We start from the raw sequence: 42,674 nt of genomic DNA on the forward strand, positions 1-42,674 counted from the left end.
CCGCCCGGACCTTGGCTCAATCGCTCTAATCCCACGAAATCTCTCTCGTGTAGATACAAGGTGGCTCGGCGAAGCCGAGACGGAGTGGGGGTCGATCTTGCTCGGACGTCGAAAGTCGCGCCATCCGGCTCAGTCTGGCGAATTTTTGCTCGAACTCTGCGTCGCGCTGCTCAATCAGTCGCGGGTGAGGGCGCCGCGGAAGGCTACGGCGGCGAGGATCAGGCTGGCGATTGCGTTCCAGCCGGCCAGCGACAGGCCGAGGATGCGCAAGGCGGCCTTGTCACAGGACGGCGGCACGAATTTGTCGAGCGCGTCGAGCACGCCCTTGCCGCCGGTGTCGACCGGCCCGGCGCCTGCGGTACAATCGGTCGGGCCGGCCCACCACTGCCATTCGACGCCGGAGTGGTAGACGCCGAGATAGAGGCCGTAGAGCATCAGGATGCCGCCGGCGGCCAGCAGGCCGCGCGTCAGCCAGCTGGGTGCGTGCAGCATCGATGCAATCACCGCCAGCACCATCAGCGGCACGCCGATATAATAGGGCGTGCGCTGTTCGAGGCAGAGGTGGCAGGGGATGTAGCCGCCGAGATACTGGAAGCCGAGCGCCGAGCCGACGGTTGCGGCCATGGCGACGGCGAGGAACAAGGCGGTTAGCGTGCGCTGGCGTCCGGTGTCGGCATTCATGGTCGCTGTCATTTCAATCGGTCCGTCCGGCTCGCAATGGTTCTGTTCAGAACGCGTATTTGACCAGGATATAGAGCAAAATCAGGGCAGCCGCGCCGGCGCCGGCGATGAGGCCGAGGCGCTTTTCGATGAATTCGCGGATCGGTTCGCCATAATGGCGCAGCAGCCAGGCGAGCAGCAGGAAACGGCCACCGCGGGCCACGATCGCCAGCACCACGAACAACAGCAAATTGACGCCGATGACGCCGGACAGGATCGTCACCACCTTGATCGGCGGCAGGTGGGCAGCGCCCGACGTGATCAGCATCAGGACGATGAAGCCGACGCCTGCCCCCGCGCGCAGCGCTTCGAACTCGTCGTACTTGCCGTAGAATTCGAGGATCGGCCTCGCCACCGCGTCATAGGCGTAGTGGCCGATGAACCAGCCGGCGATGCCGCCCAGCACCGAGGCGACGGTGGCGATCAGCGCATAGCGGTAGGCGCGATCCGGCCGCGACAGCGCCATCGGCAGATAGAGCACGTCGGCCGGCACCAGGAACACCGAGCTCTCGACGAAAGCGATGAAGGCCAGCCACCATTCGGCGGATTTGCGGGCCGCCAGCGACAAGGTCCAGTCGTAAAGTCCGCGAAGCATCGGCACTCCTAATGCGTGTCGTTCAATTGCGCAGGCAGGTTGGGGTGTAACGGGATGCACAGAACAAAGACCCAGCGCACGCCATCCGTCCCCGCAGACGTGCCGCGCTTTGATGCGCCGCCTGTCTAGAAAGATTTTCCGCGCTGCACAATGGCAGCCCCGTCACGAAATCGAAAGGCGCAGATTGGTCGCATCTTGAGGGCACCGGAGAATTGGCCAGTTGACGAACAGCCCTCCGACCGTATAGTCCCGCGCCATCCAGGCCGCCCGGCCTGAGCCCCTATGGCGGAATTGGTAGACGCGCTCGACTCAAAATCGAGTTCCGCAAGGAGTGCTGGTTCGATTCCGGCTAGGGGCACCAACCTTCACTCTTCGAGCTTTGGGTGGCAAATCCCAACGCGATCAAGACGCCTTGCGCGTCGCGGTGGGATCGCCGTCATTGGCCGCGCCAAGCTCGCCAGCCGCCAGCAATTCGTCGAATGTCCGTTCGAGATCGGCATTGTCATCCGCTGCCGGTCCGCTGGGCGGATCCTGGCGTCTCAGCGTTTCCAGCCTGTGGTGAAGCTGGCGGTTCTCATCGCGGCAACGGGCATGCGCGAGCTCGTCGGTCATGTCGCGCAAGCGGAGATCGGCGAGTTGAACCTTCACCGCGCCATAGTCTCGGCGCGCCGCGTCGCGCTCCTGGCGCAACGTCGCAATCTCGGTTTCCGGGGTTTGGCGCCGATGCTCGGCCACGTCCTCGGCGCGCTGCCCCACGCTTGGCGTTGCGCGGACCACGCTTTGATCGGCGGCGCTGCGCTGGAGCGAGCGCAACCTCTTTTCAAGTTCGGCGGCCCGTACCTGCGCGGTGGCGGCGCAATCGCCGAGAACGCCGCGCTGATGCTCGACCGTGGACAGCCGCACCTGCAGGTCCTGCTGCACCAGCATCTGCGCAGACAGTTTGCCGGTCAGTCTTTCGTTGTGGAGCTGGTAATCCGCGACTTTGGAACGAAGCAGCATGGCGGCCTGTTGCAAGCTGGCGAGCCGCGATGCAACGTCCTCACGCGCCTGCTCGGCGGCTTGCCTGGCGATGATCTCGTCGCGAAGTTGCCCCGACACGCGCGCCAGGTTCCGGCCCAGACGCTCAACCTCGACATTCGCTTCGAGGAACCGCGTTGCCCGCTGGCCGGCATGCCTGTCCGCTTGCGCAATGGTCTGCCGTGCCTTGTTGAGTTGGACCTCCAGGTCGGCGATTGTCTTACTCGCGATCGATAGCTCGCGCGATTTTCGCCCAAGCTCTTTCGAGGTGCGATCCTGCAAGCGCTGCAGCTTCGCCACCTCTTCCTGCAATTCCCATTTGTCGGTATCGGGAGCGTCGGCATCGTGGTCAACCAAAGACCACGCCAAGTCGTCATCGGCACGTGGATCCAGCCTGTCGTTGGAAAAGAGCGAGGAGCCGCGCATGGCGCGGGCCTGGCTCGAGCCCGTCCGGGCCGAAGTCGAGCCGAGGGAGGCGGCCAGCGTGTCTGACTGGGCCAATCCGGTCACGGGCTCCTCTTCGAAGAGAGGCAAAGCTTGATGCGTTGCGGCTCGAATGCTTCGAATCAGTTCTTCGAAGTCTTCGTCGGCCCTTCGGACAACGGCGCTGTCCTCCGCACTGATGTGCCGGGCGCCGTTGGCCTCATGATTCAGCGACATTTCTCTCTCATCGCTACCGAATCACTAGATTATCGTGAATTAAGAACAAGAATGCGAGTAGATCTTATCGGCTTTCACCGAAAATTTCTGCGAGAAATCTCGTTTTTTTATAAGCAGAGATCAATATTCGCGTTTTCCTGCTGGCAACCGAAGTAAATTCCCGGTCACCCACCCCTCAAATATTGCAGCGAAGATGTGCCATTCTCTAGAACCGCACCCTGCCTTTTCTCAGCGCCGCCCCAGCAAGCTCTTCATGCGGTTGCGCAGCAGGCGGGCCATGTTGCGGGTTTCGCGGTAGAGGTGCAGTTGCGAGGCGGCCTGGCGGGTGAGGCGGTCGGCGTCCGGCGCCAGGCCGATCACCAGGGTGCCCATCGGCTTGCGCTCGGCCCATAGCCGGCTCATCACCGGATGGTCGGGCACCGCGCAGGAATCGGTCATCATGATGTTGGGATCGTCGAGATGCTGCCTGGTCACCTCGATCATCAGTAGCGTGCCGGGCGAATAGCTGGCCAGCGTCTCGTCATAGGCCGTCTTCCAGGTGTAGGCGATGCCGGCTTCGACGAAGACGATCAGGCAGGCGATGGTGCGGCCGTCGAGCGTCAGCGAATGGATGCGGCACATGTCCTGCTCGGCCAGCCGGTGCACGGCTTCGCGGGCGAAGGCGGCGCGGAACCGGTCGATCGCCATGGCGGTGCGTTCGCGGCCTTTCCAGCCGGCCGCTTCCAGCGACAGGAAGCCTTCGATGGCATGGCGGATGTCTTCGGGGCCGCGCGCCACGACATGCTCAAGCTTGCCAAGGTCGCCAAGGCGCCGCTTCAGGCGGCGGAACTCGCGATAATGGTGCGAGCGCAGCGAGGCCTTCAGATAATCGTCTCCATCGAGCTCGCTCTCCAGCGCCGGGCGCTGGCTCTGGCCGGTGGTGACCAGCGTCAGGCCGCGCGCCTCGGCCACGGTGGCAAGCAGGCTCGCCACCGGGCCATCGAGCCGGATGTCGGGCAGGACGAACACTTTCGGCAGCTTGAGATGCGGGCGCGACAGCATCGCGAAGAAGTCCGCGACGACGCCGACCGGGTAGTCGCGGTCGACCAGCGGCGTGCCGAGCGGACCGAACGGGCTCGACCATGTGCGCATGACCGGCACGCCGAGCGGCACCACCGGCCGCTCAACCGAGAACGGCACCAGAAGGCGCAGCCGGTTGCGGTATTCGTCGCCGTCGCGGATGACCGCCAGCCGCACCTCGCGATCCTCCAGCCGCGGCATGGCGGGCGCCAGGAAGCGCGGGTTGAAGAACACGTTGGGCTCGACCGTGCGGGCGCAGAGATAATCCAGCTCCTCCACGAGGTCGAACCCGGCCGATGCCGGGTAGATGGCGAGCTTGCGCTCGGGCCGGTTGTTGGCGAGGATCTCGATATGGGCGGGGTCGGCGTCGCGGGTCAGCCCGGCAAGGCCCGACACCATGGCTCCTGCGGTGCCGCCGCTGGTTTCCTCAAGCAACGGGATGGCAGCCATCACGCGGCTCCTTTCGCAGGCACGAAGATGAGCATGGCGATGCCGAGCTTGCGCCACACCGTGAAGGAGAGCGCGCCGGCTTCGAAGATCATGGCAAAGGCGGTGGCCATTGCCGCGCCCCACAGGCCGAACATCGGGATGAGCACCACATTGAGGGCGATGTTGAAGGCCAGCGTCATGGCATAGACGGCGGCGCAGATGTTCTGGTTGCCGCTCATCGTCAGCAGGCTTTCGCAGGGGCCGACGGCGGCCCGCGCCACGACGCCGAAGACGAGCAGGAACAGCAGCGGATAGCCTGATGTGAATTCAGGGCCGAACAGCACCAGCATCGGCTCGCCGAGCGCCAGCACCAGCAGCGCCATCAAGAGCGATGGCCAGAACGTCCACGACACCGTCTCGCGGGCAAAGGCGGCAAGCCTTTGCGGGTCGCCATGGGTGAACTGGGCGTAGCGCTGGGCAACGCCGGCCTTGACGGCGAAGTAGACGAAATGCACCAGCGCCAGCGTCTTCACGGTGGCGAAATAGATGGCGACGTCGTTGGGGTCCATATAGGCGCCGACCATCAGCACATCGGCATTGGTCAGCAGGAAGAAGAAGCTCTCGACCAGGAAGATCGGCAGCGAGACGATGAACCATTGCGCGAAATGCACCTTCATCGGCCCTGCCGGGATCTGCCTTTCCATGCGCTGGGTGACACCGATGAGTTGTCCCAGCGTGGTGGCGTAGGTGGCGGCGATCGAGGCGAAGATGGCGGTCCTGGCATCGGGTGCGTAGCCCACGAACAGCATCAGCGCCATGAACAGCAGGATAAGCACGGGCCGCACCAGATAGGTCGGCGACAGGGCAAACAACGCCCAGCTGTTGGCGCGTGCCAGGCCCGACAAAAGGTCGGACATGGCGATCATCGGCAGGCAGATGACGCCGAGGATGAACGGGATCACATAGTAGTTCTCGATCCAGGGTGCCGCCAGCCAGACGCCGAGCGCGCCGAGCCCGGCAATCAGCGTGGAGGCGATCAGCACGAACAGACGGCTGGCCAGTACGATGCCGCGCAGCTCATCCATCAAGCCGCGCTCGCGATATTCGGGAATGTAGCGGATGACGGAGGTGTGGAAGCCCAGGCAGGCGAGGTTTCCGACGATGACCATCGTCACCCAGACGAGGACGAAGATGCCATATTCGAACGAGCCCATCCAGCGTGCCATCAGCACCTGGCTGACGAAGGCGATGACGGCGCTGACGATGCGGACCGAGAAGGCGATGACAGACATGCGGCTCGCCTCGCCGCGCTCGTCGGCGGTGAACAGCACGGCATCGATGCGGCCAAGCAACGGCCCCATGCGCAGCGCCCAACGCTGCGGCAAGAACCGCCCGGCAGTCGTGGCCGCGGAAAAGCGCACCCCGATTTCCCTCCGTTTTCCGCTTCGTTTCAGGGTTCTGTGTAGCGGAGACACATTAAGAAACGGTTGGGTGGGGGGAGGGCATGCCGGGCGAAAAGCCAACGATTGGGTTTTCGTCCGACGAACAGAAGCGCAGGAGGTAGTGTCTCAGTTTTTGAATTTGGAATATGCGGAAGGTTCTAAGCGCGGAAGCGTGTCGCCAACATGACTCCTAAGCGGCGCACCGAGATCGCGAAGGAGGCTGCAAAGCGGTGCCAAAGCCGGTTGACAAAAACAGGGAATTTTCGTAATTGGTTGCGGGAGGGGAAATGCAACCAAATAGGAAAGATTCGGTCAGTTGGAACAAGCTGAAGCATTTCTTCTCGACCAGGTATCTCTGGTCAATCGCTCCTATATCCCGACAACGCTCAAGGCCGCTTACGAAGCAGCGGCGTTGGTGGTTAAGGATGAGCCAATCTTCAACGTCAACAGCGCTCTCGACAATCGCGGGCGCGTTATTCAATGGAGTATAGACCTCGCATTCGAGCGTTTGGTTCAAACGGGAAAGTGGCCGTTCGAGTACCGCTGGCGGAGCTTTGAGCATCCGACCGGACGCTATTTAGAAATCTTGCCGTCGCACTCAGTCTTGACCATAAGTCAGGTGGCCGACCACAGCGCTCAGCCCCGCGACGTCAGGTTCCGTGCGAACAAACGTGCGAGCGGTCAAGGTTGGTTGTCTGGACTTCCCAAGCTGCCGGAAAAAACGGAAACGTCGGGGCTTCCTCACCTATTGCTTTTGCATGGGCACAAGGAGCCGAATTTCGCTCATTTGGCAATGCCAAGGAGTGAGCACGAGACAGGTTTCTATTGCAAATCGGCAAACCTGATGCTGATGCCACATGCAGTTCAGGATGCCGGCCCGCCCGTCGAGGAAACGGACTTTGAAGCGGTTATGACTCTCAAGGAAGAAATCGATAAGTGGCGTAAGGATCATGCCGGATAACAAGGTACTTCAGTTTCCATCAGCCGTCCGCGCCAGTGGTGCAGGGCGGCTTTTGATTCCCTCGAAGCTTAGGGATGCCAGAAAGGTTGCGCGCCTGTCGCAAGGCGACCTTGGGGATCGTGTGGGTATTACTCGGCAGTCAATCTCGGCTTACGAGCGCGGGGATAAATTGCCGGAACCCGCGACGTTCCAGAAGATTGCGGACGTGCTCGGCCAGCCCGTTGCTTACTTTACCAATCCAGATGGACCTCTATTCGGCAATTCAACTACTCGCTTTTATCGCAAATCTGGGCCGGAGACTTTGCGCCGGAACGAAGCTTGCGCCGTTCTGGGGGATTGGTTTGTTCAGACTGCTCGCTATATCGACGACTTCGTGAATTACCCGGCAGTCGTATTGCCTGAGTGTGAACCAGCAAATGCTGGCACATACTCAATGGATGAGATCGACGACATTGCGCTTTCTCTTCGCCGCAGTTGGGGGCTCGGCGCTGGTCCGTTGTCTAATGTTTTGGCCCTGCTTGAGAGTAAGGGCATTGTGATATGTCGGTATGAAATGGAGGGAGAAAACGTCGAGGCGTTTTCATTTTGGAATGGCAATAGGCCCTTCGTTTTCATGGCATCCGAAAAGGAAGCTGGCGTTCGACTCCGCTATGACCTTGCGCATGAGCTTGGGCATCTTGTGCTGCATAGGTGGGTTGAGCAATCCGAGATCGAAGACAAGGCCCGTCTCAAGGTAATTGAGGCAGAGGCCAATCGTTTTGCCGGTGCCTTTCTCCTGCCAAAGACGTCTTTCCCGAACGAAATTTACACAACGCGCCTTGATGCATTCGTGCCGCTGAAAGAGCGATGGAAGGTATCTATCCAGGCGATGGTTTACAGGTGTCACGATCTTGAAATTATCGACAGCGACCAGGCCCTCAACCTCTACAAACAGATCTCATTCCGAAAGTGGCGCAAGAAAGAGCCATTGGATGACCCGCGCCGCATACCCCTTGAACAACCACGGCTTTTACGCCGTGCGGTCGAACTAATTCTTGATAGTAAACGCAAGCGCCAAGACGACATCGTCAACGAACTTCGCCTTAGCCCGGAATGGATTGAAACCTTTTGCAACCTTCCGCGTGGGATGCTGCAAACTGAGATCAGCAGCGAATTTGAACCTACCTTGAAATGATCCTTATGCTGACGCTAAGCGTATGTGTCCGCGCGAGACGGCTTTAGCGGGACAGCACCCCCCTCTGGCCTGCCGGCCATCTCCCCCTCAGGTGGGGAGATTGGCTAATCGCGAAGATTCGCGCCGCCCCTCATCCGCCCTTTGGGCACCTTCTCCCCGTATAGTGACGGGGAGAAGGGAAGCATTCCCTTACGCGAACGCCCCGTGGCAGTGCTTGTACTTCTTGCCGGAGCCACACGGGCAGGCCTCGTTGCGGCCGACCTTGCCCCAGGTAGCCTGGTTGTTGGGATCGCGGTCCTCGGGAGCGACGATGGCGGTTGTCTCCGGGCGGACCAGGAGGGCGGTCTCGCCGCCTTCGAAGTCGTTTTCGCCGGTTGTGCCGTCAATATGCGTGCCGAACATGTCGGGGGCTTCCGGGGGCGGTGCTTCAGCGGCCTGGCGGACCAGTTCGACGCGCATCAGCTGCGCGGTGACGGCCTGGCGCAGATTGCCGAGCATCGCCTGGAACAGCTCGAACGCCTCGCCCTTGTATTCCTGCAGCGGATCGCGCTGGGCGTAGCCGCGGAAGCCGACGACCGAACGCAGATGGTCGAGATTGACGATGTGCTCGCGCCACAGATGGTCGAGCGTCTGCAACACAACCGAGCGCTCGACATAGTTCATCACCTCGGGGCCAAAACGCTCGGCGCGCTCCTTGGCGGCGGCTTCGGCGGCCTGCGCGATGCGCTCGCGGATGTCGTCCTCGGCGATGCCCTCTTCCTTGGCCCAGTCTTCGACCGGCAGGTCGAGGTTCAGGAACTCGGCGATCTCGGCCTTCAGCCCGGCAACGTTCCACTGCTCGGCATAGGCATTTTCGGGAATGGCCTTGGCGACGATCTCGTCGATGACGCCTTCGCGCATCTCGGCGATCGTTTCGGACAGGCCTTCGCCGTCCATCAGTTCGATGCGCTGCTCGAACACCACCTTGCGCTGATCGTTGGAGACGTCGTCATATTTCAAAAGGTTCTTGCGGATGTCGAAGTTGCGCGCCTCGACCTTCTTCTGCGCCTTTTCCAGCGCCTTGTTGATCCACGGATGGATGATCGCCTCGTCTTCCTTGAGGCCGAGCTTCTGCAGCATGCCGTCCATGCGCTCGGAGCCGAAGATGCGCATCAGATCGTCCTGCAGCGACAGGAAGAATTTCGAGCGGCCGGGGTCGCCCTGACGACCGGAGCGGCCGCGCAACTGGTTGTCGATGCGGCGCGATTCGTGGCGTTCGGTAGCCAGCACGTAGAGGCCGCCGGCGGCCAGCGCCTTTTCCTTCAGCCGCTCGATGTCGGCAATGATTTCCTTTTCCCGCGCCTCGCGCTCGGGTCCGGCCGGCATGTCGCCGAGTTCTTCCTCGATGCGCATCTCGGCATTGCCGCCGAGCTTGATGTCGGTGCCGCGGCCGGCCATGTTGGTGGCGATGGTGATGGCGCCGGGCTTGCCGGCCTGGGCGACGATCGCCGCCTCGCGCTCGTGATGGCGGGCGTTCAGCACTTCAAAATCGGTAAAACCTTCCTTGCGCAGGCGCTCGGCCAGCTGCTCGGACTTTTCGATGGAAGTGGTGCCGACCAGCGTCGGCTGGCCCTTGGCGCTGGCTTCGCGGATCTCCCTGACGATCGCCTTGTATTTCTCCTCGACCGTCCGGTAGACCTCGTCGTCCTCGTCGATGCGCACGACCGGCAGATTGGTCGGGATCTCGGTGACTTCGAGACCGTAGATGTTGCCGAATTCCTCGGCCTCGGTCAGCGCCGTGCCGGTCATGCCGGAGAGCTTCTTGTAGAGGCGGAAGTAGTTCTGGAAGGTGACGGAGGCGAGCGTCTGGTTCTCCGGCTGGATCGCCACATGTTCCTTGGCTTCGAGCGCCTGGTGCAGGCCTTCCGAATAGCGGCGGCCCGGCATCATGCGGCCGGTGAACTCGTCGATGATGACGATCTCGCCGTTGCGCACGATATAGTCCTTGTCCTTCTGGAACAGCCGGTGCGCCTTCAGCGCGTTGTTGACGTGGTGGACGATGGCGACGTTCTCGACATCGTAGAGCGACTCGCCCTTGAGCAGGTCGGCGTCGCGCAAAAGGTTCTCGAGCTTCTCGGTGCCTTCCTCGGTGAAGATCGAGGTCTTCTGCTTCTCGTCGATCTCATAATCCTGCGGCTGCAGCTGGATGATGAAGGTGTCGATGGTGTTGTACATTTCCGAACGGTCCTCGAGCGGACCGGAAATGATCAGCGGCGTGCGCGCTTCGTCGACCAGGATGGAATCGACTTCGTCGACGATCGCGTAATTGTGACCGCGCTGCACCATCTGGGCGCGCTCGTATTTCATGTTGTCGCGCAGATAGTCGAAGCCGAGCTCGTTGTTGGTGGCATAGGTGACATCGGCGGCGTAGGCGGCGCTGCGCTCCTCGTCCGACAGGCCATGGACGATGACGCCGACCGAGAGGCCGAGGAACTTGTAGACGCGGCCCATCCATTCGGAGTCGCGGGTGGCCAGATAGTCGTTGACGGTGACGACGTGGACGCCGTTGCCGGCGAGCGCGTTGAGATAGACAGGCAGCGTCGCGACCAGGGTCTTGCCCTCGCCGGTGCGCATCTCGGCAATACCGCCATTGTGAAGCACCATGCCGCCGATCAGCTGGACATCGAAGGGGCGCATGCCGAGCACGCGGCGCGCTGCCTCGCGGGCGGTGGCGAAGGCCGGGATCAACAGGTCGTCGAGCGTGGCGCCGTTGGCGATGTCCTGGCGGAATTTCGCGGTGCGGCCGACCAACTCCTCGTCGGAAAGCGCTCGCATCTCGTTTTCCATGGCGTTGATTGCCTCGACACGCGGCCGGGTCGATTTGACCCGACGGTCGTTGGAGGAACCGAAAACCTTACGGGCGAGACCGCCGAGACTGACCATCCGATGGTCCTTTCGATAGAATTTCTCAATCTTGAGATGAGCGCCGGCCGGCCCCATCAATTCCACGTGAACACTGGCAAACACATTAGTGAACACTGGCAAACACAAAAAGCGCCCGGAAAACGGTTCTGGACGCAAAGTCGTTGGACAGATAAGAGGGGGCTCAACTGATGTCAACGCCGCGCTGGCCCTGCTGGCTGCGCCAAATTCCGCCACAATCTGGCCGATCTGGAAGCCACCCCTCTTTCAATCCCCACCGGAGTTACCCCATGTCCTTGTTGTTCCGCCGCGCGTCGCTCGCCAGCCTTGGCTTGGCAGTCGGCCTGTCGGCCCTTTCGCTCTCGCCGCTGATGGCGCAGCAAACCGCTCCCGCTCCGGCGGATGCAGCAGCGCCGGCCGCGGCACCGGTCGATCCGAACAAGGTTATCGCCACGGTCAACGGCCAGCCCCTGACCGAAGCAGATCTGGTGCTTGCCGAAGGGGAATTGTCGCAGCAGTTCGCGCAATTGCCGCCCGAGCAGCGCCGTGCCGCCGCCCTTTCGGCTGCCATCGAGATCCGCGTCATGGCCGCCGAGGCGGTCACCACAGGGCTCGACAAGGATCCCGACTTCCAGCGCCGCATGGCTTTCCTGCAGGAGCGCGCGCTGCATGGCGAGATGGTCGAGAAGGGCGTCGTCGACAAGGTCACCGACGCCGAGGTCCGCGCCCGTTACGACCAGGAAATCGCCAACACGCCGCCCACCAATGAGCTGCATGCCCGTCACATCCTCGTGAAGACCAAGGAAGAGGCCGAGGCCATCATCAAGCAGCTCGATGGCGGCGCCGACTTCCAGAAGCTCGCCAACGAGCACACCAGCGATCCCTCGGGCAAGACCAGCGGCGGCGATCTCGGCTGGTTCGGACCTGGCCAGATGGTGCCGGAGTTCGACAAGGCGGCCTCCGCGCTCGAGGTCGGCAAATACACCGAGCAGCCGGTGCAAACGCAGTTCGGCTGGCATGTCATCAAGCTCGAGGACAAGCGCACCAAGCAGCCGCCGGCCTTCGAGGACGTCAAGGACCAGGCCAAGCAGGCGGTCATCCGCGACAAGTATTTCGCACTGGTCAAGTCGCTGCGCGCCGGCGCCAAGATCGAGATCCCCGACGCGAACCTGAAGAAGACGGTCGATACGCTGGAAAGCGCTAAGTAAGACTGATAGCTCCTTGAAAAAGGGCGCGGCAGCCAGGGGTTGCCGCGCCCTTTCTCATTGCCATCTTTACGGGGCGGGCGCCGCTATGCCTCGCATCACGTAGTTGACCGCCTTGCCGATGGTCGCTTCGTCCTCGTCGAGCCGGTTGGTCAACAGATGTCTCCAGGCGAAGGAGGCGATCAGGTCGGCGACAACAGCTGAATCGACGCTGGCCGGGATTTCGCCCCTTGCCTTGGCGCGTTCGATGATCTGGCCGGTATGGGATCGTCGGCCCAGTGAGTAGTCGGCAAGGGCCGCGGCAGCGGCCTCGTCCGACTGTGCCTCGGCGATCAGCGACCGGAACACGCTTCCCGACGATGTCTCGCGCCAGTGGGCGAACAGGTTTTTGAGGAAGCCGACGAGATCCTCCTCCAGCCGCCCGGTATCGGGAACATCGACGCGCTTCTGGCGCTGATAGACCTCGAGCAGCAATGCCGCCTTGCTCGGCCACCAGCGATAGATGGTGGGTTTGCCGGCGCGGGCTCGCCGCGCCACCGCCTCGATCGAGAAACCGGCATAACCGGCTTCGACCAGCACGGCCTCGGCGGCTTCGAGAATGGCATCGGCGCTGTCGGGGTTGCGCCGCGCACCGATCGATCTGCGCGCCGGATCGGCGTCCTCGGCCATCTCTGTCTCCTCGCCAACACTATCGCCGGCAATATAGGCGACCCGACGCTCAAACGAAACGGCGCGTTTTCAAGCTTCAGGAACGGATGGTAGCGGCAGGGGTTAAGTTTATTCTCTGGAAGTCTACCGGCGTGTCGGTTGGCGAAGCTCCAAAGGCAAAAACCCGCCGGGCGGCGGGTCACTGGCGCAAATCAGCAGGCAAAAATGTAGCATAGCTGCCCTCACAGAGTCAAGAAAAAATTCCTATCGCTATGAGACGCTGCCGGCTTAAATTGCCCGGCTGGCCGTGGGATCACGCCTACTGCATCGCCTGCGATGTCTCGGATTCGATACGCCAGCCGCCGCCGGCCTTGACCAGCCCAAGCGTGACGCGCGCCTTGCCGGTCAGGCGTGCCGCCGACGTGTCCTTTGGAAGATAGTCGTAGCGCATCGCAAAGACTGCCTCGGCGCGATCTTCGCCCTGCGGAGCGACTTCCAGGCTGCCGGCCTCCATGCTTAGCGACCAGGAGGCCCACTGCGCGAACCAGTCGGCCTTGACCTTGACGATGGCGTCGGCGTCGTAGCGGGTTCCGAAGATGATGGCGGATGGGCCGTAGAGCCGTTTGACGGTCTCGCTCATCGCCCTGGTGTCCGGCGTCAGATAGTCCTGGCGCAGGAATTTCTCGATCGATCCCTTGTCGTCGCCGACAGAGCGTTCAAGTGCGGCGACTTCCGTCGAAGGCGCCGGCGCCGCGGCCGGCCTTTGTGGCTCTGCGGGTTGTCCGTCCGAGACGAATTCGAAGCGTTCGAGCAGCGATCCCTGCTCCCAGGGGCGCTGGGTTTCGCGGGTTTGCGAAACCACGTCGCGGCGCACCGCGATCATCATGTCGTTGATGCTCTGGCCGGGCTCGGCGATGTGGCGCAGCAGGGCGGCGGCGAAGGGCGAGTTGCGTCCGCTGCCGTCCATGGCGACAGCGCCAGGTGCCGTCGAGAAGGCGATGAACGAGCCGCGCGTCGAATCGAATTGCGCCAGCCCGGCCAGCGCCTTCGCCGAGCGCGTGGTGGCGGTGCGGCTGAGACTGCGGGCAAATGGATTGTTGCGGCAGGCATCGAGAAACACCAGGCTGACCTTGGTCTGCTGTTCCATGATGTCGAGGACTTCGTCGATCGGCACGGCCTCGAGCTGCAGCTTGACCGGTACGTCCAGCCTGGCGTCGACCGGCACGATGTAGTTGCGCCCGTCGACCTGCAGGCCGTGGCCGGCATAATAGAAAAGCCCGACGCCGGCGCCCTGGAGCGCATCGGAAAACGCGCCGATGCTGCGTTCGAGTTCACGCTTGCCGAGATCATTGCCCTCGATGACCTCGAAGCCGATCGAGCGCAGCTTGTCGGCGATGTCGAGGGCGTCGTTCACAGGATTGGCCAGCGTGCCGGCTTCGGCGTAAGTGCCGTTGCCGATGACAAGCGCCACGCGCCGTTGCGGCTGCGCATCCGCGCTCAGCAGCAAAAGTCCCAGAAATGCCCATGCAAGGATCGCAAGCCTGCCCATGGGGCAGATCATAACGCCATCGGCCCCGGCGACGCCATCGGATTTGAAATGCAGGCCTAACCACGAGCGGGTTCGAGCTCCCGGGCAAGAGCGACGAAAACGCCTTGCGCCCGCGCGGTCTATCGGGCAAACCGGCCTTCCCCTGCGATTTTTCCCGCCCGAGGCCTCCATGTCCACGACGATTTCGCCGCTCGCGCCGAAGAAATACCCCAAAATGCCGGAAATCGAAGGGGTGCGCATCGCCACCGCCGAGGCAGGGATAAAGTACAAAAACCGCACCGATCTTTTGACCATGGTCTTCGATGAAGGCACCGCGATCGCCGGCGTGTTCACGAAATCGAAATGCCCTTCGGCGCCGGTCGACTTCTGCCGGCAGAATCTCGGCGCAGGCAAGGCCCGGGTGCTGGTCGTCAATTCCGGCAACGCCAACGCCTTCACCGGCAAGAGAGGCCGCGAGTCGACCGCGCTGACCGGCGAGGCGGCCGCGAAGGCGGCCGGCTGCACGGCAGCGGAGGTTTTCCTGGCCTCGACCGGCGTCATCGGCGAGCCGCTCGATACCAGCAAATTCAGCCATCTGCTCGCGGGACTGGTCAGCAACGGCAAGCCCGGGCTGTGGACCGAAGCGGCAAAGGCGATCATGACCACGGATACCTATCCGAAACTGGCGACCGCGACCGTCAAGCTCGGCGACACCGATGTCACCATCAACGGCATTTCCAAGGGCGCCGGCATGATCGCGCCCGACATGGCGACGATGCTCTCCTTCATCGCCACCGACGCGCCGATCGCCGCCCCTGTCCTGCAGGATCTGTTGTCGCGCGGCACGGCCAAGACTTTCAACGCGGTCACCGTCGACAGCGACACCTCGACCAGCGACACGCTGCTGATCTTCGCCACCGGCAAGGCCGCCAAGCGCGGTGCGCCGGAGATAACCGATCCCAGGGATGCCCGTCTCGGCGCGTTCCGCCGGGCGCTCGGCAAGGTGCTGAAATCGCTGGCGCTGCAAGTGGTGCGCGACGGCGAGGGCGCCCGCAAGCAGGTCGAAGTCACCGTCACCGGCGCCAAATCGGCGCGCTCGGCCAAGCGCATCGCGCTGTCGATCGCCAATTCGCCGCTGGTCAAGACGGCGGTCGCCGGCGAGGACGCCAATTGGGGCCGCGTCGTCATGGCCGTCGGCAAGGCCGGCGAACCCGCCGATCGCGACCGGCTGTCGATCTGGTTCGGCGACAACAGGCTGGCGCATGAAGGCGAGCGCGACCCCGGCTACTCCGAGGCCGCGACGTCGGCCTACATGAAGCGCGACGACATCCGCATCCGTGCCGATATCGGCATCGGTCGCGGCAAGGCGACGGTGTGGACCTGCGATCTCACCAAGGAATATGTCGCCATCAATGGCGATTATCGGAGCTGACGGTTTTGAGCTCCAGGCATCCGGCAAGCATGCTCGCGATCGTACGCCGCTACGAGGCGGCCGGCTTTCGCGCCTGGCCGGCAGCCGCCGTCCACTATGACGGCACCTGGGTGGTGCGGCTGACCGCCGGCCATCCGGCCAAGCGGCTGAACTCGGTCAATCCGCTCGATCCCGGCGATATCATGCACATGGCCGACCGTATTGGCCGGGCCAGCCGCCGTTTCGATGCCTATGGAAGGCCGCTGACGTTCCGCATGTCGCCGCTGTCGGGCCCAGATCTTGCCAGCCATCTCGACCGCGAGGGCTGGAGCCGGTTCGACGAGTCGCTGGTCATGCGGCTGCCGCTGGCCGGCGCGCAGCTCGACGCCGCCATGGACCAGATTCCGCTCAAGGACATCAGCCGCTTCATCGGCGCGTTGCTCAAGGTCAGCGGTTCGGATGTTTCGCTGCGGCCCGGCCTGTCGGAGATCATCGGCGCCATCCAGCCCGAAGCCGGGCTGTTCGCGCTCGAAGATGGAGCCGAGGCGCTGGCGACGCTTATCTGCGTGCATGACGGCGATCTCGCCGGCCTGTTCGAGGTCGCCACCGACAAGTCGGCACGCAACAGGGGCCATGGCCGCAACCTGATCCTGTCGGCGCTCAAATGGGCGCGACTGCGGGGCGCGCGGGAAGCCTGGCTGCAGGTCGAGGCCAACAACGTGCCGGCGCTGGCGCTCTACCATTCGCTCGGCTTCGAGGAAGTCTATCGCTACCACTACCGCCGGCCGCCGGGTCATGAATGATGTCGTGACCGCCGGCAAACGCCTGCTCCTGGTCGCCGCCTGCGCGCTGGTCGATGCCGACGGCCGGGTGCTTTTGGCGCAGCGGCCTCAGGGCAAGCAACTTGCCGGGTTGTGGGAATTTCCCGGCGGCAAGGTCGAGCCCGGCGAGACGCCCGAACAATGTATCATTCGCGAACTGCATGAGGAAATCGGCATCGAAACCGACATCCCATGCCTGGCGCCGCTTACTTTCGCCAGCCATTCCTACGACGATTTCCACCTGCTGATGCCGCTGTTCGTCTGCCGCCGCTTTCGCGGCATAGCCCAGCCCAGGGAAGGGCAGACGCTGAAATGGGTGCGGCCGAAGCAGATGCGCGACTATCCGATGCCGCCGGCCGATGCGCCGCTGATCCCGTTCCTCATCGATCTTCTCTGAGGCTCGCGTCCGGTCGGTTCCTGGCCGAGGCGTGTATCAGCCAGCGTTAATGGAAGATTTATCTCGTCGTGAAAAATTGAAGCATGGCCGTTCGCGGCCGAGCCGTCGATTTGCCGGGGAGCGATAGTATGAGCCTAGACAGGGATTGGGACTCGATCCGGCCCGAGCGCGGCTTTCGCGCCGCCGATGCGGGCATGGGCATATTGCGCATCACGCTGCTGTTCGGTTCGGCCGCGGTGGCGCTGGCGCTGATCGCAACCCCTTTCCTCGACAGCCAGACACGCTCGCTCTCGGCCCGTAATGGTTTCGGCGGGCTCGACATGGCGGCCACAGGCTCGATCGGCCATCGCGAAACCTACACGCTGCGCCGCAGCGTGCTGCAGCCGCAGCCGAGCTCGGTCTGCATCATCAGGTCCAATGGCAGGAGCAGCGGCGACTGCTGACATGGTTAAGAGATTTCGGAAAGGCGGCAGCTTCATCGCCTGTTAAGCCTTTGCCGTTAACCTTTCTTAACAGGTCGGCTGTAAGGTCCCGGACAGAGGGGTTAAGGCCATGAAAGCAGTGCTGCTGGGTTTTTTGAACGACGAGACCGGCGCCACGGCCGTCGAATATAGCCTGATCGTCGCCGTGCTGTCATTGGCTATCGTCGGCGGCATCGGTGAGGTCCGTGACGGGATCGTCTGGCTGTTCAGCGACAACAACAGCAAGCTTGCGAACGCTTTCGCACCCACTCCCTGATCCAACTTTTCCGCGCCTGCGGGCAGGATCATTGCCCGTCGGGCGCCTCCAGGATTGTTTTCAGCGAGACCTTGGCCGACCCTGGCTTCAGCGGTTTTTGCTGCGATGCGTCGGGCGCCCAGCCGGACATCCAGACAATCGAGAAACTTGCCCTGACACGGCCATCGGGGTCGGAAAACCGCTCGGCGTAGATTTCCGCCGCGCGGGCAAACAGCTTGCGCGAGCCCGGCCGCCGGCTGCGATCGGTGAGCGCATTGGTTTCGCCCATGGCCCGCAGATCCGCCATCAGGTTGAACAGGCTGGCATAGCGCACGGTCACCGTCTCGACGTCGGCGACCGGCAGAGCGAGACCGGCGCGCTGCAGCAGCGCACCGGCATCGCGCACGTCGGTGAACGGGGCGACACGCGGGCTGGCGCCGCCGTAAAGCTCGGTCTCGGCCGAAAGCAGGCTTTCGCGCAATTCGAAAAGCGTACCGGCGCCGGCAAAGGCGCCGAGGAAAAGCCCATCCGGCCGCAACGCACGGCGGATCTGGATCAGCATGCCGGGGATGTCGTTCATGGCCTGCAGCGACAGAAGCGACACCGCCAGATCGAGGCTTTCCGCTTCGAACGGCACGGTTTCGAGCGGTGCGATCAAGCCGGCGCCGCCACCGCTCAGGAAGGCCGTGTCCGCCTCGACGCGGACAATGTCGGCGACCTTGCTGCTTTCGGCGAGCGTTTCGGCCGCCGCCGGCGTCTGGCAAAACAGCACAGCCGCCTTGCCGAACCTGCGCTCGACGGCGCCCAGCCGGTCGGCAAGGTCCTCGGCCGTGCGGCGCATGAGAAAGTCCGCACCGTCGACCGGATGGGCAAGCGCGCGCCGCTTGTGCGCCAGCCACAGAGAGGTATCCATTATCGGCTGCAACGGGCAGATCCTTTGTTTGTCCACGCTCCGAGATCGTTGATATAGTGGCGTGCAGGAGCAACCACCTGGCCGATCCGATGCCCAAGATCAAGTCCATCGGAATAACGAACCTGGCCCGGTCGGTTGTCGGCTGGCCGGCGCGGATGCTGTTTCCGCCGGTCTGCGCCGGTTGCCGCCGGCATGTCTCGCAGCCAGGCGTGCTGTGCGGCGCCTGCTGGCCGAAGCTCAGGCTGCTGGAGCGGCCATGGTGCCCGGTCATGGGCACGCCGTTCACCCACCATATGGGCGAAGGCTTTCTGTCGGCCGAGGCGATTGCCGATCCGCCGCCTTTCGAGCGGGCGCGGGCGGCGGTCGCCTATTCCGGCGTTGCCCGACAGATGGTGCAGGGGCTGAAATACCAGGATCGCACCGATCTGGCACCATGGATGGCGCGCTGGATGGTTCGCGCCGGTGCCGATCTCATCGCCGACGCGGATGTGGTGGTGCCGGTGCCGCTGCACTGGCGGCGCTTTTTCAGGCGGCGCTTCAACCAATCTGCGGAACTGGCGAGGGCCGTCTCGACGCTCAGTGAATTGCCCTTCGCCCCCTCGGCGGTGCGGCGCGTGAAACTCACCCGCCAGCAGGTCGGGCTGGAGCGCGGGGAACGCGAGGAAAATGTGCGGGCCGCCTTTCGGGTACCCGCCGAGGCGGAAATCGAGATCGCCGGCCGCAGGGTGCTTTTGATCGACGATGTCTACACCACCGGCGCCACGGTGCGCTCCGCCACCAAGGCGCTGAAAAGGGGAGGTGCGGCCGCCGTCGACGTGCTGACCTTTGCCCGTGTGTTGCCGGGGGACTTCCGGGCGGACGAGTCCGCGACTATATAAGTCGGCAACGAACAGCGGAAATTCGTCATGGTCGATGTCACGATCTACACCCGCATGATGTGCGGCTATTGCACGGCAGCCAAGCGGCTGCTCGAGCGCAAGGGCATAGCCTTTACCGAGCACGATGCCTCCTTCTCGCCGGAACTGCGCCAGGAGATGATCTCCCGGGCGCATGGCCGCACGACCTTTCCGCAGATTTTCATCGGCGATACGCATGTCGGCGGCTGTGACGATCTCCACGAGCTGGAGGCCGAAGGCGGGCTCGACAAACTGCTCGCCGACGGCGCGACGAATTGAGGGAATGACGATGGGTGTTTTCAAAGCCGCTGCGATCCAGATGCGTTCAGGCGAGAGCCCCGAGCGCAACGCCGTCGATCTCGAACGGCTGGTGCGCGAAGCAGCTGGCCAAGGTGCCGCCTACATCCAGACGCCGGAAATGACCGGCGCGCTGATTCGCGACAAGGAAGCTCGCGCCACATCGTTCATGTCGCAGGACAAGGACATCGTCGTCGCGACCGCGCACAGGCTGGCCAGGGAGCTCGGCATCTTCCTGCATATCGGCTCGACCGCCATTTTACGCGCCGACGGCAAGCTCGCCAACCGGGCGCTGCTGTTCGGGCCGGACGGCGCCACGCTCGCGACATACGACAAGATCCACATGTTCGACGTCGATCTCGACAATGGCGAGAGCTGGCGCGAATCCGCCGCCTATGAGCCGGGCACCGAGGCCGTCGTCACCGAGATCGAGGGTGCAAAGCTCGGCTTCGCCGTTTGCTACGATCTGCGCTTTCCGCAACTCTTCCGCGCCGAGGCACTGGCCGGCGCCGACCTGCTTTCCGTACCTGCCGCCTTCACCCGCCAGACCGGCGAGGCGCACTGGCACGTGCTGCTCAGGGCCCGCGCCATCGAGAATGGCGCCTATGTCGTCGCCGCCGCGCAGGGTGGCTTGCATGAGGATGGCCGCGAGACCTACGGTCATTCGCTGATCGTCGATCCGTGGGGCCGTATCATCGCGGAAGCCGCGCATGACGAGCCGGCGGTGATCATCGCCGAGATCGACCCGGCGCAGTCGCTTGCCGCGCGTAAGAAGATCCCCAATCTCAGAAATGCGCGGGATTTCGCCGTCAATGCCGGCTTGGGCGAGGCGCCGCGGCTCAGGGGTGCAGCCTCTTGATCCGTTTTGCTCTGATCTGCGAGCACGAGCACGAATTCGAAGGCTGGTTCCGCAGCAACGACGATTTCGACACCCAGAAGAAGCGCGGCTTTGTCGATTGCCCGACCTGCGGTTCGCACAAGGTGCAAAAAGCGCTGATGGCGCCGGCTGTCTCCACGGCGCGCAAGCAGGAAACCATAGCGCTCGCCATGGGGGAGGCGCAGAAGCAGGCTCTGGCGCAGCTGAAGGCGATGGCCGAGAAGGTGCGCGAGAATGCCGACTATGTCGGCGACAAGTTCGCCGAGGAAGCGCGAAAGATCCATTTCGGCGAGAGCGACCCGCGCGGCATCTATGGCGAGGCGACGCTGGACGAGGCCAAGAGCCTAGCCGAGGACGGCGTCGAGTTCATGCCGATCCCGGTATTCCCGGACGATCGCAACTGACCGGCTAGCTGACGCTGCCGATCAATTTCTCAAGCAGCCGAGAGAGCGTTTCGCGTTCCGCCTGCGTCAAGCCCGAAAGCACCGCGTGTTCGTTGGCCACATGGGCGGTAACGGCCTCATCGATCAAGGCCAGGCCTTTTTCGGTCAGCCGCACGACAATGCCGCGCCGATCGTTGGGGTGCGGCCCGCGTAGGATCAATCCGGACATCTCCAGCCGGTCGAGCCTGTTGGTCATGGCGCCCGACGTCACCATCGTCGCTTCATAGAGAGCGGTTGGCGTCAACGCGTAAGGTAAGCCCGAGCGGCGCAGCGTTGCCAGCACGTCGAATTCCCCAGGCTGCAATCCATAGCGGGCAAACAGCGGCGCCAGGCGCTCGCGGGCGATCAGCGAGGAGGCCTCGTTCAGCCGTCCGAGCACGGCCATCGGCGAGACATCCAGATCCGGCCGCTCCCGCTTCCATTGCTCGATCGCTCTTGCTGCCCTGTCCAATTGTCTCACCATTATTTATCTTGACGTTAAGAATCTTGCCATTATCTTATCGTAACATGCAATGCCGGCCAAGAGCCGCGCTACAGGATTCGGTCAATGAAACTTCTCTGGGATTCGGCGCTCGGCCTGCTGGTCGTCACCGGCGGCCTGCTCGGCCTGACGCTGCCCTTCGGCAAGCTCGCCACGGCTGCCGGCGTGCCGGCCATGGTCTGGGCCTTCGTCATCTCGCTCGGCGCCGGCGGGGTCTTGCTGTGCGTGCTCTTGGCTCGCGGCAAGCGGGTCCGGCTCACCGCGCACAAACTGCGCTATTTCTTCGTCACCGCCGCGGTGTCCTATGCTGTCCCCAACCTCCTGATGTTCTCGGCCATCCCGCATCTGGGCGCCGGCTACACCGGCATCATGTTCACCCTGTCGCCTGTCATCACACTGGTGTTCTCGATCCTGTTGCGTGTCCGGCGCCCCAACATGCTGGGCATTGTCGGCATCGCCGTCGGCTTCGTCGGCGCTGTCATGGTCGCGGTGACGCGCGGCGAGGCCGGCCAGCCGGCCGATTTGTTCTGGGTGGCGATGGGGTTGCTCATTCCGGTCAGCCTTGCCGTCGGCAACATCTACCGCACGGTCGACTGGCCGGACGGCACAGGCCCGATCGAGCTTGCCGTCGGCAGCCATCTGGCGTCAGCGGCGATGCTGCTTGCCGGCATTCTTCTCCTGTTCGGCGGCGAGGCTTTCGTGCCACTCGGCGGCGTGCCGCTGGTGGTGGTCGCGCAGGTCGCGTCGGCGTCGGCGATGTTTGCCTTCTTCTTCCGGCTGCAGGCGGTTGGCGGTCCGGTCTATCTCAGCCAGATCGGTTATGTGGCGGCCGCCGTCGGCCTGTTTGCCGGAACCATCTTCCTCGGCGAGCACTATCAGCTGCTGACCTGGGCAGGCGCGCTCATCATCACTGCCGGCGTGTTCATCACCACCAGGGCACAAAGCCAGAAGGGTCGAGTTCCTGCAGCCGGAACCGCCTTGCCGATCCGTTAGGCCTGGCTCGCGTCAAAGATTTTCCTGAGAGCCGGCGGGGCAACATTTCGCCATGACATCCGTATTGCGCTGCGAAATGTCTGTTCATCGCATGCGTCAAGAATGATCGACGTCCAGCCCTTTCGTCCCCATCCACCAGGCACTGGCTTGAAAACCAGCGGTTCGGCTGCAGTCGTCATCTCTTGCTGGCCGGTGTCGAGCTTTATGACGGCGCGATCGTTTTCGGGCAGCGACATGAAGATGCGATTGCGTACCCGGAAGTCGGCCTTGCCGAAATGCGATTTCTCGGCCGCTTCGGGAAGCTCAAGCGCCAATTGTCGGGCTCTCACACTGTCCACGGCCCGACAAATCTCCAGATCAGCCTTCAGACCGAGCCTTTTTCCGCCAGGACCATGTAGTTGACGTCCATGTCCTTCGACCGCGCCCAGCGGTCGGCCAGCGGGTTGTAGGTGACGCCGGTGCGGTCGATGATGGTCAGGCCAGCGCCGCCAAGCGCCTTCTCGAGCTCTTCCGGGCGCACCAGCTTGCCGAATTGGTGGGTGCCGCGCGGTAGCCAGCGCAGCACATATTCGGCGCCGATGATGGCTAAGCCCAGCGCCTTCAGCGTGCGGTTGATGGTGGCCACGAACATGATGCCGCCGGGCCGCACCATCTCGCCGCATTTGGCGACGAACAGGTCGATGTCGGCGACATGCTCGACCACTTCCATGTTGAGGATGACGTCGAATTTCTCGCCGGCGTCGGCAAGGTCTTCGGCCGTCGTGGCGCGATAGTCGACGCTGACATTGCCCTCGGCAGCGTGCAGCTTGGCCACTTCGATGTTGGTTTCGGAGGCATCCGCGCCCACAACCTCGGCGCCAAGCCGCGCCATCGGCTCGCACAGAAGTCCGCCGCCGCAGCCGATGTCGAGGATGCGCAGGCCCTCGAAAGGTCTTGCAGCGCGCGGGTCACGGCCGAAGCGCGTCGCTATCTGGTCGCGGATATAGGCCAGCCGGACCGGATTGAATTTATGCAGGGGACGGAACTTGCCGTTCGGGTTCCACCATTCGGCGGCAAGGGCGGAAAAGCGTTCCACTTCTCCGGCATCGATCGTCGATCGTCGGGGCTCTGGCATCGATAGGTCTCCTCGACACTACAGCGCCGCGCGTCCTCTTGGACGCGCAAAGGACGCTGTAGCACTTTAGATTCTGCGCATGATCCTTTCCGAAATCGACTTCGATTTCGGGGTCATGCGCTAGGAAGTCGGGCGTGAGACTGCGAATGTCAAGGCAACAATTTTCCTCTGCCGGCAGGGAGCCGGATTCTGTCAGGGCATGTCAGCTGACGAACGCCGCGGTGAAACACGGTTGGCTTGGCGGGCGAAGGACAAGGCATCGTTTCGAATTCTAGGGAGGTGACGATGACAACAATGACGGCTTCGATCCTTTGGCGTCGGCTGGACGTGGAGGGCCATGATGCCTGCCTGCTTTCACAGACCAATATCGGGCACAGTCTCGAGGGACAGGCCATCTTCATCCAGGACGGCAAGCCGTGCTGCCTTGGCTATGAGGTGATCTGCGGTGTCGGCTGGCGCACGCGTTCAGCGCGGATCGACGGCTTTCTCGGCACCCGCAAGCTGCATTATGCGATCGAACGCGATTCGGACGGCCAGTGGACGCTGAATGGCGAAGTCCAGCAGGGCGTCGACGGCCTTGTCGATGTCGATCTTGGCTTCACACCGGCATCGAACCTGCTGGCGATCCGCCGGTATGGCCTCGGCATCGGCGAGGCGACGCCTGCTCCGGCCGCCTACCTGACTTTCCCTGAACTGAGCCTGGTGCGCCTCGATCAGACCTATCGGCGTCTCGACACGGTTCGCTACGCCTATGCCGCGCCGGTGTTCGGCTATGACGAGACCCTCAACATCTCGCCGCACGGCTTCGTTGTCGACTATCCTGGCCTGGAGAAGCGCGGCTGCGTCAGACTGAAGCGATTGTAATCAATCCGCTGCGCCCTGCGTCGTGCCGAGCACGTCACGCAGTTTCGCCGCCAGTTGCTCGATGGTGAAGGGCTTGGCGAGGAAATGCACGTCGTGGTCGAGCACGCCGTTGTGGACCACCGCGTTCCTGGTGAAGCCGGTGGTGAAGATCACCTTCAGCTGCGGCATGCGGGCAACGGCCTCTTCCGCCAGCTTGCGGCCGTTCATGACGGGCATGACGATGTCGGTGAACAGAAGGCCGACGTTCGGGCGCTCCGCCAGTTTCTGCAACGCTTCCTCGCCGCTCGCGGCATGAATGACGGTGTATCCGAGTTCGCGTATGGCCTCGGTGGTGGAGACCCTCACGCGGGCATCATCCTCGACGACAAGGATCGTTTCGGTGACCGGTGCGGCGGGGTTGTCGCCTCGCCCGGTGGGCACGGCCGGCTCATCGGCGCCGAAATACCGCGGCAAGTAGATCTTGATCGTCGTGCCTTCGCCGGGTTCGGAATAGATATTGACGTGGCCGCCCGACTGTTTGACGAAGCCGAACACCTGGCTCAATCCCAGGCCGGTGCCCTTGTTGACCGGCTTGGTGGTGAAGAAGGGTTCAAAGGCCTTGGCGATGACATCGGGGGTCATGCCCGAACCGGTGTCGCTGACGGCGATCATCACATACTGGCCGGCCGCGACTTCGGCATGGGCGGCGGCGTAGCTCTCATCGAGATGGCTGTTGGCGGTCTCGATGGTCAGCTTGCCATCATCGCCCATGGCGTCGCGCGCGTTGACGGCCAGGTTGAGAACGGCGTTCTCGATCTGGCTCGGGTCGGCATGGGTTTTCCACAAGCCTCCCGCCAGCACCGTTTCGATGCGGATGGTTTCGCCGAGTGCCCGACGGATCAGGTCGGACATGCCGCTCAGCAGACGGTTGGCGTCGACGATCTGCGGCGCCAGCGGCTGCTGGCGCGAGAAGGCGAGCAGCCGGGCCGTCAGATTGGCGGCACGGGTCGCGGCATCGATCGCCGCATCGACGAATTGTGCGATGTCGTGCTCGCCGCGCGCCAGCTTGCGCTGGGCGAGGTTCATGGCGCTGATGATCACCGCCAGCATGTTGTTGAAGTCGTGGGCGATGCCGCCTGTAAGCTGGCCGACAGCCTCCATCTTGTGCATCTGGCGGATCTGGGATTCGGCCTTTTCGCGTGTCTCGATCTCCTTGCCGAGGGCGACGTTCTTGCGCACCAACTCATCTTGGGCAACGGCAACCTCACGGAAGCGGCGGCGCGATTCCCTGATCGCGTAGCCGGCAAGCAGGAAGATCGCCAGCAGCGCCGCCACCGAACCGATGCGTAACCAGGCCTCGACCTGGTCGGTATGCGCATCGCGCGCGGCGACGGCTGCGGCGCTGATGCGTCGGACCGTATCCATGCTGGTCCGGATTTCCTCCATGACGGCCTTGCCCTGGCCGCTGCGAACCAGATCCAGCGCATTCGTCGCATTGCCCTGGTCGTACAGGGCAATCGTCTTGGCCAGTTCAGCCTGCTTTTGCGAAAGCGCGTCCTTCATATGGCTGATCTGCTGGACGAGCTGGTCGTCAGGGGCAGTCAAGCTGTCGATGCGGGCAAGTTGCCCCGGAATGGCGCCGACAGCGCGCTGATAGGGATCGAGATAGGATTCCTCGCCGGTCAGCAGATAGCCGCGTTGGCCGCTCTCTGCATCTTGCGCCAGCGAAAGCAGTCCCGAAAGCAATTGCTGATATTCGATTGCCTCGCGCGCGGCGGCGCGGTTGGCCCGCTGTTCCTCGACCAGCATGGCACGGCTGCCGACAATCAGCGCCAGCACGGCAAAGCCGGCGACAAGCGGGAGCGATTGCCATCGCATGGCGCGTCGAAGACGAGCAATCATCATCTGTTATGCCGAACCAAAAGAATTCCCCGCAGGCAGCATTTCGTAGGCGGCGGCGGGGCGGAAGGCAATATGCCGGCTTCTGGAACCGGCAATCGGCCGCCAGCCTTGCGAAACCTTCATCATTTGGCTAAGGAGGCCGCGCATTCAGCGGCCGGCGTCAGCCGGCCTTCCGCTTTTCGGGATTCCGGCTTTTGGCCGGGTCCGGCTTCAGGCAAAGGCATTTCGCTCCCATGGCGCGCATCGTGATGAAATTCGGCGGAACCTCGGTCGCCGACATCGCCCGCATCCGCAACGTGGCGCGTCACGTCAAACGCGAGGTCGACGCCGGCCACGAGGTGGCGGTGGTCGTTTCGGCGATGGCTGGAAAAACCAATGAACTGGTCGGCTGGACGCGTGAGGCCTCGCCGATGCACGATGCACGCGAATATGACGCGGTCGTCGCTTCCGGCGAACAGGTCACGGCCGGCCTTCTGGCCATCACCTTGCAGAATATGGGCGTGCATGCACGTTCCTGGCAGGGCTGGCAGATCCCGATCAAGACCGACAATGCGCATGGCGCGGCGCGCATCCTCGACATCGACGGCGCGTTCCTGATCAAGCGCTTCGGCGAGGGCCAGGTGGCGGTGATCGCCGGTTTCCAAGGCATCGGCCCGGACAATCGCATCGCCACGCTCGGCCGCGGCGGCTCCGACACTAGTGCTGTCGCCATCGCCGCGGCGGTCAAGGCCGATCGCTGCGACATCTACACCGATGTCGACGGGGTCTACACCACCGATCCGCGCATCGAGCCCAAGGCGCGGCGGCTGGCCAAAATCTCGTTCGAGGAAATGCTTGAAATGGCTTCGCTCGGCGCCAAGGTTCTGCAGGTGCGTTCGGTCGAGCTTGCCATGGTGCACAGGGTGCGTACCTTCGTGCGGTCGTCCTTCGACGATCCCGACGCGCCCGGAATGGGGGATTTGCTCAATCCGCCCGGAACGCTCATTTGCGACGAGGAAGAGATCGTGGAACAGCAGGTCGTCACCGGAATTGCCTACGCCAAGGACGAAGCGCAGATTTCGCTGCGCCGGGTCGGCGACCGGCCGGGCGTTGCCGCCGGCATCTTCGGGCCGCTGGCCGAGGCCAACATCAATGTCGACATGATCGTCCAGAACATTTCCGAGGACGGCAAGTTCACCGACATGACCTTCACCGTGCCGTCGGGCGATGTCGACAAGGCGCTGGCCGTGCTTGAACGCCTCAAGGCCTCGATCGGCTACGATGTCGTGCAGTCGGAAGCCGGCATGTCGAAGGTTTCGGTCATCGGCATCGGCATGAGGAGCCATGCCGGCGTCGCCGCCACCGCTTTCAAGGCGCTGGCCGACAAATCGATCAACATCCGCGCCATCACGACCTCCGAGATCAAGATTTCGATCCTGATCGACGGTCCATATACGGAACTTGCGGTTCGTACTTTGCATTCCGTCTACGGTCTGGATAAGCAGTAGCGAGAACGATTTGAGTTGTTGCGTGTGCGCCGGTCGCGGTGGAAACTGCGGCGGGCAGAATGCCCATTGGAGAACAAGCCGCGATGCGTGATCAGGCCAGTGGCCCGCGCGTTTTGCTCAAACGGCTCCGCGAGCTCATGCAGGAGCCGCTGGAGCCGCAGGAGCGGCTTGACCGGATTGTGCGCGACATCGCCTCCAACATGGTCGCGGAAGTCTGCTCGCTCTATGTGCTGCGCGCCGATTCGGTGCTCGAACTCTACGCCACCGAAGGTCTGAACCCGAACGCCGTCCATTTGGCGCAGTTGCGGCTGGGCCAAGGTCTGGTCGGCACGATCGCAGCCAGCGCGCGGCCGCTCAACCTGTCCAATGCGCAGGAACACCCTGCCTTCGCCTATCTGCCGGAGACCGGGGAAGAGATCTACAACTCGTTCCTCGGCGTGCCGGTGCTGCGGGCAGGGCGCACGCTGGGCGTGCTGGTGGTGCAAAACAAGACCATGCGCCACTACCGCGACGACGAGGTCGAGGCGCTGGAAACCACCGCGATGGTGATCGCCGAGATGATCGCCACCGGCGATCTGGCGCGGCTGACCCGGCCCGGCCTCGAACTCGATCTGCGCCGTCCTGTCAGCTTTACCGGCCTGTCCTTCAATGAAGGCGTCGGGCTCGGCCATGTCGTGCTGCACGAGCCGCGCATCGTCGTCACCAATCTGTTCAACGAAGACAGCGAGGAAGAGGTCCGCCGGCTCGAGACCTCACTCAGCTCGCTCAGGCTGTCCATCGACGACATGCTGGAACGCCGCGACGTCGCCTTCGAAGGCGAGCATCGCCAGGTGCTGGAAGCCTATCGCATGTTCGCCAACGATCGCGGCTGGGTGCGGCGGCTGGAAGAGGCCATCCGCAACGGCCTGACGGCCGAAGCGGCGGTGGAAAAGGTGCAGAGCGACATGCGCGCCCGCATGCTGCACATGACCGATCCCTATCTGCGCGAGCGGATGAGCGATTTCGACGACCTCGCCAACCGCCTGCTGCGCCAGCTGATGGGGCGCGGGCCGGAAGATGTCGCCGCATCGCTGCCGAAGGATGCCATCATCGTTGCCCGTTCGATGGGGGCCGCCGAGCTGCTCGATTATCCCCGCGACAAGATGCGCGGGCTGGTGCTCGAGGATGGTGCCGCGACCAGTCACGTCGTCATCGTCGCGCGTGCCATGGGCATCCCCGTCGCCGGCCAAATGAAGGGCGCCGTTTCCATGGCGGAAAACGGCGATGCCATCATCGTCGACGGCGAAGAGGGCGTGATCCATTTGCGGCCGCAGCCAGATCTCGAGGCCGCCTACGCCGAAAAGGTGCGTTTCAGGGCGCGCCGGCAAGAGGTCTACCGCGAGCTGCGCAAGAAGCCGTCGACGACCAGAGATGGTGTCCAGGTCGATTTGCTGATGAATGCCGGTCTTGCCGTCGACCTGCCGCAGCTTGCCGAAGCGGGTGCGGCCGGCATCGGCCTGTTCCGCACCGAACTTCAGTTCATGGTCGCCTCGACATTTCCCCGGGCCGAAGCCCAGGAAAAGCTCTACCGCGACGTGCTCGAGGCGGCGCGCGGCAAGCCGGTCACCTTCCGCACCATCGATATTGGCGGCGACAAGGTGCTGCCCTATTTCAAGGGTGCGATCCAGGAAGAGAACCCGGCGCTTGGCTGGCGGGCGATCCGCCTGACGCTCGACCGGCCAGGGTTGCTGCGCACCCAGATCCGCGCTTTGCTCAAGGCCAGCGGCGGCCGCGAATTGAAGCTGATGCTGCCGATGGTGACCGAGCTGGGCGAGATCGCCCAGGCACGCGAGATCATCGACCGCGAGGTGCGGCATTTGTCGCGCTTTGCCCATCATTTGCCGACCAGCCTGAAGCTGGGGGCGATGTTGGAAGTGCCGTCGCTATTGTTCCAGCTTGATGAATTGATGAAGGCGGTCGATTTCGTCTCGGTCGGTTCTAACGACCTGTTCCAGTTCGTCATGGCCGTCGACCGCGGCAACACGCAATTGGCCAACCGCTTCGACACGCTGTCGGCGCCGTTCCTGCGGGTGCTCAAGCAGATCGCCGATGCCGGCGTCCGCAACCATACGCCGGTGACGCTGTGCGGTGAACTGGCAGGCAAGCCGATCTCGGCGATGGCGCTGATCGGACTCGGTTTCCGCTCGATCTCGATGTCGCCGGCCTCGATCGGTCCGGTCAAGGCGATGCTGACGGAACTGCCGCTGGACGAGTTGAAGGCGTTTTTCGACGACAATCTGATGGCTCCGGCACAGGGCTTGCCGATGCGGGCGCTGCTGCAGGCCTTTGCCGACGACCGTTCGATCCCGTTATAGCAGCCTCATCATGGTCAATTTGCCCCGCGATCGTATGGATCAAGTCGTCAAGCGTTTCGAGATGCTCGAAGCGCAGATGTCGGCCGGCCCGGCGCCGGAAGCCTATGTGCGGATGGCGTCCGAATATGCCGAAATCCAGGACATGGTGGCCAAGGTCAGGGCGCTGCGCCTGGCCGAGCATGAGCAGGCCGACCTCGAAGCCATGCTTGCCGACAAGGGCACCGATGCCGAGATGCGGGCGCTCGCCGAGGCCGAGCTGCCGGAAGTCGAGGACCGTATCGAGGCGCTGCAGAAGGACATCCAGATCCTGCTGTTGCCCAGGGATGCCGCCGACGACAAGAACGCCATTCTCGAAATCCGCGCCGGCACCGGCGGTGACGAGGCCGCGCTGTTCGCCGGTGACCTGTTTCGCATGTATGAGCGCTACGCCGCCGAACGCGGCTGGCGTTTCGAGACCGCCTCGGCCAGCGATGGCGATGCCGGCGGCTACAAGGAAATCATCGCCACCGTGTCCGGCAAGGGCGTCTTTGCGCATCTGAAGTTCGAATCCGGCGTGCACCGGGTGCAGCGCGTGCCGGCGACCGAGGCGAGCGGGCGCATCCACACCTCGGCGGCAACCGTCGCGGTGCTGCCCGAAGCCGAAGAGGTCGACATCGACATCAGGGCCGAAGACATCCGCATCGACACGATGCGTGCATCGGGTTCGGGCGGCCAGCACGTCAACACCACCGATTCGGCCGTCCGCATCACCCATCTGCCGACCGGCATCATGGTCGTGCAGGCGGAGAAATCGCAGCATCAGAACCGCGCCAAGGCCATGCAGATCCTGCGGGCCCGGCTCTATGATCTGGAGCGCGGAAAGGCCGACGAGGAGCGTTCCGAATCGCGCAAGTCACAGGTCGGTTCCGGTGACCGCTCGGAACGCATCCGCACCTATAATTTCCCGCAAGGCCGCGTCACCGACCACCGCATCAATTTGACGCTCTACAAGCTCGACCGGGTAATGATGGGCGAACTCGACGAGATCATCAACGCGCTGATCGCCGATCACCAGTCGAAATTGCTCGCCGACATCGGCATCGATGACTGACCTGCCCGATGCACTCGGGCCGCTGCTGCGGGAAGCGCAGGCTCGGCTTGCCGCTGCCGCTATCGATGATCCGGCGCTCGATGCGCGGCTGATCGTCGAGCATTTTTCGGGCACGACGCGCACGCAAGCCATTGCGGACCCCGAACGCAGGCTCGGCGCCGGCGTTGTTGCCGAAATCGATGCCGCCTTGAGACGCCGCGCTAGCAGCGAACCGGTGCATCGCATCCTCGGCTATCGTGAATTCTACGGTTTGCGCCTGTCGCTGTCGCCGGAAACGCTGGAGCCGCGGCCGGATACCGAAACGCTGGTCGAGGCAATATTGCCCTTCGTCAAGGCAGTTGCGGCGCGGGAAGGCGAGTGCCGCATCCTCGATCTTGGCACCGGCACCGGCGCCATTGCGCTGGCGCTGCTCAGTGTCGTGCCGACGGCTAACGCCACGGGCGTCGATCTGTCCGCGGGTGCGCTGGCGACGGCGGCGCGCAATGCCGGGCAACTGGGTCTTGCAGGCCGGTTCACGGCGCTGCAGTCGGACTGGTTCGAAAAAGTTTCCGGCCGGTACCATGTAATTGTCGCAAACCCTCCCTATATAACCACGGAAGACATTGGAAATCTGCAGGACGAAGTCCGCAATTTCGACCCGCGCCTGGCCCTGGATGGCGGTGCGGACGGTCTGAACCCCTACAGAACCATCGCAGCGGAAGCGGCAAGGTTTTTGGAAACTGAAGGCAGGATTGCGGTCGAGATCGGCCATACGCAACGCAACGAGGTCTGCGAGATATTCGCTGCAGCCGGCTACGTGTCGGGCGGTGCTTTTCGTGACCTCGGTGGAAACGACAGGGTTGTTGTCTTTGAAAGGATAAAGCCTTGACGCAGTGCAAAAAAGCGCTTGGCAATGCCGGGGAATGCGGCTAGGGTCGCCTTAACCGGATGAGACGAAGCAGGCAGTGCTCTTAGCGATTCGGTTTTCCTTGGAAATAGCTGCCTTCTTGCGCAAACGATGCCCAAGCTTCGTGCGGGAATCGTCCGGCAAGTGATGTAACCGGAACAGGATGGCACGTGGCGCCAACGCAATCGATGCGGGCGAACGCCGGTGAAGAGACGAAACGGCTGGCTGCATGAGCGCCTCCGTTCGTGAAGAGTTTTTCGAAAATTTCAAAATGAAGAGAGTTTGATGAGGCCACAACAGCAGAACAGGCGCATGCGCGGTCGCAACAATAGTGGCGGCGGCGGTGGTAACAACAACAACAACAATAACAACAACAACCGCAAGGGGCCTAATCCCCTGACGCGCAACTACGAGAGCAATGGCCCGGATGTGAAGATCCGCGGTTCGGCTCAGCAGATCGCCGAAAAATACGCCACCCTTGCCCGCGATTCTCACAGCTCCGGCGACCGGGTCATGGCGGAGAACTATCTCCAGCACGCCGAGCACTACAATCGCATCATCGCGGCCGCACAGGCGCAGATGCCGATCCAGAACGCGCAGCAGAATCGCGACGATTTCGACGATGACGGCGACGAGGATCGCGACGATTTCGACAATGGCGGCAACAACAACAGCAACACTGTTTCCGACGTCCAGATCCCGGTGATCAACCATGGCGCCGGCCCGCAGCCGGTCATCGAAGGGACGCCTGCCGAGGTTGCGCTCAACCGGGAAGGTGGCCGCGAGGCCCGTGATAACAATGGCGGGCGCAACAATGGTGGCCGCGACAACAATGGCGGGCGCCATCGCGATCGTCGCCCCAATGGCGGTTATGGCCAGAACGGCCAGCGCGACTTTGGTTCACCCGTGGAACAAGGTGGTCAGCCTCAGGGCAACGAGACCCCGGTTCAGGGCGAAGCCGTTTCGCCGACCGAATCTGTAGCGCCGGCCGAACCGGCTCCGTCGTTCGAGAATCTTTCCCCAGCAGGTCTTGCCGCCCAGGCCGAACTCAACGAGGCGGCCGCCGAAAGCGGGGCTGCCCGTCGTCCGCGTCGTCCGCGCCGCCCGCGCGTCAACGCCGATCAGGTTGATGGCGGTAGTGACAATGCCAATTCCGTGGCCGATGCCGGCGAGGCGGCTGCGGCCCCGGTCGACAGCGGCAACGCCCAACCGGTCAACGTCGATACCGACAGCTGATCGAACGGCATTTCAAGGCATTGAACGGCGGAGAGAAATCTCCGCCGTTTTCGTTTGGGCGGCGGTGCAATATTATGAAGTTGCCGATATCGAGACGTCTTGAGGGTTCGGGACCTGTGCACCATATCAGCCTCAACTGGACCCGGCTCGAATGGGCGGGTCCGTCACCGCAATCGGATCCGGTGCCGCAAAGCGGGCCGGTGATGGAAGGAGACAGATATGAACCTCGAGAAATACTCAGAGCGTGTGCGCGGCTTTATCCAGTCCGCGCAGACTATGGCACTTTCCCGCAACCACCAGCAATTCACCCCTGAACATATCCTGAAAGTGCTCGTCGACGACGATGAGGGCCTGGCGGCGTCGCTGATCGAACGCGCCGGCGGCAACGTCCGCGACGTCAAGCTTGGCGTCGAGACGGCGCTCGAAGCGATGCCCAAGGTCGAGGGCGGCAATGGCCAGCTCTATCTGGCGCAGCCGCTGGCAAAAGTGTTTTCGACCGCCGAGGAACTGGCCAAGAAAGCCGGCGACAGCTTTGTCACGGTGGAGCGGCTCTTGCAGGCGCTCGCCATGGAGAAATCGGCCAAGACCGCCGACATACTGGCCAAGGCCGGCGTCACCGCGCAGGCGCTCAACCAGGTCATCAACGATGTCCGCAAGGGCCGCACCGCCGATTCGGCGAGTGCCGAACAGGGCTACGACGCGCTGAAGAAATACGCGCGCGACCTGACCGCGGATGCCCGTGCCGGCAAGCTGGACCCCGTGATCGGCCGTGACGACGAGATCCGCCGCACCATCCAGGTGCTGTCGCGCCGCACCAAGAACAATCCGGTGCTGATCGGCGAACCGGGCGTCGGCAAGACGGCGATCGCCGAGGGCCTGGCGCTGCGCATCGTCAATGGCGACGTACCGGAATCGCTGAAGGACAAGCAACTGATGGCGCTCGACATGGGCGCGCTGATTGCCGGCGCCAAATATCGCGGCGAGTTTGAGGAGCGGCTGAAGGCCGTGCTCTCCGAAGTCACCTCGGCCAACGGCAACATCATCCTGTTCATCGACGAGATGCACACGCTGGTCGGCGCCGGCAAGGCGGATGGCGCCATGGATGCGTCGAACCTGTTGAAGCCGGCTTTGGCGCGCGGCGAGCTGCACTGCGTCGGCGCCACCACGCTCGATGAGTATCGCAAGCATGTCGAGAAGGATGCAGCGCTTGCCCGCCGCTTCCAGCCGGTGTTCGTCGACGAGCCGACGGTGGAGGACACCGTTTCGATCCTGCGCGGCCTGAAGGAAAAATACGAGCAGCACCACAAGGTGCGCATTTCGGATTCGGCGCTGGTGGCGGCGGCGACGCTGTCCAACCGCTACATCGCCGATCGCTTCCTGCCGGACAAGGCGATCGACCTGGTCGACGAAGCCGCATCGCGGCTGCGCATGCAGGTCGATTCCAAGCCCGAGGCGCTGGACGAGATCGATCGCCGCATCATGCAGCTCAAGATCGAGCGCGAGGCGCTGAAAGTCGAGACGGACGATGCTTCGAAGGACAGGCTCGCCCGCCTGGAAAAGGAACTCGTCGGCCTTGAGGAGGAATCGACCGAGATCACCGCCAAATGGCAGGCCGAGAAGCAGAAGCTCGGGCTTGCCGCCGATCTGAAGAAGCAGCTCGACGAGGCGCGCAACGACCTTGCCATTGCCCAGCGCAAGGGTGAATTCCAGCGCGCCGGCGAGCTTGCCTATGGCAAGATCCCGGAGCTGGAAAAGAAGCTGAAGGAGGCCGAGGCCCAGGACGGCAAGGTCGGCATGGTCGAAGAGGTGGTCACCCCCGACCACGTCGCCCATATCGTCTCGCGCTGGACCGGCATTCCGGTCGACAAGATGCTGCAGGGCGAGCGCGACAAGCTGCTGCGCATGGAGGACGAGATCGGCAAGCGCGTCGTCGGCCAGGGCGAGGCGGTGCAAGCTGTCTCGAAGGCTGTGCGGCGCGCCCGCGCGGGCTTGCAGGATCCGAACCGGCCGATCGGCTCGTTCATGTTCCTCGGGCCGACGGGTGTCGGCAAGACCGAGTTGACCAAGGCGCTGGCGAGCTTCCTGTTCGACGACGACAGCGCGATGGTGCGCATCGACATGTCGGAGTTCATGGAAAAGCACTCGGTCGCCCGGCTGATCGGCGCACCTCCCGGCTATGTCGGCTATGAGGAAGGCGGCGCGCTGACCGAAGCGGTGCGGCGCCGGCCTTATCAGGTCGTGCTGTTCGACGAGATCGAGAAGGCGCATCCCGATGTGTTCAACGTGCTGTTGCAGGTGCTCGACGATGGCCGCCTGACCGATGGCCAGGGCCGCACGGTCGACTTCCGCAACACGCTGATCATCATAACGTCGAACCTCGGCGCCGAATCTCTCGTCAATCTCGGCGAGGATCAGGACGTCGATCTGGTTCGCGACGAGGTGATGGGTGTCGTCAGGGCGTCGTTCCGGCCGGAGTTCCTCAACCGCGTCGACGAGGTGATCCTGTTCCACCGGCTGCGCCGGCAGGATATGGGCCGCATCGTCGAGATCCAGCTCAAGCGGCTGGAGAGCCTGCTTGTCGATCGCAAGATCACACTTTCGCTGGACCAGGAGGCGATCGATTGGCTGGCGGCCAAGGGCTACGACCCTGCCTATGGCGCGCGACCGCTGAAGCGGGTGATGCAGAAGGAATTGCAGGACCCGCTGGCGGAGAAGATCCTGCTCGGCGACATCCTCGACGGCTCGACCGTCAAGGTGACAGCCGGTTCCGACCGGCTGAACTTCCGCTCGAAACCGACGATTGTGGCGGCGGAAGTGGCAGCCTGATCCAAAGCCGCGCGTCCATCCCGGACGCGCGGCTTTTTAGGTCTTTGTCATATGCATGTCGTTCTCCCAAAATCGGGGCCACTTTTGGGCGACATGCGCAAAAAAGCGGGCGCGGATGACACTGGACGATTACAACAGCTTCTGCGCCTCGCTGCCCGCGACGAGCCATGTCGTCCAGTGGGGCGGCGCCCATGTCTGGAAAATCGGGGCCAAGGTCTTCGCGATCGGCGGCTGGGACCAGGGCCAGCAGCTCTTCGTCACCTTCAAATGCTCCGATATCGCCTATGACGTGCTCAAGGAGCAGCCGGGCCTGCGGCCCGCGCCCTATCTTGCCTCGCGCGGCATGACATGGATCCAGCGTCGGACAAGCCAGAGCATGGATGATGCCGCGCTGAAGGACTATTTGCGCGAGAGCCATCGCCTTGTAGCCCTGAAACTGACCAAGCAGGCGCGCAAGGAATTAGGACTTGCCGCAAGCTAGTCTATATTCCTCGAGGCGCCGGAAAACCGCCATCTTCATGCCCGGTTCATGTTGGAACCATATGGTGGGTAACTGGTTTGCTGGCGAGGGGCTTCGCCAGAGAACAATGCCGGGCGGCGGCAATTACGGACCGGAGAGTTTCGCCACTATGCTGCGTACGATCTTCACCCTTTCGGTACTTGCCGGCGGGCTTTTGTCTGCCAATGCAATCGCTGCCCCAACGCAGGACAGCGCACCACCGATTGTCCGTGCCGCCGATACCGGGGGCATCCTTATCGCCCAGGACGGCAATCTCGACATCTACTACGACGCTAGAGGCAACCGCGTCATCGTCGATGCCGATACCGGCAAGGTCATCGCCATCCAGCCGCCGCAGACCCGGCTCGACCGTCGTGCCCTGCGCCGTGAGACACGACTGCGCGAATTGGGCCGCGCCCCCGACGGCGACGACCGCTACTATCTCGACGATCCGGAAGACATGGCGCGGTTCCGCCGCCAGCAGTTGGAAGAGGAAGGCCGCGTTATCCCGCCGCCGGCGGACGAGTACGATCCCTATGGGGACAATTCCGTCGAAGCCTATCCTCCCCCACCGCAGGACGATGGCAGCTACGACGACAATTATCCCGACGCGCCGCAGCCGGCGAAGCCGGGCACCATCAAGCGCCAGCCGCTGAACGAGGCCTCGATAGACCCTGCCCAGCCGGCGATACCCGCCGATCAGGCGGCTCTGCCACCAAAGGCTGGCGACAAAACCACTGTTGCCCCGGCACTTTCGCTGGGAGCGCGCCAGGATGTCGCCGCCCTTCAGGTGCTGCTCGACCGGGGTGGCGCTTCGCCTGGCGTCATCGACGGGCGTTTCGGTTCGAATGTCGACAAGGCGCTCGCTGCCTACAACCAGATCACCGGCGCCAATCTGCGATCGACCGACGCGGTCGCCATCCAGGCGGCACTTGCGCAATCCGGCGGCGATGCCTTCGCCAACTACACGATCACAGCGGAGGATGCGGCCGGTCCCTATGTCGCGTCGATCCCGGAAGACTACAGCCAGAAGGCGCAACTCGACCGCATGGGTTACACGTCGGTGACCGAGGCGCTCGCGGAGCGCTTCCACATGGACGAGAATTATCTCAAAGCGCTCAACCCGGACGTCGATTTCAATCGTCCCGGCGCGACCATCAAGGTCGCCAATTTTGGAAAACTGGTTTCGACGCCGGTGGCCCGCATCGTCGCGGACAAGGACAAGAAAGAGGTTTTCGCCTATGATGCCGGCGGCAGACTGGTCGCGGCCTATCCCGCAACCATCGGCTCATCGGACACGCCGTCACCGTCCGGCATTCACACGGTGTCGCGCGTCGCGCTCGATCCGAACTACACCTACAATCCCAGCATCAATTTCAAGCAGGGCCAGAACGACAAGGTCCTGACCATTCCGCCGGGCCCGAACGGTCCCGTCGGCTCGGTCTGGATCGCCCTGGACAAGCCGACCTACGGCATCCATGGCACGCCGGATCCGTCGAAGATCGGCAAGACCGAAAGCCATGGCTGCGTGCGCCTGACCAACTGGGATGCGCGTGAACTGGCCAAGCTGGTGTCGCCGGGTGTGACGGTGGAGTTTGTCGGCGGACCTTCAGCCGATGATTTTGCGCAGCAGTGAACTGTGAAGTGCGGCGGCATAGACCAGATGCACGATCAGAATGAAACCGAGCTTTCAAGTGGTCGCCTCACCGAAATCCCCGCCGGCTGCGTGTAACGGCGCCAGCATGACTGTGCCATTTGCGCCCTGACAGAGTGCGACCTGGCCAAACGGCTGGTTTCAGCGACAGCAAGCCACTGGCTGGTTGTTGCCGGTGCGCTAGGGGTTTAAGCAAGATTTCATGCATTCACCGAGTAAAGCTGCCGCCGTCCCGCTGACCAGCCCGGTCAGGAATGGGACGTTCTGTCCGCAGTCGCAGCGGCGATTTGTGCTGATCGCGGCAATTCTGGCCTCGGCGCTTGGCTTCATAGACGGCTCGATCCTGGCCATCGCCACACCGGCGATCCGCGTCAACCTCGGCGCCAGCCTTGCCGAGGCGCAGTGGATTTCCAATGCCTATGCGTTGACGCTGTCGGCGCTGATCCTGGCCGGGGGTGCCGCCGGCGACCGATTCGGCCTACGCCGCGCCTTCGTGGCCGGCATTGCGCTGTTCATCGTCGCTTCGCTTGCCTGTGCGCTGGCGCCGAATGCCATTGTGCTGATCGCATTTCGTGCCGTCCAGGGCATTGGCGCAGCGATCATGGTGCCCGGCAGCCTCGCCATCATCGCCAAGGCCTACCCGAAGAAAGAACGCGGCCGCGCTATCGGCATCTGGGCGGCGGCTTCAGCGCTGACCACGGCACTTGGCCCGGTGTTCGGCGGTTTCGTGCTGTCGGCCTTCGGCGACGGCATCTGGCGGGCGATCTTCGCCATCAACCTGCCGCTCGGGCTTATTTCGATCTGGCTTCTGCTGGCCAAGGTTCCAGCCGATACGCCGACGGAGAAACGCAGCCTGGATCTCGGCGGTGCAGCGCTCGCGACATTGGCCTTCGGCGCGCTTGCCTATGGGCTGACCTCGATGAGCGCCAGCGGCGAGGGCCTCATGGCAGGGCCGAGCATTGCCGCAGGCGTCGTATTGCTGGCTGTCTTCATCTTCTTCGAGCTTCGGCAGCGTGAGCCGATGATCGACCTCAGCCTGTTTCGTGTCGGTGCTTTCGCCGGTGCCAATGTGGCGACGTTCTTCCTCTATTTCGCGCTATCGGCCAACCTTTTCTATCTGCCGATGCTGCTGATCGCCGGCTGGGGGCTGAGCACGGCCGAGGTCGGCTTCATCTTCCTGCCTTTGTCGGCAGCGATCGCGCTTTTGTCGGGACCTGTCGGCAAGCTGTCGGACCGGATCGGACCGCGTTTTCCGATCGCCTGCGGCAGCCTGGTAGTGGCTTTCGCGTTTGCCGGGCTGGCCTTGCTCACCTACGCCGGTATCCATAATTTCTGGACCGGAACATTCCCGCTGATGGGGCTGATGGGGCTCGGCATGGCTCTGGTCGTATCGCCTTTGTCGACCGCGATCATGACGGCGGTGGAAGACAAGGACACGGGGGCGGCCTCCGGCATCAACAATGCCGTCTCACGCATCGGCGGTTTGATCGCGGTGGCGGCGATGGGCTCGCTTGCCGCATGGGTTTACGCGAATGCACTGGACGCGAGCGCAACGCCGGGCATCCCAGGATTTGGTGAACCGGCGCCAGCCGGGCTTGCGCCGGCCATCGATGCGGCGAGGCTCGCCGCCAGCGACGCCGCTTTTGCCGCGGTCTCTTCGGTGACCGCGCTGCTTTGCCTGCTTGCGGCTGTCATCGCCTGGACGACCATTCCCGGTGAGCGATTGCCATGGCCGCGACAGGCCGAAGATACGCCAGGCTGAAGCGGGTCAACCGTCGATCTTGGCGCTCGCAACCTTCAGCGAATCGCTGTCTTCCTGCTTCAGCAGTTCGTCGATGCGCTCGCGCTCGCGCTTGAAGGCAACGAGGTCATCGCCCTTCAGCACCTTGCCGACCGGCAGGCGGACACGCATCGGATCAACCTTGGTGCCGTTGACGATCAGCTCGTAGTGAAGATGCGGGCCGGTGGCGAGGCCGGTCTGGCCGAGAAAGCCGATGGTCTGGCCCTGGCGGACGTGCACGCCCGGTTCGATGCCTTTGGCAAAGGCGCTCTGGTGATTGTAGGACGTTTCGTAGCCATTGGCGTGGCGGATGATGATCTGCTTGCCGTAACCGCCCGCCCAGCCGACCTTCTCGACCGTGCCGTTGCCGGCGGCGATGATCGGCGTGCCGATGGGGGCTGCCCAGTCGACGCCGGTGTGCATGCGGACATAGCCGAGGATGGGATGCCTGCGGGCGCCGAAACCGGAGCGGAATTTCCCGGCGGGCAGGGGATTGCGCAACAGGAACTGCTCGGCGCTCGAACCGTCCTCATCGAAATAGTCGGTGCCGCCGTCCTGCATCTGGAACCGGTAGAAGTTGCGGGTCTGGCCGCCGAACGTCGCCGAGACGTAAAGAAGCTCGGAGTTGTCCGAGGTCTGGTCGTCGCCGTCGGGCTGCGAGAACAGGACTTCGATGCGGTCGGCGGGGCTGAGGCGGGACTGGAAGTCGACGTCGGACGCCAGCAGCTTGATCAACCGCTGCGTCATCGCCTTGGACATGCCGTAGGAATAGGCAGCGCGGTAGATGCCGTCATAGACGTTGGGCAGGTTGCCGCGCACCACGACCGGCGCCGACGAATCATCGAAGGCTGTCAGCAATTCGGGGTTCGGATCCGGTTCCTGCGCCGGCACATACTGGCCGCGATCGTTGAGCGCGATGGTGACGATGTGCTGGGTCCGGTCATAGACGCTGGTGCGCACGACCTTGGCGGCATCGCCGTGAACCTCGAGGCCGACACGCAGTACGGTTCCAGCCTTGAGCGCCGTCGCATTGAGCAACTTGGCGATGGCTTCGGCCATTCCGGTGGCATCTTCACCTGTGTAGCCCGAATCGGCAAAAGCCTCGGTGACGTCGAGATCCTTGGTGAAGGGGATGATTTCCTCGGCAAAAGCCGGCGCCTGGTCGTCAACGGTGGCTCGGGGCGCCACCGAGACATTTTCCGGCACGATCTTGACGTCGTAGGAGCCGGCCATGCTCTCGGCAAAAGCTTCGCCGAATCGCTGCGGGTCGACATAGTGGAGCGAAGCGACCTGCACCGCGCCGTCGCTGAGGTCGGTGCCGGCTTCGCGCACCACCTTTTCCACCTCGTCGGCGGAGAGGTCGCTCTTTTCGTCGAAGGAAGCCGTGTCGATCGGAAAATCGACGGTCTTCAGGCTCATCTCGCTTTCGACCTTGGCGCCGTAGATCTGGCCGGAAGCGGCGGAGGCCGTCGCCGGCTGGGCATTGTCGTCGCTGTCGTCGCCGAACACCTGCATCGGGTCGAAGGGTGGGTAGGCGCGGCTGGTGGTGTGGCCGGCGGCAAGGGCCATCTTGATCTGCACGAAAGGCATGGTGTGGATGACATCGCGGTCGCCGACCTTGGTGACCATCGACACTTCCATGCGGCGGCGGTCCTTGGCCTTTGCGATCTGACGCGGCGCCACCAGCCTGGTGGTCTTGGCGACTTCACCGGAATCCCCGTTGCCGGCAAGGCTGATCAACTCGGCGATCTCGGGTGGGGTGGCCAGCTGCTGGCGGCCGTCAAGGGCGGCGAACAGCGCCACGCCCATCAGCACGCTCGAGGTCACGCCAGTGAGAAATGTTCCCGACAGCCAGCGTGCAGAAACCTCGCGCCGGTCGGGCGGGCCGCTGCGGCCATCCGCGATAAGCGGCGGCTCGTTGCCGAGTTCGGCTATGACATCTTCCGTGTCTGGCATCCAGAAAGGCTGCTTCTTCCCCGGGCGGAACGGCTTGTCGCTTTTGTTGTGGCCGTGACATTTGCCTGTCATGGCAGGTGAAGTCAACGAAGCGCCAGGCTCCGAACGAATTGCCCCCAAGCACTTCTCTTATAGAGCGCTCTACCAGGCGGGGCGGTGTACCTTCTCTGCAAGGCCCATCGCACACTCCTATATAGGAGGGCTCATAAGAGAGCCGCTGCTCCGTCGGCGGCGCCCACTTTCGTTGGCTTTGGTGTCGAACGGCAATGCGGCGGCAATAGGGCTCCTTCCTGGCCGTTCAATCGGTATTGCCAGCGTTCCCCTGGGGCAGTCGGCTATCGACAGATCAGGTCCGAAATTTCTGTCGCAAAAACTTCAAAAACATTGTCGATGTGTGTTGACAGTTGTCGAGTGTGGCGACTATATACGCCTCACGAACGAGGGCGGCTCGCCGCTGGCGAC

At 63.3% G+C, this 42,674-nt stretch carries 38 protein-coding genes and 1 tRNA gene; 25 read left to right on the forward strand and 14 right to left on the reverse strand.

Features of this window, described 5'->3' with window-relative positions; translation table 11 throughout:
• Positions 1 to 174: 174 nt before the first annotated feature.
• Positions 175 to 693, reverse strand: a complete 519-nt coding sequence (locus NKI69_RS31490; RefSeq protein WP_023811138.1) for a disulfide bond formation protein B — start codon at positions 691 to 693, stop codon at positions 175 to 177.
• A 34-nt stretch (positions 694 to 727) separates the two neighbouring features.
• A complete protein-coding gene (locus NKI69_RS31495; RefSeq protein ID WP_023811139.1) occupies positions 728 to 1,315 on the reverse strand; it encodes a YqaA family protein in 588 nt (195 codons plus the stop codon).
• A 276-nt stretch (positions 1,316 to 1,591) separates the two neighbouring features.
• On the opposite strand from NKI69_RS31495, the gene NKI69_RS31500 reads away from it, so the two are divergent.
• Positions 1,592 to 1,676 (forward strand) — tRNA-Leu (locus NKI69_RS31500).
• A gap of 41 nt (positions 1,677 to 1,717) precedes the next feature.
• On the opposite strand, the gene NKI69_RS31505 is transcribed toward NKI69_RS31500, so the two are convergent.
• From NKI69_RS31505 to NKI69_RS31515, 3 genes are all read right to left on the reverse strand, one after another.
• Positions 1,718 to 2,992, reverse strand: a complete 1,275-nt coding sequence (locus NKI69_RS31505) for a coiled-coil domain-containing protein (RefSeq protein ID WP_352723265.1) — start codon at positions 2,990 to 2,992, stop codon at positions 1,718 to 1,720.
• A gap of 228 nt (positions 2,993 to 3,220) precedes the next feature.
• A complete protein-coding gene (locus tag NKI69_RS31510; RefSeq protein ID WP_352723267.1) occupies positions 3,221 to 4,501 on the reverse strand; it encodes a GNAT family N-acetyltransferase in 1,281 nt (426 codons plus the stop codon).
• Complete coding sequence (locus NKI69_RS31515) at positions 4,501 to 5,901, reverse strand: lipopolysaccharide biosynthesis protein (protein WP_023811142.1); 1,401 nt, start codon at positions 5,899 to 5,901, stop codon at positions 4,501 to 4,503. The genes NKI69_RS31510 and NKI69_RS31515 overlap by 1 nt, the downstream gene beginning before the upstream one ends.
• A gap of 337 nt (positions 5,902 to 6,238) precedes the next feature.
• On the opposite strand from NKI69_RS31515, the gene NKI69_RS31520 reads away from it, so the two are divergent.
• Together NKI69_RS31520 and NKI69_RS31525 are read left to right on the forward strand one after the other, a co-directional pair.
• Positions 6,239 to 6,883, forward strand: coding sequence for a hypothetical protein (locus NKI69_RS31520; protein WP_023811143.1), 645 nt, complete (start codon positions 6,239 to 6,241; stop codon positions 6,881 to 6,883).
• Positions 6,873 to 8,057 (forward strand): XRE family transcriptional regulator, encoded by a 1,185-nt coding sequence (locus NKI69_RS31525; protein ID WP_023811144.1) that lies wholly within the window; start codon positions 6,873 to 6,875, stop codon positions 8,055 to 8,057. The genes NKI69_RS31520 and NKI69_RS31525 overlap by 11 nt, the downstream gene beginning before the upstream one ends.
• A 189-nt stretch (positions 8,058 to 8,246) precedes the next feature.
• Here NKI69_RS31525 and secA read toward each other — a convergent pair whose 3' ends face one another.
• Entirely contained in the window at positions 8,247 to 10,979 is a 2,733-nt protein-coding gene (gene secA, locus NKI69_RS31530) for a preprotein translocase subunit SecA (protein WP_023811145.1), read from the reverse strand.
• 269 nt (positions 10,980 to 11,248) lie between these two features.
• Between secA and NKI69_RS31535 the strand changes: the two genes are divergently transcribed.
• Positions 11,249 to 12,166, forward strand: a complete 918-nt coding sequence (locus tag NKI69_RS31535; protein WP_023811146.1) for a peptidylprolyl isomerase — start codon at positions 11,249 to 11,251, stop codon at positions 12,164 to 12,166.
• A gap of 66 nt (positions 12,167 to 12,232) precedes the next feature.
• On the opposite strand, the gene NKI69_RS31540 is transcribed toward NKI69_RS31535, so the two are convergent.
• Positions 12,233 to 12,832 carry a TetR/AcrR family transcriptional regulator gene (locus tag NKI69_RS31540; RefSeq protein ID WP_023811147.1) on the reverse strand — a complete coding sequence of 200 codons (600 nt, stop codon included), beginning with the start codon at positions 12,830 to 12,832 and terminating at the stop codon, positions 12,233 to 12,235.
• A gap of 298 nt (positions 12,833 to 13,130) precedes the next feature.
• A complete protein-coding gene (locus NKI69_RS31545; RefSeq protein ID WP_023811148.1) occupies positions 13,131 to 14,360 on the reverse strand; it encodes a caspase family protein in 1,230 nt (409 codons plus the stop codon).
• Between the two features lie 169 nt (positions 14,361 to 14,529).
• On the opposite strand from NKI69_RS31545, the gene argJ reads away from it, so the two are divergent.
• The 5 genes from argJ to NKI69_RS31570 all read left to right on the forward strand — a co-directional run bounded on the left by argJ (position 14,530) and on the right by NKI69_RS31570 (position 17,706).
• Positions 14,530 to 15,771, forward strand: coding sequence for a bifunctional glutamate N-acetyltransferase/amino-acid acetyltransferase ArgJ (gene argJ / locus NKI69_RS31550; RefSeq protein ID WP_023811149.1), 1,242 nt, complete (start codon positions 14,530 to 14,532; stop codon positions 15,769 to 15,771).
• 29 nt (positions 15,772 to 15,800) lie between these two features.
• On the forward strand, positions 15,801 to 16,553 hold the full coding sequence (locus NKI69_RS31555; RefSeq protein WP_031213220.1) for a GNAT family N-acetyltransferase: 753 nt from the start codon (positions 15,801 to 15,803) through the stop codon (positions 16,551 to 16,553).
• Positions 16,546 to 16,968 (forward strand): (deoxy)nucleoside triphosphate pyrophosphohydrolase, encoded by a 423-nt coding sequence (locus tag NKI69_RS31560; RefSeq protein ID WP_023811151.1) that lies wholly within the window; start codon positions 16,546 to 16,548, stop codon positions 16,966 to 16,968. The genes NKI69_RS31555 and NKI69_RS31560 overlap by 8 nt, the downstream gene beginning before the upstream one ends.
• 128 nt (positions 16,969 to 17,096) lie before the next feature.
• Positions 17,097 to 17,411, forward strand: coding sequence for a hypothetical protein (locus tag NKI69_RS31565; RefSeq protein WP_023811152.1), 315 nt, complete (start codon positions 17,097 to 17,099; stop codon positions 17,409 to 17,411).
• Positions 17,412 to 17,520: 109 nt separating this feature from the next.
• Positions 17,521 to 17,706, forward strand: a complete 186-nt coding sequence (locus tag NKI69_RS31570; protein WP_352723271.1) for a Flp family type IVb pilin — start codon at positions 17,521 to 17,523, stop codon at positions 17,704 to 17,706.
• 28 nt (positions 17,707 to 17,734) lie between these two features.
• Here the strand turns inward: NKI69_RS31570 and NKI69_RS31575 are convergent, their stop codons facing one another.
• A complete protein-coding gene (locus NKI69_RS31575) occupies positions 17,735 to 18,610 on the reverse strand; it encodes a methyltransferase domain-containing protein (RefSeq protein ID WP_023811154.1) in 876 nt (291 codons plus the stop codon).
• 65 nt (positions 18,611 to 18,675) lie between these two features.
• Here NKI69_RS31575 and NKI69_RS31580 point away from each other — a divergent pair, with 65 nt between their 5' ends.
• The 4 genes from NKI69_RS31580 to NKI69_RS31595 are packed head-to-tail and all read left to right on the forward strand — an operon-like array spanning position 18,676 to position 21,072.
• On the forward strand, positions 18,676 to 19,476 hold the full coding sequence (locus tag NKI69_RS31580) for a ComF family protein (protein WP_023811155.1): 801 nt from the start codon (positions 18,676 to 18,678) through the stop codon (positions 19,474 to 19,476).
• A 27-nt stretch (positions 19,477 to 19,503) separates the two neighbouring features.
• The gene (gene grxC, locus NKI69_RS31585) at positions 19,504 to 19,773 is read left to right on the forward strand and encodes a glutaredoxin 3 (RefSeq protein ID WP_352723272.1); all 270 of its coding nucleotides are present in this window, start codon (positions 19,504 to 19,506) and stop codon (positions 19,771 to 19,773) included.
• Positions 19,774 to 19,783: 10 nt separating this feature from the next.
• Positions 19,784 to 20,650, forward strand: coding sequence for a carbon-nitrogen hydrolase family protein (locus tag NKI69_RS31590; RefSeq protein WP_352554395.1), 867 nt, complete (start codon positions 19,784 to 19,786; stop codon positions 20,648 to 20,650).
• On the forward strand, positions 20,647 to 21,072 hold the full coding sequence (locus NKI69_RS31595) for a DUF1178 family protein (RefSeq protein WP_023811158.1): 426 nt from the start codon (positions 20,647 to 20,649) through the stop codon (positions 21,070 to 21,072). The genes NKI69_RS31590 and NKI69_RS31595 overlap by 4 nt, the downstream gene beginning before the upstream one ends.
• Positions 21,073 to 21,076: 4 nt before the next feature.
• Here NKI69_RS31595 and NKI69_RS31600 read toward each other — a convergent pair whose 3' ends face one another.
• Complete coding sequence (locus NKI69_RS31600; protein WP_352723283.1) at positions 21,077 to 21,562, reverse strand: MarR family winged helix-turn-helix transcriptional regulator; 486 nt, start codon at positions 21,560 to 21,562, stop codon at positions 21,077 to 21,079.
• Between the two features lie 96 nt (positions 21,563 to 21,658).
• On the opposite strand from NKI69_RS31600, the gene NKI69_RS31605 reads away from it, so the two are divergent.
• Positions 21,659 to 22,585 carry a DMT family transporter gene (locus NKI69_RS31605; RefSeq protein ID WP_352554394.1) on the forward strand — a complete coding sequence of 309 codons (927 nt, stop codon included), beginning with the start codon at positions 21,659 to 21,661 and terminating at the stop codon, positions 22,583 to 22,585.
• On the opposite strand, the gene NKI69_RS31610 is transcribed toward NKI69_RS31605, so the two are convergent.
• Both NKI69_RS31610 and ubiG read right to left on the reverse strand, forming a co-directional pair.
• A complete protein-coding gene (locus tag NKI69_RS31610; RefSeq protein ID WP_245490379.1) occupies positions 22,582 to 22,899 on the reverse strand; it encodes an MmcQ/YjbR family DNA-binding protein in 318 nt (105 codons plus the stop codon). The two genes, NKI69_RS31605 and NKI69_RS31610, sit on opposite strands and share 4 nt — an antisense overlap.
• A 50-nt stretch (positions 22,900 to 22,949) precedes the next feature.
• Positions 22,950 to 23,699: a bifunctional 2-polyprenyl-6-hydroxyphenol methylase/3-demethylubiquinol 3-O-methyltransferase UbiG gene (gene ubiG / locus NKI69_RS31615; protein WP_023811162.1), complete on the reverse strand. Its 750-nt coding sequence runs from the start codon at positions 23,697 to 23,699 to the stop codon at positions 22,950 to 22,952.
• Positions 23,700 to 23,984: 285 nt separating this feature from the next.
• Between ubiG and NKI69_RS31620 the strand changes: the two genes are divergently transcribed.
• Positions 23,985 to 24,563, forward strand: a complete 579-nt coding sequence (locus NKI69_RS31620; RefSeq protein WP_352723275.1) for a putative glycolipid-binding domain-containing protein — start codon at positions 23,985 to 23,987, stop codon at positions 24,561 to 24,563.
• On the opposite strand, the gene NKI69_RS31625 is transcribed toward NKI69_RS31620, so the two are convergent.
• Positions 24,564 to 26,420 (reverse strand): CHASE3 domain-containing protein, encoded by a 1,857-nt coding sequence (locus NKI69_RS31625; protein ID WP_352723277.1) that lies wholly within the window; start codon positions 26,418 to 26,420, stop codon positions 24,564 to 24,566.
• A 257-nt stretch (positions 26,421 to 26,677) separates the two neighbouring features.
• On the opposite strand from NKI69_RS31625, the gene NKI69_RS31630 reads away from it, so the two are divergent.
• From NKI69_RS31630 to NKI69_RS31670, 9 genes are all read left to right on the forward strand, one after another.
• The gene (locus NKI69_RS31630; RefSeq protein ID WP_013529459.1) at positions 26,678 to 27,931 is read left to right on the forward strand and encodes an aspartate kinase; all 1,254 of its coding nucleotides are present in this window, start codon (positions 26,678 to 26,680) and stop codon (positions 27,929 to 27,931) included.
• Between the two features lie 83 nt (positions 27,932 to 28,014).
• Positions 28,015 to 30,285 (forward strand): phosphoenolpyruvate--protein phosphotransferase, encoded by a 2,271-nt coding sequence (gene ptsP, locus NKI69_RS31635; RefSeq protein WP_013529460.1) that lies wholly within the window; start codon positions 28,015 to 28,017, stop codon positions 30,283 to 30,285.
• Positions 30,286 to 30,295: 10 nt separating this feature from the next.
• A complete protein-coding gene (gene prfA / locus NKI69_RS31640) occupies positions 30,296 to 31,375 on the forward strand; it encodes a peptide chain release factor 1 (protein WP_352723278.1) in 1,080 nt (359 codons plus the stop codon).
• Positions 31,368 to 32,243: a peptide chain release factor N(5)-glutamine methyltransferase gene (gene prmC, locus NKI69_RS31645; RefSeq protein ID WP_352723279.1), complete on the forward strand. Its 876-nt coding sequence runs from the start codon at positions 31,368 to 31,370 to the stop codon at positions 32,241 to 32,243. The genes prfA and prmC overlap by 8 nt, the downstream gene beginning before the upstream one ends.
• A 303-nt stretch (positions 32,244 to 32,546) precedes the next feature.
• Complete coding sequence (locus tag NKI69_RS31650) at positions 32,547 to 33,497, forward strand: DUF4167 domain-containing protein (RefSeq protein ID WP_352723280.1); 951 nt, start codon at positions 32,547 to 32,549, stop codon at positions 33,495 to 33,497.
• 219 nt (positions 33,498 to 33,716) lie between these two features.
• Positions 33,717 to 36,323, forward strand: a complete 2,607-nt coding sequence (gene clpB, locus NKI69_RS31655) for an ATP-dependent chaperone ClpB (RefSeq protein ID WP_352723281.1) — start codon at positions 33,717 to 33,719, stop codon at positions 36,321 to 36,323.
• Positions 36,324 to 36,438: 115 nt separating this feature from the next.
• Positions 36,439 to 36,804, forward strand: coding sequence for an MmcQ/YjbR family DNA-binding protein (locus tag NKI69_RS31660; RefSeq protein ID WP_352613281.1), 366 nt, complete (start codon positions 36,439 to 36,441; stop codon positions 36,802 to 36,804).
• A gap of 148 nt (positions 36,805 to 36,952) precedes the next feature.
• Positions 36,953 to 38,458, forward strand: a complete 1,506-nt coding sequence (locus tag NKI69_RS31665; protein ID WP_352613283.1) for a L,D-transpeptidase family protein — start codon at positions 36,953 to 36,955, stop codon at positions 38,456 to 38,458.
• Positions 38,459 to 38,678: 220 nt separating this feature from the next.
• On the forward strand, positions 38,679 to 40,238 hold the full coding sequence (locus NKI69_RS31670) for an MFS transporter (RefSeq protein WP_352723282.1): 1,560 nt from the start codon (positions 38,679 to 38,681) through the stop codon (positions 40,236 to 40,238).
• Between the two features lie 6 nt (positions 40,239 to 40,244).
• Here NKI69_RS31670 and NKI69_RS31675 read toward each other — a convergent pair whose 3' ends face one another.
• A complete protein-coding gene (locus tag NKI69_RS31675; protein WP_023811173.1) occupies positions 40,245 to 42,212 on the reverse strand; it encodes a M23 family metallopeptidase in 1,968 nt (655 codons plus the stop codon).
• Between the two features lie 253 nt (positions 42,213 to 42,465).
• On the opposite strand from NKI69_RS31675, the gene NKI69_RS31680 reads away from it, so the two are divergent.
• Positions 42,466 to 42,674: hypothetical protein (locus tag NKI69_RS31680; protein ID WP_352723284.1), on the forward strand; the 209-nt coding region annotated here is incomplete at its 3' end.

This window comes from Mesorhizobium sp. M0491 (genome assembly GCF_040321265.1).
Taxonomy (GTDB): Bacteria; Pseudomonadota; Alphaproteobacteria; order Rhizobiales; family Rhizobiaceae; genus Mesorhizobium.

Excerpts from the sequence above, each read along its gene's own strand:
- NKI69_RS31490 (WP_023811138.1), bottom strand. The coding sequence starts at position 693 with ATGACAGCGACCATGAATGCCGACACCGGACGCCAGCGCACGCTAACC.
- NKI69_RS31495 (WP_023811139.1), bottom strand. The coding sequence starts at position 1,315 with ATGCTTCGCGGACTTTACGACTGGACCTTGTCGCTGGCGGCCCGCAAA.
- NKI69_RS31505 (WP_352723265.1), bottom strand. The coding sequence starts at position 2,992 with ATGTCGCTGAATCATGAGGCCAACGGCGCCCGGCACATCAGTGCGGAG.
- NKI69_RS31510 (WP_352723267.1), bottom strand. The coding sequence starts at position 4,501 with ATGGCTGCCATCCCGTTGCTTGAGGAAACCAGCGGCGGCACCGCAGGA.
- NKI69_RS31525 (WP_023811144.1), top strand. The coding sequence starts at position 6,873 with ATGCCGGATAACAAGGTACTTCAGTTTCCATCAGCCGTCCGCGCCAGT.
- secA (WP_023811145.1), bottom strand. The coding sequence starts at position 10,979 with ATGGTCAGTCTCGGCGGTCTCGCCCGTAAGGTTTTCGGTTCCTCCAAC.
- NKI69_RS31535 (WP_023811146.1), top strand. The coding sequence starts at position 11,249 with ATGTCCTTGTTGTTCCGCCGCGCGTCGCTCGCCAGCCTTGGCTTGGCA.
- NKI69_RS31540 (WP_023811147.1), bottom strand. The coding sequence starts at position 12,832 with ATGGCCGAGGACGCCGATCCGGCGCGCAGATCGATCGGTGCGCGGCGC.
- NKI69_RS31545 (WP_023811148.1), bottom strand. The coding sequence starts at position 14,360 with ATGGGCAGGCTTGCGATCCTTGCATGGGCATTTCTGGGACTTTTGCTG.
- argJ (WP_023811149.1), top strand. The coding sequence starts at position 14,530 with ATGTCCACGACGATTTCGCCGCTCGCGCCGAAGAAATACCCCAAAATG.
- NKI69_RS31555 (WP_031213220.1), top strand. The coding sequence starts at position 15,801 with ATGCTCGCGATCGTACGCCGCTACGAGGCGGCCGGCTTTCGCGCCTGG.
- NKI69_RS31560 (WP_023811151.1), top strand. The coding sequence starts at position 16,546 with ATGAATGATGTCGTGACCGCCGGCAAACGCCTGCTCCTGGTCGCCGCC.
- NKI69_RS31565 (WP_023811152.1), top strand. The coding sequence starts at position 17,097 with ATGAGCCTAGACAGGGATTGGGACTCGATCCGGCCCGAGCGCGGCTTT.
- NKI69_RS31570 (WP_352723271.1), top strand. The coding sequence starts at position 17,521 with ATGAAAGCAGTGCTGCTGGGTTTTTTGAACGACGAGACCGGCGCCACG.
- grxC (WP_352723272.1), top strand. The coding sequence starts at position 19,504 with ATGGTCGATGTCACGATCTACACCCGCATGATGTGCGGCTATTGCACG.
- NKI69_RS31590 (WP_352554395.1), top strand. The coding sequence starts at position 19,784 with ATGGGTGTTTTCAAAGCCGCTGCGATCCAGATGCGTTCAGGCGAGAGC.
- NKI69_RS31605 (WP_352554394.1), top strand. The coding sequence starts at position 21,659 with ATGAAACTTCTCTGGGATTCGGCGCTCGGCCTGCTGGTCGTCACCGGC.
- ubiG (WP_023811162.1), bottom strand. The coding sequence starts at position 23,699 with ATGCCAGAGCCCCGACGATCGACGATCGATGCCGGAGAAGTGGAACGC.
- NKI69_RS31620 (WP_352723275.1), top strand. The coding sequence starts at position 23,985 with ATGACAACAATGACGGCTTCGATCCTTTGGCGTCGGCTGGACGTGGAG.
- NKI69_RS31625 (WP_352723277.1), bottom strand. The coding sequence starts at position 26,420 with ATGCGATGGCAATCGCTCCCGCTTGTCGCCGGCTTTGCCGTGCTGGCG.
- NKI69_RS31630 (WP_013529459.1), top strand. The coding sequence starts at position 26,678 with ATGGCGCGCATCGTGATGAAATTCGGCGGAACCTCGGTCGCCGACATC.
- ptsP (WP_013529460.1), top strand. The coding sequence starts at position 28,015 with ATGCGTGATCAGGCCAGTGGCCCGCGCGTTTTGCTCAAACGGCTCCGC.
- prfA (WP_352723278.1), top strand. The coding sequence starts at position 30,296 with ATGGTCAATTTGCCCCGCGATCGTATGGATCAAGTCGTCAAGCGTTTC.
- prmC (WP_352723279.1), top strand. The coding sequence starts at position 31,368 with ATGACTGACCTGCCCGATGCACTCGGGCCGCTGCTGCGGGAAGCGCAG.
- NKI69_RS31650 (WP_352723280.1), top strand. The coding sequence starts at position 32,547 with ATGAGGCCACAACAGCAGAACAGGCGCATGCGCGGTCGCAACAATAGT.
- clpB (WP_352723281.1), top strand. The coding sequence starts at position 33,717 with ATGAACCTCGAGAAATACTCAGAGCGTGTGCGCGGCTTTATCCAGTCC.
- NKI69_RS31660 (WP_352613281.1), top strand. The coding sequence starts at position 36,439 with ATGACACTGGACGATTACAACAGCTTCTGCGCCTCGCTGCCCGCGACG.
- NKI69_RS31665 (WP_352613283.1), top strand. The coding sequence starts at position 36,953 with ATGCTGCGTACGATCTTCACCCTTTCGGTACTTGCCGGCGGGCTTTTG.
- NKI69_RS31670 (WP_352723282.1), top strand. The coding sequence starts at position 38,679 with ATGCATTCACCGAGTAAAGCTGCCGCCGTCCCGCTGACCAGCCCGGTC.
- NKI69_RS31675 (WP_023811173.1), bottom strand. The coding sequence starts at position 42,212 with ATGCCAGACACGGAAGATGTCATAGCCGAACTCGGCAACGAGCCGCCG.